Origin of the sequence: Actinoplanes rectilineatus, assembly GCF_000962825.1 — a bacterium.
In the GTDB taxonomy this organism is placed as follows: domain Bacteria; phylum Actinomycetota; class Actinomycetes; order Mycobacteriales; family Micromonosporaceae; genus Actinoplanes; species Actinoplanes rectilineatus.
Map to the genome: position 1 here is coordinate 1 of NZ_JZKF01000002.1, position 57,515 is coordinate 57,515.

Annotated in this window: 53 protein-coding genes (1 of these 53 running past the window's edge); 26 read left to right on the forward strand and 27 right to left on the reverse strand. The window is 70.3% G+C overall.

The features are described from left to right. Positions 1-122 precede the first annotated feature (122 nt). Positions 123-749 (forward strand): hypothetical protein, encoded by a 627-nt coding sequence (locus WH85_RS01290; RefSeq protein WP_045739769.1) that lies wholly within the window; start codon positions 123-125, stop codon positions 747-749. Between the two features lie 468 nt (positions 750-1,217). On the opposite strand, the gene WH85_RS52685 is transcribed toward WH85_RS01290, so the two are convergent. Both WH85_RS52685 and WH85_RS48060 read right to left on the reverse strand, forming a co-directional pair. Next, positions 1,218-1,604 (reverse strand): hypothetical protein, encoded by a 387-nt coding sequence (locus WH85_RS52685; protein ID WP_245673773.1) that lies wholly within the window; start codon positions 1,602-1,604, stop codon positions 1,218-1,220. Next, positions 1,601-2,290 carry an ISAs1 family transposase gene (locus WH85_RS48060; protein WP_245673774.1) on the reverse strand — a complete coding sequence of 230 codons (690 nt, stop codon included), beginning with the start codon at positions 2,288-2,290 and terminating at the stop codon, positions 1,601-1,603. The genes WH85_RS52685 and WH85_RS48060 overlap by 4 nt, the downstream gene beginning before the upstream one ends. A gap of 54 nt (positions 2,291-2,344) precedes the next feature. Here WH85_RS48060 and WH85_RS01300 point away from each other — a divergent pair, with 54 nt between their 5' ends. The 3 genes from WH85_RS01300 (at position 2,345) to WH85_RS46580 (ending at position 4,308) form a co-directional block, all read left to right on the forward strand. Then, the gene (locus WH85_RS01300) at positions 2,345-2,782 is read left to right on the forward strand and encodes a hypothetical protein (protein WP_045739770.1); all 438 of its coding nucleotides are present in this window, start codon (positions 2,345-2,347) and stop codon (positions 2,780-2,782) included. Positions 2,783-2,830: 48 nt separating this feature from the next. Then, positions 2,831-3,109, forward strand: coding sequence for a hypothetical protein (locus tag WH85_RS01305; RefSeq protein WP_045739771.1), 279 nt, complete (start codon positions 2,831-2,833; stop codon positions 3,107-3,109). A gap of 515 nt (positions 3,110-3,624) precedes the next feature. After that, a complete protein-coding gene (locus WH85_RS46580; protein ID WP_157410676.1) occupies positions 3,625-4,308 on the forward strand; it encodes a DUF6199 family natural product biosynthesis protein in 684 nt (227 codons plus the stop codon). 7 nt (positions 4,309-4,315) lie between these two features. On the opposite strand, the gene WH85_RS01315 is transcribed toward WH85_RS46580, so the two are convergent. The 8 genes from WH85_RS01315 to WH85_RS01350 form a co-directional block, all read right to left on the reverse strand. Beyond that, on the reverse strand, positions 4,316-4,960 hold the full coding sequence (locus tag WH85_RS01315) for a hypothetical protein (RefSeq protein ID WP_045739772.1): 645 nt from the start codon (positions 4,958-4,960) through the stop codon (positions 4,316-4,318). Then, positions 4,957-7,395 carry a DUF6571 family protein gene (locus tag WH85_RS01320; RefSeq protein ID WP_045739773.1) on the reverse strand — a complete coding sequence of 813 codons (2,439 nt, stop codon included), beginning with the start codon at positions 7,393-7,395 and terminating at the stop codon, positions 4,957-4,959. Before WH85_RS01320 ends, WH85_RS01315 begins: the two co-directional genes overlap by 4 nt. Then, the gene (locus WH85_RS01325; RefSeq protein WP_045739774.1) at positions 7,395-7,700 is read right to left on the reverse strand and encodes a type VII secretion target; all 306 of its coding nucleotides are present in this window, start codon (positions 7,698-7,700) and stop codon (positions 7,395-7,397) included. The genes WH85_RS01320 and WH85_RS01325 overlap by 1 nt, the downstream gene beginning before the upstream one ends. Before the next feature lie 370 nt (positions 7,701-8,070). Continuing rightward, a complete protein-coding gene (locus WH85_RS01330; RefSeq protein WP_083448709.1) occupies positions 8,071-10,605 on the reverse strand; it encodes an FtsX-like permease family protein in 2,535 nt (844 codons plus the stop codon). After that, positions 10,602-11,381, reverse strand: a complete 780-nt coding sequence (locus WH85_RS01335; protein WP_045739776.1) for an ABC transporter ATP-binding protein — start codon at positions 11,379-11,381, stop codon at positions 10,602-10,604. The genes WH85_RS01330 and WH85_RS01335 overlap by 4 nt, the downstream gene beginning before the upstream one ends. 143 nt (positions 11,382-11,524) lie before the next feature. Beyond that, the gene (locus WH85_RS01340; RefSeq protein WP_045739777.1) at positions 11,525-12,169 is read right to left on the reverse strand and encodes a LuxR C-terminal-related transcriptional regulator; all 645 of its coding nucleotides are present in this window, start codon (positions 12,167-12,169) and stop codon (positions 11,525-11,527) included. Continuing rightward, positions 12,157-13,380, reverse strand: a complete 1,224-nt coding sequence (locus WH85_RS01345; protein WP_045739778.1) for a sensor histidine kinase — start codon at positions 13,378-13,380, stop codon at positions 12,157-12,159. The genes WH85_RS01340 and WH85_RS01345 overlap by 13 nt, the downstream gene beginning before the upstream one ends. Further along, a complete protein-coding gene (locus tag WH85_RS01350) occupies positions 13,377-15,413 on the reverse strand; it encodes a HEAT repeat domain-containing protein (protein WP_045739942.1) in 2,037 nt (678 codons plus the stop codon). Before WH85_RS01350 ends, WH85_RS01345 begins: the two co-directional genes overlap by 4 nt. A gap of 82 nt (positions 15,414-15,495) precedes the next feature. Here WH85_RS01350 and WH85_RS01355 point away from each other — a divergent pair, with 82 nt between their 5' ends. Then, entirely contained in the window at positions 15,496-16,398 is a 903-nt protein-coding gene (locus WH85_RS01355; RefSeq protein WP_157410677.1) for a hypothetical protein, read from the forward strand. On the opposite strand, the gene WH85_RS01360 is transcribed toward WH85_RS01355, so the two are convergent. After that, positions 16,383-16,595 (reverse strand): hypothetical protein, encoded by a 213-nt coding sequence (locus tag WH85_RS01360; protein ID WP_045739780.1) that lies wholly within the window; start codon positions 16,593-16,595, stop codon positions 16,383-16,385. The two genes, WH85_RS01355 and WH85_RS01360, sit on opposite strands and share 16 nt — an antisense overlap. Before the next feature lie 352 nt (positions 16,596-16,947). Beyond that, complete coding sequence (locus tag WH85_RS01365) at positions 16,948-17,538, reverse strand: hypothetical protein (protein ID WP_052720070.1); 591 nt, start codon at positions 17,536-17,538, stop codon at positions 16,948-16,950. A gap of 372 nt (positions 17,539-17,910) precedes the next feature. Here WH85_RS01365 and WH85_RS01370 point away from each other — a divergent pair, with 372 nt between their 5' ends. From WH85_RS01370 to WH85_RS01410, 9 genes are all read left to right on the forward strand, one after another. Further along, on the forward strand, positions 17,911-19,146 hold the full coding sequence (locus WH85_RS01370) for a prolyl oligopeptidase family serine peptidase (RefSeq protein ID WP_045739781.1): 1,236 nt from the start codon (positions 17,911-17,913) through the stop codon (positions 19,144-19,146). Positions 19,147-19,277: 131 nt separating this feature from the next. Beyond that, complete coding sequence (locus WH85_RS01375; protein WP_425394605.1) at positions 19,278-20,459, forward strand: ROK family transcriptional regulator; 1,182 nt, start codon at positions 19,278-19,280, stop codon at positions 20,457-20,459. Continuing rightward, positions 20,456-21,979 (forward strand): sugar ABC transporter ATP-binding protein, encoded by a 1,524-nt coding sequence (locus WH85_RS01380; protein ID WP_045739783.1) that lies wholly within the window; start codon positions 20,456-20,458, stop codon positions 21,977-21,979. Before WH85_RS01375 ends, WH85_RS01380 begins: the two co-directional genes overlap by 4 nt. A gap of 11 nt (positions 21,980-21,990) precedes the next feature. Continuing rightward, complete coding sequence (locus tag WH85_RS01385; RefSeq protein WP_245673788.1) at positions 21,991-22,998, forward strand: ABC transporter permease; 1,008 nt, start codon at positions 21,991-21,993, stop codon at positions 22,996-22,998. Between the two features lie 70 nt (positions 22,999-23,068). Next, positions 23,069-24,136: a substrate-binding domain-containing protein gene (locus WH85_RS01390; RefSeq protein ID WP_045739784.1), complete on the forward strand. Its 1,068-nt coding sequence runs from the start codon at positions 23,069-23,071 to the stop codon at positions 24,134-24,136. Positions 24,137-24,193: 57 nt separating this feature from the next. Then, positions 24,194-25,327 carry a Gfo/Idh/MocA family protein gene (locus tag WH85_RS01395; RefSeq protein WP_211275257.1) on the forward strand — a complete coding sequence of 378 codons (1,134 nt, stop codon included), beginning with the start codon at positions 24,194-24,196 and terminating at the stop codon, positions 25,325-25,327. Positions 25,328-25,441: 114 nt separating this feature from the next. Next, complete coding sequence (locus WH85_RS01400) at positions 25,442-26,449, forward strand: sugar phosphate isomerase/epimerase family protein (protein ID WP_045739944.1); 1,008 nt, start codon at positions 25,442-25,444, stop codon at positions 26,447-26,449. A 172-nt stretch (positions 26,450-26,621) separates the two neighbouring features. Next, on the forward strand, positions 26,622-27,527 hold the full coding sequence (locus WH85_RS01405; RefSeq protein ID WP_045739945.1) for a sugar phosphate isomerase/epimerase family protein: 906 nt from the start codon (positions 26,622-26,624) through the stop codon (positions 27,525-27,527). 1 nt (position 27,528) lies between these two features. Next, positions 27,529-29,577, forward strand: coding sequence for a PQQ-dependent sugar dehydrogenase (locus tag WH85_RS01410; protein ID WP_052720071.1), 2,049 nt, complete (start codon positions 27,529-27,531; stop codon positions 29,575-29,577). A gap of 128 nt (positions 29,578-29,705) precedes the next feature. On the opposite strand, the gene WH85_RS01415 is transcribed toward WH85_RS01410, so the two are convergent. Beyond that, entirely contained in the window at positions 29,706-30,683 is a 978-nt protein-coding gene (locus WH85_RS01415; protein ID WP_045739786.1) for a DJ-1/PfpI family protein, read from the reverse strand. Positions 30,684-30,754: 71 nt separating this feature from the next. Between WH85_RS01415 and WH85_RS01420 the strand changes: the two genes are divergently transcribed. Beyond that, complete coding sequence (locus WH85_RS01420; RefSeq protein ID WP_083448710.1) at positions 30,755-32,179, forward strand: APC family permease; 1,425 nt, start codon at positions 30,755-30,757, stop codon at positions 32,177-32,179. A 34-nt stretch (positions 32,180-32,213) separates the two neighbouring features. On the opposite strand, the gene cspE is transcribed toward WH85_RS01420, so the two are convergent. Then, positions 32,214-32,417, reverse strand: coding sequence for a transcription antiterminator/RNA stability regulator CspE (cspE, locus tag WH85_RS01425; RefSeq protein WP_045739787.1), 204 nt, complete (start codon positions 32,415-32,417; stop codon positions 32,214-32,216). 295 nt (positions 32,418-32,712) lie between these two features. Continuing rightward, entirely contained in the window at positions 32,713-33,531 is an 819-nt protein-coding gene (locus tag WH85_RS01430; protein WP_083448711.1) for an SDR family oxidoreductase, read from the reverse strand. Between the two features lie 92 nt (positions 33,532-33,623). Between WH85_RS01430 and WH85_RS01435 the strand changes: the two genes are divergently transcribed. After that, positions 33,624-33,902, forward strand: coding sequence for a TetR family transcriptional regulator (locus tag WH85_RS01435; protein ID WP_052720072.1), 279 nt, complete (start codon positions 33,624-33,626; stop codon positions 33,900-33,902). A gap of 131 nt (positions 33,903-34,033) precedes the next feature. After that, the gene (locus WH85_RS01440) at positions 34,034-34,366 is read left to right on the forward strand and encodes a hypothetical protein (protein ID WP_157410679.1); all 333 of its coding nucleotides are present in this window, start codon (positions 34,034-34,036) and stop codon (positions 34,364-34,366) included. Positions 34,367-34,436: 70 nt separating this feature from the next. On the opposite strand, the gene WH85_RS01445 is transcribed toward WH85_RS01440, so the two are convergent. The 3 genes from WH85_RS01445 to WH85_RS01455 form a co-directional block, all read right to left on the reverse strand. Beyond that, on the reverse strand, positions 34,437-35,144 hold the full coding sequence (locus WH85_RS01445) for a GNAT family N-acetyltransferase (RefSeq protein WP_045739789.1): 708 nt from the start codon (positions 35,142-35,144) through the stop codon (positions 34,437-34,439). Positions 35,145-35,378: 234 nt separating this feature from the next. Continuing rightward, positions 35,379-37,343, reverse strand: coding sequence for an ATP-binding protein (locus WH85_RS01450; protein WP_045739790.1), 1,965 nt, complete (start codon positions 37,341-37,343; stop codon positions 35,379-35,381). 70 nt (positions 37,344-37,413) lie between these two features. Next, positions 37,414-39,444, reverse strand: a complete 2,031-nt coding sequence (locus WH85_RS01455; RefSeq protein WP_157410680.1) for an RNA polymerase sigma factor — start codon at positions 39,442-39,444, stop codon at positions 37,414-37,416. 192 nt (positions 39,445-39,636) lie between these two features. Here WH85_RS01455 and WH85_RS01460 point away from each other — a divergent pair, with 192 nt between their 5' ends. The 3 genes from WH85_RS01460 to WH85_RS01470 all read left to right on the forward strand — a co-directional run bounded on the left by WH85_RS01460 (position 39,637) and on the right by WH85_RS01470 (position 41,220). Continuing rightward, entirely contained in the window at positions 39,637-40,071 is a 435-nt protein-coding gene (locus WH85_RS01460; protein ID WP_045739792.1) for an SRPBCC family protein, read from the forward strand. Further along, complete coding sequence (locus tag WH85_RS01465) at positions 40,068-40,868, forward strand: SDR family NAD(P)-dependent oxidoreductase (protein ID WP_045739793.1); 801 nt, start codon at positions 40,068-40,070, stop codon at positions 40,866-40,868. Before WH85_RS01460 ends, WH85_RS01465 begins: the two co-directional genes overlap by 4 nt. Positions 40,869-40,953: 85 nt before the next feature. Next, positions 40,954-41,220, forward strand: a complete 267-nt coding sequence (locus WH85_RS01470) for a hypothetical protein (protein ID WP_157410681.1) — start codon at positions 40,954-40,956, stop codon at positions 41,218-41,220. Between the two features lie 129 nt (positions 41,221-41,349). Here WH85_RS01470 and WH85_RS01475 read toward each other — a convergent pair whose 3' ends face one another. Next, entirely contained in the window at positions 41,350-43,323 is a 1,974-nt protein-coding gene (locus WH85_RS01475) for an ATP-binding protein (protein WP_169792397.1), read from the reverse strand. 213 nt (positions 43,324-43,536) lie between these two features. On the opposite strand from WH85_RS01475, the gene WH85_RS01480 reads away from it, so the two are divergent. Further along, a complete protein-coding gene (locus WH85_RS01480; RefSeq protein WP_045739796.1) occupies positions 43,537-44,007 on the forward strand; it encodes an acyl-CoA thioesterase in 471 nt (156 codons plus the stop codon). A gap of 511 nt (positions 44,008-44,518) precedes the next feature. Then, positions 44,519-46,585, forward strand: a complete 2,067-nt coding sequence (locus WH85_RS01485; protein WP_045739797.1) for a P-loop NTPase family protein — start codon at positions 44,519-44,521, stop codon at positions 46,583-46,585. Positions 46,586-46,696: 111 nt separating this feature from the next. On the opposite strand, the gene WH85_RS46585 is transcribed toward WH85_RS01485, so the two are convergent. After that, positions 46,697-48,229: a protein kinase domain-containing protein gene (locus WH85_RS46585; protein WP_052720074.1), complete on the reverse strand. Its 1,533-nt coding sequence runs from the start codon at positions 48,227-48,229 to the stop codon at positions 46,697-46,699. A 286-nt stretch (positions 48,230-48,515) separates the two neighbouring features. Here WH85_RS46585 and WH85_RS01495 point away from each other — a divergent pair, with 286 nt between their 5' ends. Beyond that, positions 48,516-49,484 (forward strand): DMT family transporter, encoded by a 969-nt coding sequence (locus tag WH85_RS01495; RefSeq protein ID WP_169792398.1) that lies wholly within the window; start codon positions 48,516-48,518, stop codon positions 49,482-49,484. Positions 49,485-49,496: 12 nt separating this feature from the next. Next, entirely contained in the window at positions 49,497-49,694 is a 198-nt protein-coding gene (locus tag WH85_RS01500; protein WP_045739799.1) for an NAD(P)-dependent oxidoreductase, read from the forward strand. A 43-nt stretch (positions 49,695-49,737) separates the two neighbouring features. On the opposite strand, the gene WH85_RS01505 is transcribed toward WH85_RS01500, so the two are convergent. Both WH85_RS01505 and WH85_RS01510 read right to left on the reverse strand, forming a co-directional pair. After that, positions 49,738-50,226, reverse strand: coding sequence for a VOC family protein (locus tag WH85_RS01505; RefSeq protein WP_045739800.1), 489 nt, complete (start codon positions 50,224-50,226; stop codon positions 49,738-49,740). A gap of 173 nt (positions 50,227-50,399) precedes the next feature. Next, positions 50,400-50,903: a MarR family winged helix-turn-helix transcriptional regulator gene (locus WH85_RS01510; protein ID WP_211275249.1), complete on the reverse strand. Its 504-nt coding sequence runs from the start codon at positions 50,901-50,903 to the stop codon at positions 50,400-50,402. A 128-nt stretch (positions 50,904-51,031) separates the two neighbouring features. Between WH85_RS01510 and WH85_RS01515 the strand changes: the two genes are divergently transcribed. Further along, positions 51,032-52,276: an FAD-dependent monooxygenase gene (locus WH85_RS01515; RefSeq protein WP_045739801.1), complete on the forward strand. Its 1,245-nt coding sequence runs from the start codon at positions 51,032-51,034 to the stop codon at positions 52,274-52,276. Between the two features lie 145 nt (positions 52,277-52,421). Here the strand turns inward: WH85_RS01515 and WH85_RS01520 are convergent, their stop codons facing one another. Together WH85_RS01520 and WH85_RS46590 are read right to left on the reverse strand one after the other, a co-directional pair. Then, the gene (locus tag WH85_RS01520) at positions 52,422-52,973 is read right to left on the reverse strand and encodes a hypothetical protein (RefSeq protein WP_045739802.1); all 552 of its coding nucleotides are present in this window, start codon (positions 52,971-52,973) and stop codon (positions 52,422-52,424) included. Then, the gene (locus WH85_RS46590) at positions 52,970-54,598 is read right to left on the reverse strand and encodes a serine/threonine-protein kinase (protein ID WP_052720075.1); all 1,629 of its coding nucleotides are present in this window, start codon (positions 54,596-54,598) and stop codon (positions 52,970-52,972) included. Before WH85_RS46590 ends, WH85_RS01520 begins: the two co-directional genes overlap by 4 nt. A 46-nt stretch (positions 54,599-54,644) precedes the next feature. Between WH85_RS46590 and WH85_RS01530 the strand changes: the two genes are divergently transcribed. Then, the gene (locus tag WH85_RS01530; protein WP_045739803.1) at positions 54,645-54,833 is read left to right on the forward strand and encodes a helix-turn-helix domain-containing protein; all 189 of its coding nucleotides are present in this window, start codon (positions 54,645-54,647) and stop codon (positions 54,831-54,833) included. 2 nt (positions 54,834-54,835) lie between these two features. Here the strand turns inward: WH85_RS01530 and WH85_RS01535 are convergent, their stop codons facing one another. The 3 genes from WH85_RS01535 to WH85_RS01545 all read right to left on the reverse strand — a co-directional run. Beyond that, a complete protein-coding gene (locus WH85_RS01535) occupies positions 54,836-55,627 on the reverse strand; it encodes an SDR family NAD(P)-dependent oxidoreductase (RefSeq protein ID WP_211275250.1) in 792 nt (263 codons plus the stop codon). 180 nt (positions 55,628-55,807) lie between these two features. Beyond that, positions 55,808-56,923, reverse strand: coding sequence for a glycosyltransferase (locus tag WH85_RS01540; RefSeq protein WP_045739805.1), 1,116 nt, complete (start codon positions 56,921-56,923; stop codon positions 55,808-55,810). Positions 56,924-56,933: 10 nt separating this feature from the next. Continuing rightward, positions 56,934-57,515, reverse strand: partial view of a zinc-binding dehydrogenase gene (locus tag WH85_RS01545; protein ID WP_045739953.1) — the 3' portion only. It continues 375 nt past the right edge of the window; 582 of the gene's 957 nt are visible here — the last part of the coding sequence; the start codon falls outside the window, past its right edge; it ends in the stop codon at positions 56,934-56,936.

Genomic DNA, 57,515 nt, shown 5'->3' on the forward strand with positions numbered 1-57,515 from the left:
TTAACAGGACTCTCGACAAGCCCTATTTTCCCTGACCAGAGGGCACTTCTCTATTTCCGGCCCAGTCCTTGGACACCCTTAACGAAGGGCCGAGGCTAGAACACAGGCGTGACGGCCGGAAGGTGTTCGGCTTCTTCCGCACCATGCTGCTGAACGAGACCGACACAGTCGCAGCGCTGAGGCTACTCAACGAATGTGACTACCCCGGCAACCACCTCATTCCCGAACTTCCGACAGCCCGAGACATCTTCGTGGGCGAGATTCCCTGGAGTCCTCGTTTCAAGTTGCCCGTCGACGAGACCGACCCGCACGGTCACCCGACGTTGCGGACGAAATGGCAGGACGGCGGCATCGCGTTCCAGCAGTTGGCCGTCAGCTTGACCAGCAGCGACACGTCATCGCCCGCCGCCATCCAGCACGCCTACGACGTTCCGTCCTTCGAGTTCGCTGACCGATTCAGGCTACGGCAACTTCCGGGAATCCTGGACCTCGTCGACACCGCCGGCATCCGCGCCTCGGCGGCCTTCCATGCGGACGGGGCCTGGCGGGGGCGGCTGTTGTTCCTACGGCACGACCTGGTCCGAGACTTTGCCGGCGACCGCAAGATCGTTCAGATCGGCTGGGGAGAACGCGAGACAACGGTGGCTTGGCATGCGGTGCCCAAGTGGCTCCGCACCGCACATCGCGCCTATCAGCACATTTGGCGGCATGTTCGGGAGGTGCCGGCATCCGGAAATAACGCGTCGTGAAGACCGATCCCAATTTGATCCTCGACCGGTGTATGGAGACCAGCATCTGTCCGTTCTGCTGGCCAAGCATCATCAGCTGATCATCCTGGCAGGTCACGGCGCGGCTGGTTTCGTCCGAGGAAAGGACGCACTGACACAAATTCCGTGACGATGGCCCGACCGCCCACGCGCCGACTCTCCATGTGTCTAGCGGTCGGCACCAGGCGGAAGTACCTCGCACGAGTGGGGTCGGCTGGCGATGGCGGAGAGACGCGCTGGGATTGCAATCTCACTCGATTGCACGGCCAGATCCCCGACTTCGTCATGTCGACCCCGTCGCCGAGACAGCTGTCGCCGGAAGAAGCGCGGGACTGCGAATAGCGATGTATTCTTTCGTCAGCCCGGCGCGATAAAGAGACCCCGCGCCTCACGGCGAAGGGGAGGGGTGGTCCTTCTCATGGGCTGTCAAGTGGTCGCTGATCCCACCGTTTATGAGGCCTCGATGCGGTTCCGGATCGGCCGCTCGGGACGGAAGCCGAATTTTCCCACGTGCACAGTAATGCGCCGGAGTTTCGGAGCTGCCGTCAAAATATCCGGATAGACCGGCAGGTGCTGCACTTGATCGGACCTGGTCACGGCCTTGATCAAAGCGGTTTCGCGGCTGGTCCGGCTTGCGACGGTCCGGGTCCGCGTGATCCGGATGGCCTGTTCGGCGCAGGGGAAGCCGATGCCGCCGGGCGTGGCGACGGTGACGGCTTTGACGGTGCGGGTCTCGCGCCGGCCGTGACCGCGGTCGCGGGTCCGGTCCCCGACCGGGATCTGCGCCCAGGGCAGCTGCTTGAGCTGCTTGAACAGGGTCGGCTGATTACCTTTCACATGGACCAGCAGGTACGCCTTGCGGGCGGCGATCTGTTCGGCGTGCCCAGTCTGGGGTGCAGGGCGTCAGCGGTGAACAGCATCCCGGCGAGGCTGCCCAGCACGGTCTCGACAGCGTCGAGCAGCGGCACGAACGAGGTGATCTCGTTCGACTTCGTGTCCACGATGACCTGCGCGATCACGATCCCGGTGGTGGTGTCCAGCGCGGACAGCAGATGCACCTGCCGGCCGTCGCCCGAGCGGGCGCCTCGCAGGGTCTTACCGTCCACCGCGATCACCCGCCGGCACCTGCGCGGCGGTGTCCGGTCCGGCCGGCGGGTACGGGCGTGCAGCCAGCCGGCGAGAACGGTAGACAGGTGGGTCGGGTCGAGCCGGATTAAGAGCCGCCACATCGTGGTCCCGGCGGGAACGACAGCACCGAAGCCGAGCCTGGTGCGGGCGTGTTCGTCGAGGTCATGAAGCCAATCGGTGATCGCCGCGAACGACGATGCCCCGGCCATGACCGCGCAGACCGCGACGCCGAGTACCGCTGACAACGGGTAACGGATCCCGCGCCGGTCACGCGGGTCGGGCACCCCCGCCAGCACGTCCAGCAGCGCATTGCGGTCACCGTCGGTGACCGTGACTGGTGCGGTCACGGCGTGGGGTGCCGTGACGGTCAGTGCGGTGATGAGAGATGATGCCATCGGCGGGTGAGGTCCTCGGGGTTGTGAAGCGTAGAGAACTCCATCATCACCGACGTGATCTCACCCGCCACCTTCGCCTCCACAGAGGCCAATCACCTCGCGAATCCCCAGCTCACGGCCTTGCCGTCAGACAACGCAATCACCCTGGCCCGCAGCGTGCCAGCGCACCACGAGGCTGAACCAGACCTCCACACCGTCGTTTTCGACCTCAACATTCTGTTGGATGTCGCGGATCTGCTCGGGCCGCCGTTCACCTGGGACAAGTTCCGGGATGCGGCGGCCCGCCACAGCCAAGCGCCGGTTCCGAACCGAGCCGACAGCCGGGTCGACAGCCTGCGGGCCGTCGCGCTCACCACGACCGGTCGGTTTGCGGGCCCGGAACTGCTCGAGGTGTGGACCTCCGACCACATTGCTGACCTGCTCGTTCTGAAGGCCCGGCAGCCTCGTGATGGGGCCATCGCCGAAACCCGCGGGCTCGGATGGTCACCCTAAGACGCCGAGAACCTGCTGCATGACTTCCTCTACGACCTGGTCTACGACATGACCAACGGCGGCCACGTCGAGATCATCAACGTGGATGGCCACCCGCCGCTCGACCATGAAGATGCGTGCGTGTTCACCACCGCCCTGCAAGCCGCCGATGATGCGGCGCCGCCATCGATCAAATACTGCGTGACACGCGACCATGGCTTCCGGCAGGCGACCAACCTCAGCCCGAACGTCCTCGTCCTGTACCCCTACGAGTTCGTCACGCTCGTGCGCCGATCACGCGGAGCCCTGGCAGCCAGGAAGATGCGCCCGCCGTTCCAGCAGCCGTAACTGGTCACCGACGTGGACCTCGGCATCGACTCGGTGGTCCTGCACGGCAAAGGCGGCAAGCAACGCCCGTGTCCGGTTGGGTCCTCAAACGGCGCGCATACTCCGCCGATACATCCGATCCCGGAACCGACGTACCGGCATCGACGATGTGCCTCAGTTGTGGATCGCGTTGAAGGGGGCACGTCGGCTGCGGGCGGCCGGTATCAAGATCCGCCTCAAGCGGCTGGGAGAGAAGGCCGGCATCACCAATCTCTTCGCCCACCGGTGGCGGCACAGGTGACATCCGATGCCTCTCCTCAACCTCGACCGTCTGTGCGAAGGCCTCGAAAAGACCGACTGGGCCGGCCTCCTCAAAGACTGGGACAGTCACCTACGAGCAGACCCAGGAAAGATCGGCTACCGCTGCACAGCCGGATGAACTCCGTGTCCAAGTTCCGGCGGTAAGGCCCCTTGCCGGCCTGGCCCCGCTTTCACCACTGCGGGCGACGGGCACGCGGCCGGTATCCTAACCGGCCTTGGATGGCCTCATATTGTTCCTGATCCCGATCGCCGTGATCGCCGGGTGGGGCGTGATTTCGCCCCGCTCCCAGTGGCGGGTGTTCGAATCCTGGGCCTACCGTGACCCGGAGGTGAACGAGCCGAGTGAGGGCGCGTTCGTCATGCGCTGGATCGTCCAGTTCGTGATCCTCGCCGTGGTGGTGTGGCTGGTCGTCGACATCAGCCGCACCGACGATCCTCGCAGCGCCGCGAATTCCACCCCGACGCCCACCTCCACCCCGACGCCCACCTCCACCGCGAGCGCCGCCGAGCAGCTCCTCGAGGACTTCGACGTCGAGGCGGCCACCGTCGTCATGGCCCCCGAGGTGACGGAGGCTCCGGAGCAGGCCCAGGAGGTGAAGATCGTCGAATACAAGGAGATCACCGGCGCTGCACCACCGGCGTACGTGGCACAGGAGTTCGCCGGGAAGTCCGGATCCTGGTTGATCCTCGGGGTCCGCGCCGACAAGCCGCCGACCGCCGTCCGCGTCAACGAGGTCATGAACACCATCGTCTACGCCAGTGTCACCACCGGATGTGACGCGCCGTGCCCGACGGCGACCGTCACATCCGGTGAGACCTTCTACCTGGTGCCGGTGCAGCTCAGGAGGCCCCTGGACCGCCGGCACGTCTGGAACGGCGAACTCCCGGTCGGGGCGTGACCGGCCGTCACGGCTTGTGTTTGGCCCAGGCCGTGCACTGTGCCCCGTACTGATCCGCGCGGTCGCCGGCGTTGTCGATCTGCATGTCGGTGAGCCACCGGGGCTCGCCGTCACCGGTCTGGACGAGTTTGACGACGATCGACTCCAGGTTGGCCGGATCCTCCCGGACCTTCGCCTCGTCCTTCACCCGCAGCCAGTACCCCCGGTCGGTGCAGAAGTTCACCCGGACCACGTCCGGGCTGGTCTTCTCGACGCCCATCAGCTTGATCCAGAGCGGCCCTCGCAACGGGTCCTCGAAGTCGGTGACGCCGGCGAACGGCTCGTACACCTCCTGGAAGTGCTTCTCGGTGACCAGGTGCCGGGCGATCGGGATGATCGGGGTCCAGTCGGTCTCGCTGCGCTCCCAGTAGAGGAACGCGAGACTCCGCCGGGCGGCGAGGACCTGCTCGCTCTCCGGGGATTCGAGCGATTCCCAGGTGATCGGGACGGCGTCGGTGCCGTCGATGGGCACCTTCCGGTAAGCCTCCTCGTCGGTCATCGACGACGTGGCCGGCGAGGACGGCGTACTCGAGGTGGAGGGCTCGTCGGTGCCGGTGCACCCGGCCAGCAGGCTCATCATCACGATGGCGGCCCCCGAGGTCAGTCGCTTCACTTCGGGGTTCCCATCTGGTTGTTGTCGAAGGTGTTCCTCGCCGAGTTGTACCCGCTCTCGTAGGATTCCAGCGAGTCTTTGGAGGCCCTGCCGACCGTGTCCAGACCCAACCCGTTCCGGTACGCGTTCCAGTCCTGCCGCTGGCCTTCGTCGAGTTGGTCCAGCGGTATCAGCTTGCCGTCCTGGTAGAGCGTCTCTGGGAGATGCTGCAGCCGTCCGGAGGTGTAGAGCCCCGCCTCGGCGAGCTCCGCGGCATAGCTGCGGCTGGTGCCGAGCATGGTGCCGACGTCGTAGGAGGTCCGGCCGGAGCTGTCGACCTTCTGGCTCTCCTCCAGCTGGCTCAGGACCTCGCCGGTGACTCCGTTGATCAGGTCACTGGCGCCCGGGACTCGCGAGGTCGCCACACCCGCGATCGCCTCGGCGACCGGGCCGGCGAACTTGTACCGGTTCTCGATGGTGGTGTTCGCTGCGTCGTCGAGCATTTGGCTGGTGTCGTGGTTCGCCAAGCCGGCGCCGTAGTCGATGGTCCCGAGCACAGCACCGTACTTGTGCGACTCGGCCGACATGGCGTCCAGGTTGGCGTAGATGTCGGCGTCCGGATTTTGCTGGCCGGAGAGGATGTACTGGTACCTCTGCTCGGTGTAGATGGCCTGGGCGTCGGCGATGGCCGCGTGGGCGGTCTCGTCCTTGCCGACGTCGGCCAGGAACCGCGTGAGGTGGGTCTTGTCCACCTGGAAGGTGTCCGCCTCCACCGATCCGATCATGTTCTGGTTCACGTCGCTGATGTACGACGACATGATCCGGCCCATCGAGTCGCGCAGTTGCGGGTCGACCATGTCGGTCTTGGCGAAGATCTCGGACTTGCCGCTGTCGTTCGCGTTGAAGGCGTTCTCGTAGCCGCGGGCCGTCTCGTCGACGTTCGTCTCGAAGATGATCGACTCGATCAGGCGGCGGGAGTCGTCGCTGTGGTGGGTGATGGTGGCGTTCTCCAGGGCCTCACCGAACTTGTCGAGACCGCTGCTCTGGTAGTCCTCGCCCTTGTCCATCAGCACCGACATGAAGCCCGGGCCGCCGGGGACGTCCGGGGTGCCGGTCCAGTCCCGGTCGGTCAGCAGGTAGTCGAGACGGGTCAGCCGGCCGTCGGCCGGACCGTCGGCGGAGAACTCGGTGACCTGGGTGAGCAGGTCCTGCGTGGCGGCGCCGTTCTTCGACAGGCCCTCCATCAGGCCGTTCATCGGGTCGTAGCCGGCCGCCGCCAGGTCGTTGTCGTGGTCCTGCGTCCAGTCGAGGCGGATGTTCTCGCCGCGGCCGGTGTTCCACATGGCGCTCTTGTCCTCGTTCGACATCTCGAAGTCGACCATGTCGCCGCCGACGTTGGTCAGGAAGGAGGCGTCGAGGTCGCTGTTGCGCAGCAGCGGGGAGAGCAACTGGTAGCCGTAGACGCCGTCGATGGACCGTCCCGGCTGGGTCGGGTCGCCGATGGTCATCGTGCTGCGCCCGGCCGTCATCAGGTCGGCCACCCACTGGCTGGACAACTCGTTCTCGCCGGGGATGTACCCCTCGCCGTACGGGCCGGTCTCGACGCCGTTGCGCTCGGTGGCGGTCTCCAGCATGTTGCCGAGGCCCAGCTGCAGGGCCTTCACGGTGTCGGCCCGGTGCGTATCGAACAGCCAGCCGTCCTCGTCCTTGCCCGGCCGGTCCAGCTGGTAGGTCGCCAGGGTGCCGTTCAGCTCCAGCAGGCCCTGCGGCCCGAGCTTGGTGAGCATCTGGTACGCGAACTCCGGGTCGTTGCCGTACTCGGTGATGAGCTCCGCAAGCTCGTCGAGCTCCGCCGCGGTCGGCTTGTACGTCGGGTCCTTGAGCTTCAGGGCCAGTTCCTGGGCGCGTGCGATCGTGCCGGCCTCGCCGGCCCACGAGCGGCCGCCCGGGGCACCCGGCACGTTGCCGTTGAGGATGCCGGCCGTCTCGTCGTCCTGCGCCTGCGCCCGGGTGACCACCTCGCGGAGTTCGTTCAGCAGGTTCCCGGTCGCCCGGCCGGTCTGGTCGAGGTTTCCCCCCATGTACGCCGACGCGGGCGCCTCAACGGTCATCGCCACCGGGTCCACGGTGTAGCCGGCCTCCTTCGCCGACGCGATGATCTGTTCGGCGTAGCGCCGCAGCGCCGCCATCGAGTAGCCGTGCAGTTCCAGCTGGTCGCCGATGTTCTTCACCGGGCTGTAGGTCGCGTTGGTCCGCTGGCGCAGTGTGGTCGCCTTCACAGCGGCGGCACTCGACCCGGTGCCCTTGCTCCACGCCTCCGGCAGGTCACGCACACCGTCGATCATCTGCTCGTCGGTTCTGTCGAGTGCCTTGGCCAGGGTTCGCCAGGTGTCGGCGGCGGCCAGCCACGGGCCGGACTCGACGGCGAGGACGTCCGGCAAGGTCAGGTCGCTCATCACGGTGCCCCGTTCGCAGCGTTCCGCAGATCGTCGGCGTTGTCGTGGTCGGTGGCGGAGTATTCGTCCGCCGCCGCCTTGAGGCTCACCGAGAACCCGCCGATCTCGGACTGCAGGCTGCCCAGCTCGGTCAGCCAGGTCCTCTCCGCGGCCTGGACCGCGGTGAACGCGGCGGAGCCGGTCTGCGACGACGGCGCCAGCCCGGTGCCTGCCGCTTTCACCCCCGACTGCAGGGTGCCGGCGGCGTCCGCCACACCCGCCGCGATGCTGCGTAGCAGCTTCTCATCGAGGTCCAACTCAGCCATGCGGCCCTCCCCCGCTGATTGTCATCACGCGACAATAGCCACCCGACTACCGGAATGACCGGCTGGGCCGAGTGCTCATGATCATGAGCACTGCTGTGTCAGGGCTGTTGCGTTTTCGACTCATGCTTCCCTGAGCAGGGTTTTCGTGGAGTGATCGGCCGCTGCCGAAGCAGGGGGAGCCGGTGAGGCCGTCAAGGTGACCGTGACAACCCCCGGCTCCGACACGCCCGCACCACCGGTCACCGGTAGTGAACACGCAGCTTTTCCTCCTTGGTCCCGGCCTCGATGAATATCATCAAATCATCGGACCGGGACCTTTCCCGGGGATGCCGAACGTGCTCCGAACAAACGCCGTCCACAGTGCTGGGTGTCAGCTCGCCCGCAGGGTGTCGAGGGCGCGGGAGCGCAGCGCCAGGCGGGCCGGCACGACGCCGCCGACGAGTCCGATGAACAGGGCGGCGGCGCAGATCAGTGCGTACGGGCCGGGGGCGAAGGGCAGCCACAGCGAGTGGGTGAAGCCGTAGCCGTAGCCGAGCAGTGGCACTGCGGCGACGAGCGTGCCGAGGAGGATTCCGCCGGCCACGATGATCGCCGTCTCGCAGATCACGGCCCGGATGATGTACGCGGGCTGTGCCCCGGCGAGCCGCAGCAGTGCGAACTGCCCGCGTCGGGCCATGGCCGAGCTGACCAGCACGTTGATGGCGGCGATTCCGGCGTAGCCGCCGATCAGGACGACGAGGAGATGGATGATCCAGGTGTCGCCGCTGCTCTGGGTCCGCAGGAATGCCATGAAGCCGTCCTTGGTGAGAGCCTCGACGTTCGGGTCCACGGAGCGCAGAGCGTCGATGCGGGCGGCGACGGCGGCGGGGTCCGCGCCGGCGTCGACCCGGACGAGCACCCCGGCGTCGTAGGGTTCGAGCAGGTGGGGCTGGGCCATCGAGCGTGGCATGAGGACGGACAGCGTGGCCGCGCCGGCGTCGAAGATCGCTGCCACCCGTACGCGTTGCGGGGTGCCGTCGTTGAGCAGCACGTCGGCCTGCTGTCCGGCGCGCCAGCCGTACTGGCTCGCCACGCCGCGGTCGACGGCGATCGAGCCGGCGCCGAAATCCTGCCACGCGCCTGCGGTCACCGGTACCCGGAACAACTCGCCCGCGGCAGCCGGGTCGACGGCCAGGGCCTCCACCGAGGAGCCGTCGCGCGGCACGAGAAGGCGCGTATTGATCATGCCGGTCGCCGCCGCGACGCCGGGTATGTCCGCGACCCGGCCGGCCAACCCGGGCGGCACGCCGAGCTGCTCGCTGCCGCGCACGGCGAGGTCGATGTGCAGCTGCTCGGCGTAGTTGCGGGCCTGCGCCTCGAAGGTGCCCTTCTCCTGGAAGATCAGCAGACACGCGAAAGCCACCATGAGCAGCAGCGGCGTGGTCACCCCGACGGCCCGGGACAGGTCGTTGCGGATCTGCCGGGTGGCCAGGAAGACGCCGAACGAGCGGCCCAGCAGCGGCGTGACCAGCCGCAGCAGCCCGGCGAGCAACTGCCGTCCGAGGAGCACCGCGGCCAGCACCAGGAAGGGCGCCGACAGGATGAACAACACTCCGGCCACGTCGATCGTGGTGTAGCCGCGGGTGCCCGCGACCACGGCGCCCGCGATGACGAAGTGGGCGGCGATGCCGAGCATCACGAAACCGGTGACGATCCGCAGCCGGCTCGACGGGGTGGGCTGGGCGTCGGCCGAGCGCATGGCTTCGGCCGGGGAGATCTTCGACGCCTTCCACGCGGGCAGGGCGCCGGCCAGGATCGCGGTGAGCACGGCGACGCCGGTGCCGGCCAGGAAGGGGGTCATGCCGACCTGCAGGCGTACGGAGTCCGCGATCATGCCCTGCGCCGCGAAGAACCGGATCCCCACGGCGCCGAAGCCGACGCCGAGTAACCCGCCGAGCAACCCCGCGAACACGCCGATGAACGCGGCCTCGCCGACCACGAGGCGGCGTACCCGGGCGGGGGTGGCACCCACCGTGCGCAGCAGGGCGATCTCGCGGCGCCGCTGGTGCACGGACACGGACAGCGTGCTCGCGATGACCAGTGCCGCGATGCCCAGGGCGCTTGCCGCCATCAGCAGGACGAACTGGCTCGACCCGCCGGACAGCTCGGCCGTGCGCCGGTCCAGGATCAGCGCGTGCGACCGGTCGGCGGTCACCTCCGCCTCGGGCAGCGCGGCCCGCAGCGCGTTCCGCACCGCCGCCGGATCGCCGGACACCCTGACCAGGGCGAGTAGCGGGTCGCCGCCGAGTTCGGCCGCGCGGGCGTCGGTGAGCAGGACCGCGTGCTCATACTGGGAGCCGGGCCAGGTCACGATCCCGGTCAGCCGGTAGGCAGCCGTGCCCTTCAGCGTCACCAGCGTGACCTTCTCGCCGACTGTGACGCCGGCCGCCGCGGCGGTGTCCCGGTCCAGGACGACGTCGCCGGGCACCCGGGGCGCCGTGCCCTGGGTCAGCGTGACGGGTTCCGTGAGCGCGGTGCTCCACGGGTGCGCCCACGACCGCTTGGTGGTGTCGCCGATGGTCGCGCCGCCGGTCGAGACGTACGCGGGGGACGGGTTCTCGGTGGTGACCTCGGCGACGCCGTCCGTGGCGCGGATCCGCTCGAGTTGCCCGGCGGTCAGCCGGCGCCGGTCGGTGAGCGGCATCGTCCGGCCGTCGGCGGCGACCGCCTGGTCCGGCATCCGGACGACCAGGTCGGTGTTGCCGAGTGCCCAGGGCGTCGGGGCGCCGTCCGGGTTCGCGGCGGAGGCCGACTGCTGCAGGATCAGGGCCGCCGCCACCAGCGCGGCGCCGAGCATCACGGCGATGATCGAGCCGATCGCGGCCGGCCAGCGGGTACGCAGGCTGCGCCAGGCCATGGTGATCATGCGAGGCCCTCCAGCGCGGCGAGCCGGGCCAGCACGGTGTCTGCCGTCGGGCGGACGAGTTCCTCGACGAGCCGGCCGTCGCGCAGGAACAGGACCCGGTGCGCCCAGCCGGCCGCGAGCGGGTCGTGCGTCACCATGACGACCGTCTGCCCGGACTCGTCGACCGCTCGCCGGAAGAACCGCAGCACCTCCAGCCCGGTCCGCGAGTCCAGGTTGCCGGTCGGCTCGTCGGCGAACACCACCTCGGGCCGATACAGCAGCGCCCGGGCGACCGCGACGCGCTGCTGTTGACCGCCCGACAGCTCGGCGGGCCGGTGGGTCAGGCGGTCGCCCAGCTGTAGCGAGGTGACCAGGTGCGCCAGCCACTCCCGGTCGGCCCGGCGCCCGCCGAGCCGCTCGGCGAGCGTGATGTTCTCCTCGGCGCTCAGCGTCGGGATGAGGTTGAAGGCCTGGAAGACGAAGCCGAGCCGGTCGCGGCGCAGGGCCGTCAGACGCCGCTCCGACATCAGTGTCAGGTCGGCGCCGGCGATCGTGACCTGACCGGCGGTGGGCCGGTCGAGGCCGGCGACGCATTGCAGGAAGGTGGACTTGCCCGAACCCGAAGGACCCATGATCGCCGTGAACTGTCCGCGGCCGAAGTCGGCCGACACGTCGTCGAGCGCGGTGACCCGCGTGGCCCCCGACCCGTACGTCTTGGTCAGCCCGCGGACGGAGACGGCCTGGTCACCGTCGGGTTTGAGGGCTGTCTGCTTGGCGGATGTCTGTTCCGGACGCATGGATCAAGCTCATCAGGACAGGGCGTTCCGGACATCATCGTGGAGGTGAGTTCCGGGGGTAGTGCCAGCGTTACCTCCGGGGTACCGCTGCCGGGACCTCGTCCCGGTCGGCGGCGTGAGCGGCCAGGGCCCGAAGCCGGCCGTCAGCCCTGCAGATAGGTCAGCACGGCGTGCACCCGGCGGTGATCGACGTGGCTGCGGGCCAGGTCGAGCTTGGCGAAGATGCCGTTGACGTGTTTGAGCACGGTCGCCTCGCTGATCGACAGGGCGGCGGCGATCGCGGTGTTGGTCCGGCCCTGAGCCATGAGGGCGAGCACCTCGGTCTCCCGCTCGGTCAGCCGCTCCAGCGGTGAGGCGTTGCGGCGGCGGCCGAGCAGTTGGCGCACCACCTCCGGGTCGATGACCGAGCCGCCGGCCGCGACCTCGTCGATCGCGCCGAGGAAGTCGTCCACGTGCCCGACCCGTTCCTTGAGCAGATAGCCCACGCCGCTGGTGCCCGAGGACAGCAGGTCGGTGGCGGACCGGTGGGTGACGTGCTGGCTGAACACGAGGATCCGCGCGCCCGGATCCTCCGCGCGGACCTGGACGGCGACCCGCAGCCCCTCGTCGCTGAAGTCCGGCGGCATGCGGACGTCGATGATCGACAGGTCCGGCCGATGCTCCCGGATCGCCGTGAGCAGGGCGTCGCGGTCGCCGGCCACCGCCACGATCTCGTGCCCGCCGGAGCCGAGTAACGCGACCAGACCCTCCCGGAGCAGGACGGAATCCTCACCGATCACGATGCGCACGGAAGCTCCATCGTGACGATCGTAGGACCCCCGGCCGGGCTGCGGACGAGCACCGTACCCCCGTACGCCTCGACCCGGTCGGCGATGCCGGCCAGCCCGCCGCCGGCCGGATCCGCTCCGCCCGTGCCGTCGTCGCGCACCTCGGCGACGATCCGGGCGCCGGTGGCCACGACCGACACCGAGGCTGCCGGCGCCCCGCTGTGCTTGACCACGTTGGACAGCGCCTCGGAGATCGCGAACCACAGCGTGGACTCGATCCCCGCGGAGGGCCTGCGGGGCAGGTCCACGTGCAACTCGACGGGCAGCGGGTGATCGTCGGCCAGCTCGGCCAGCATCGCCGGTAGCCCCCGCTCGCGCAGCGTCGCCGGGTAGATGCCGTGGACCAGGTCGCGTAGCTCTCGCAGGGCCCGGCCGGCATCCTCGTGCGCCTTCTCGGCCAGCGTGCGGGCGTCCGGGTCGCCGTCGCTCAGGCGCACCCGCAACATGCCGAGGGTCATCAGCAGGGAGGTCAGTTGCTGCTGGGCACCGTCGTGCAGGTCCCGCTCGATCCGGCGCCGCTCGGACTCGAACCCGGCCACCACCCGGGTCCGTGACGCGGTGAGCTCCCGCACCCGGCTGCCCAGCACCACCTCCTGGTCGCCGACCAGCAGCGAGCGCACCACCAGCGCCCGGGCGGCGGTGATCGCGGTGATCAGATAGAGCCCGGCGGCCAGCAGCACCAGGCCCAGGACCGGGGCGAGTACGGCCCCGGGCAGGTGGGACGGGTCGAGACGCAACCAGGCGAGCACCTGCACCGCGTCGCCGCGCCGGCCGGCGGTGAGCGGGGCGAGGACCAGGGTCAGCGGGATGGCGAGCAGCATGAACGGTACGAGGAAGTCGACGACGCTGAGCGGCAGGAGCAGGAGGGCGTACCCCAGTTCCTGCCAGGTCGTCCGCTCCCGTAGCCGGCCGGCGAGCCACCCACCCGGGCCGGGCCGGGTGGGCCTCGTGTGCGGCGACGACGGCACGCCGCCCTGAACCCACGACAGACGCCGGCGTTCGACCGCGCCGAGTGGGATGCCGGCCCACGGTCCGAGCGGCAGGCAGATCATCAACCAGCCGTACGCGACCAGCGGCGAGCACAGCAGATAACCCGCACACCGCCACGGCCACCAGGTGCCCAGCAGCCGCAACCGGCGGGCCGTCAGCGCGTCCCACGCCGTCTGTGTCATGCCGTGAGGACTGCGGTGAGGTCGCGTACCAGCGTCTCGTCGTTGCTGATGCTTCCGAATCGTCCTCCGCGTTCGAAGCGGGCGAGTTCTGCCCGGATCTGTGGCACCGCGGGTGCGGCGGCCGCGCCCATCCGTTTCAGGCAGGCGGCTACGTGATTGCCCGTCGCGGAGTTGTTCCGCCAGGCGTGCAGGAGCACGTCCAGCACGGCGGGAGCTTCCGGCTCACCGGCGACATCCCAGACGGCCGCGGCAGCGTGTACGCGATTCCAGTCATAGTCGGCCGTCAACAGTTCTCGCAGGCGGGGAAGGGCCGCCGCCGCTGGTGGGCCGATGCGGCCGAGCACGTCGGCCGCTTCTCGTAGCGCGAAGGTTTCGAGCAGCGCGAGGGCAGCCGGCATGACCTCGTCGCGGTCGCCGCTGACAGCCCAGAGGGTGGTGACCGCTGCGGCCCGGGTCCAGGTGTCCTCGACAGCGATGACCGATCGGATCTCGGCGAGCGCGGATGTCGCTGCCGGGCCGAGTGCGTGGAGGGCCGTCAGTGCGGATCGTGTGACGTCCCAGTTCTGCTGTCGGGCAGCGGCCACGAGTGTTTCGGTGACGATGGGCAGTGCGGACGGATCGCCGAGTCTCGTCAAGGCGGACAGGATGCCGTTCGCCTCGGACGGCCACTTCTCGGACAGGTCGGCGTCGCGTAGCCGATCGTGCAGGCGCGGCACCAACTGGTCGGCTGCCTGCGGCAGTGCTCCGGCCACCTCGACGGCGAGCCAGGCGTCGACGTCGCTGTCCAATGCCACCCGCAGGCTGGGAAGTGCCCGAGCGTCGCCGAGCCGGGCCAGCGCCATGGCCGCCTTCTGGTGCAGTCGGCGCAGGTGTGGTCGCTGGGTCGTCCATCCGTCCGGCCCGTGGCTCGCGAGCCGGCCGGCCAGGGCCTCACGGGCGGGTTCGGCGATCGGGTGGTGCCGCTCCAGCAGCGTTGCCGCCTCGGCCGCGACCTCCAGATTGTTCGCGGCGAGTTGGGCGGCGACGAGCCGGATCAGAGCGCTGTGGTCGCCACGGAAGGCTTGGAGAAGATCGCTCGTCATCCGGATCGCGTCCAGCCGGACGCCGGGCTCGGGGCTGCTCAGCTGCGCGGTCAGGAGATCGGTGCGTTGCGAGACGCGTGCGCCCAGCGATTGGTGCAGTGTTCTCAGCAGATCCGTGGTGAGTGCGTAGCGCCGATCGGCGCGCTCCAGATCGTCGAACGCGGCGGAGACGAACGGCGGCACATCGTCGGCCGGTGGCGTGACCGGTGGCGGTTCTGGCCACGGCTGCTCCTGCGGTGCCGCGTCGGCGATCTCGCGCAACAGAGCGATCGCGGCCGGTACGAGATCGTCGCTGATCGCCTCCGGATCGCATCCGGCCTGGTGGATCAACGCGGCCAGCCGGAACTCGGGTTCCCCGAGCGGGTTCCGGACCAGGCCGGCGAGCCATGCCGTCGCGGCCGGCCTGATCTCCGGCAGTCGCCGGGTCAGCGTGGCTGTCGTCCGTGTCACCAGGAGGCGTTCGAGGAGGCAGAAACTCATCGCCGAGCGGTCCTGCAACACGGCGAGCGCCCGGTCGGCGTCGTCGAGGAAGAGGCCCAGGCTGGGGATGGCGGCCTGACGAACCCGGCAGTCGGCATCCGCGGTGAAGTCGGCGAACGCCTCCGCATGACTGCGCGCGAACGCTGCGGAGCCGATGAAGTCCGCATCGGCGTAGTCGGTATCACCCTGCCCGACCGCCTCCGTGCCGATGTTCACCAGCAGGGCGATGACCTTCTCACGATCCGGGGTGGCCGGATCACCGGCCAATTCGAGCAGGAACGGCAGGCTCGCTGTCGTGCTGGAGTAGACGCTGCCCTGGTGATGAACCTTGCTGTAGAAGTCGCCGAGCGCCCGGTCCCGTTCCTCGGCGTCGGGGGAACGCATCGCCTCCAGAAGTGCCGGCACCTCGTCGGCTGAGCCGTAGGCATGCTGCAATGACGCCCAGTCGACGTCATGAATCCCGCTGAACATGCCGGACACTATGCCCGGACCCACCGACAGTTCTCAGAGCTGGCTGGCTCCGGCCGCGACGACAACCGTTACAGTCGCGTTCGTGAGCGCAGATCAGGGTCTTGTCCGGGTGTCCGATTCGTCTGGCGTACGCCGTACCCGAGCCGGATCGATCATCGCGGATGACGGGGCAAATTACCAGGTCAAGTGGGATGACACCGGTGAGGAGGAGCATGTCCCGCGGGGCGCCGGCGTTGACGTCGCGACGAGGGGTTCGCTGCGTTTCCTGGCTCTGTCCGACTCCCGGCTGTTCCACGCCGTCTTCGCCCAAGAGCCCCTCGCGGTGGTTCTCCACCTGCTGGCCGAGTCGTCGGTCCCGCTGAAGGTGCGAGAGATCCGGGAGAGTCTGGCCGAGCTCGGTCTCCGGAACGAGACCTGGGCCCGGCACGGGCCCCGCGCCCTGGCGGTTCTGCCCAAGTGGCCGAATGTCGTCCGACGTCAGAAGGGCGACACTCTGGCCTACGTCTGGGTGGGGGACGACCTTCCCGAGCTTCCGGCAGAGGCCGAGCCTGAACCGGAGCCGGCACCTACGCCCGCGCCTATGTCGAAGTCTGCTCCTTCTCCCGTCAAGCCGATCGTGACGGCTGCGACACCGGCCGAACCGGCGGTGCCGTCTGCCGAGCGCCTTCGGCGCCAGATGAGCGCCGCGCGGAGCCTCGGCGAGGTTGCTCGCCTGCTCACGCTTCCGAGAGAGTTCGTGGCTGAGCTGTCGCCGGAGGTGGTCGCCTCCGCGCTCCGCCGGATCGCCGCTGAGGATCGGCTGGTCGCGGGCTTGCTCGACGCCCTGACCGCCTCCGGGCCGATCGGTGCGCTGACCGAGGAACTGGCGACGGCCCGGGCGGTGAACGCCGCACTCCAGAGCCGGGTCGATGAGCTGGAGGAGTGGTGGACGGCCCTTGAGCAGAGCACCGATCCGGGCGCCGCAATCCGTCAGCCGGGTAGCTGAGGAGCTTCGAGGGCATCGGAACGGGCGCGAATCACCGTCGAGCGGTTGACCCGCAGGGCCGCGACATCGACCATCCGCTGGCGGATAAGCACCTGCACAGCAGGTGGAGCCCGGCGAGCCCGCTCCGCCGGGCGGGACGCGCGGTCTTCGCCGACCTGCTCGAACGGGGCCTCGACCCCGCACAACTGCACCTGCATGGCCGAGACGTACGCCGTACTTTGCCGGCATTTTAAATGCGCCGCATGAGGTCGATGGCGCGATGCCTGACCGATTTCGTGGGCAGGGAATGACTCGAGGTCGTCAACCCGGCCCGGACCGGGAGCAACGTGCCTCGAACCTGAGCGCTCCGGCCCCCACGGTGGAGGCAGTCCGGGCCGGGTTCATCGACTCGCCGAACAGCTCGGACCATCGCTGAGCATCTACGCTGTAGGCGACAGCCACCGCCGCTTTCGGGTCCACACAACCATCGAGGCTCAGCGGTGGCTGCTTGCTGTCCACGGACAAAACCGCACCGTCACAGCAGCTCAGAACGGATCTCCTGCTGGAGTGCTAAACGGGCGAGGTCAGTTCGAAGGCCACCGTGCCGGTCGGCACGCCGTTCACCTGCAGGGAGACGCCGTGCTCGCCGGGGTGGTAGCGGCGGGTGCTGATCGGACGGAACGAGTGGCGGCGCTCCAGCGTCAGTGTTTCGCCGGCGGCGAGCGTACAAACGGTGAGTTTGAAGGTTTTGGCGCTTTGGCCGCCGTTGGCCTTGCGGTGATGGATTACGTAGTCGATGGCGAGCCGTGCCGGTTCCGGGCCTCGGTTGGTGACGGTGGCGCTGAACTGTAGTTCGCCGCCGAACGGGACGATGCTGTGGCTGAGGACCGGGCCGTCGGTTTTCACGGCCGTGGACCTGAAGCCGAGAAGGGCTAGGGCGCCTTGGTCGCCGCGCTTCACCAGGGTCCGTAACGCGTGCCGGACCAGACGGGTGGTGTGGGGGGAAGGGGGGGTCAGCCAACGGTCGGCGACCTCGACGACCAAGGCGGGATGGTCGCGGCTCAGGTCGTTGAGGTGGTTGGCGACGGAGCGGCGTACGTAGTCGCTGTCGTCCTGGTGGAGGGCGTCCAGGATCCCGGGGCGGGCCAGGATCTGCGGCACGCGCACCGCCCACGGCAGGTAGGGGCGCTGCCCGAGGCCGCGTTCCGGATGACTGCGGCGAGCCGGGCGTAGTCGCCGGGAATGTCCTGGAGAAGGGCGTCGCGGAGCAGGTCGGCGCGTTCCCGCAGGCTGAGTTCGGCCAGCCGGTCCGTGGCGGCGCGCAGGGCCGTGAGGTCGTTGCCTGGCGCACTGGCCGCGATGGCGGTGGTGAGCGCCCTCGCGGTCGGTGTGCCGATGAGTTCGTCAGCGAAAGGCATGTTCAGTCGACCTCCGTGTGGATCACGTCGAGGGTAGCGGTCCCCGGGGGCCACCCGATCGTGATAGACCAGTTTCAATGAAACAGCTGTGTAATGTTTCCGAAACGAGGTGGGCATGTCTGTCAGTCGTCGTGGTGTTCTGGTTGCCGGTGCGGGAGTCGCCGCCGGTTTTGCCCTTCCCCGGGCGGCGCGGGCCGGCCGGGCGAGCGTCCGGTTCCGGCTCGAGGCGCGGACGCTCGACGGTGGGGAGCAGGTCGTCGCGGTCACGTTGGCGACCGCGAAGCTCGGGCGGATCGATCCGGCGACGCTCACCAGCGGGACCTTCGCCGTGCACGCCACGGCCACGAGTCCGCTGGGTGCCGACGATGTGGTGCTCGGAACGTACGACATGGACCGGGTCGTGGCGGCCGCGCGGCTGGACCGGCACGGGGACGTCGTGCTGGAACTCGGCCATGCCGAGGGTCAGGCGGGTGGGGCGACGCTGGGCTGGGCCGCGCTGCGCGGGCGCAACGTCCGGCTGGTGCTGGAGTACACGATCACGCAGCTGGCGCCGCTGCGGCTGCGCGGCGGCCGGACGGTCACCGTCGACGACTTCGTGCAGGGTGACCTGGTCGATCCCGAAGTGGACGCTTTCGGCTACCACACCTCCAGGGACGGCTTGAAGTACCGGCTGTACGAGCCCGCACGAAGCGCCCGCCCCCGCCCGTTGGTGGTGTGGCTGCACGGTGGGGGAGAGGGTGCATCGTTGCCGGACTACTACGACAACGAGACGCAACTGCGGGCCAACCGGGGCGCCCTCGGGTTCGTGACCGCCGAGGGGCAGCGGGCGTTCGGCGGCGCGTACGTCGTGGCCCCGCAGAGCACCTCCTTCTGGCTCGAGGACGGCGACCGGTTCGCCCCGCAGATCCGCGCGGTCATCGACGAGGTGGTGCGCCGCCACCGGGTCGACGCCAGTCGCATTCACGTGGTCGGGTGCAGTAACGGCGGTTACATGAGCCTCAAGGTGACCACCGTGTACCCGGAGTTGTTCGCGTCGTCGGTGCCGATCTGCGGTGTGGTTCAGGCGTTCCAGCCGGGTGGCCCTCGCATGATCACCGACGCGGAGCTGGCCGCGATCGGCACCCCGACCTGGCTGGTGGCCTCTCGTGACGATGACACGGTGGCGCCCGAGCCGAACACCGTGCACGCGCACGACCTGATCCCGGGGTCGCGGCTGTCCCTCTACGACCGCGTCGAGTGGGGTGGTTACCGGTTCCCCGGTCACTGGTCCTGGATCTATGTCGGCCGCAACGACCCGCGCGTCGGCGGTGAGCGCATCTGGCAGTGGATGGCGAGGCAACGTTCCGAATGATGCGCGGCCATCTTTTGCATACTTAGGCAAAAGTTGACGCTGATCCATATGAAGACATGGACACGTCGATCGATGGCTTCTACTGTGTGTCGCACGTAACAGGTCGGTAACTCAGCGTTGAGGAGTTGCGCGTGCGTATCTCAGTCGACCCGCCCTACCTGCGACTTCTGCAGATGCTCCGGGACGAGGGGCCCCTCTCCCGGGCCGAGCTCGCGGACCGCCTCGAGCTGACCCGGCCGCGGCTCCTCGCCGAGGTGGAACGGCTCGTCGGCGCCGGGTACGTCGCTGAGGCCGGAATGGCCGCCTCTCGCGGGGGCCGGCGGTCCACCCTGGTGGAGTTGCAGCCGCGTCTGCGGTTCGCGGCCGTCGACCTGGGCGCCAGCTCCATCGACGTCGAGGTCGTCAACGGCCGGCTCGAGCCCGTCGCGGCGTACACCGAGGCCGCCGACATCCGGTCCGGGCCGAAGAACATCGTGCACCGGGTCAACGAACTGCTCGCCAAGGCTCGTATCGACGGCGCCTACGAACGCCTCGACGGCATCGGCATCGGGGTGCCGGGGCCGGTCAGTTTCCGCGACGGTGTGCCGGTGTCGCCGCCGATCATGCCGGGCTGGGACCGGTTTCCGGTGCGCGAGCTGATGGCCCGGGAGCACGGTTGTCCGGCGGTGGTGGACAACGACGTGAACATCATGGCGATCGGTGAGCGGCACGGGGGAGTGGCGCACAGCGTCGACGACTTCCTGTTCATCAAGATCGGCACCGGGATCGGCTGCGGCATCCATCTCCACGGCGACGTCTACCGGGGCACCGACGGTTGTGCCGGGGACATCGGCCACATTCAGGTCGACCCGCAGGGCCCGGTCTGTTCCTGTGGCAACACCGGTTGTCTGGAGGCGGTGTTCAGCGGTGTGGGCCTGGCCCGCGACGCGACCGCCGCAGCCCGGTCCGGCGCCTCGCCCGCGCTCGCTGAACGGCTCGCGGCGAACGGAGTGCTCACCGCCCGGGACGTCGCCGACGGCGCCGCCGAGGGGGACGTGGCCTGCATCCGGCTGATCCGCGACGGCGGGCACCGGCTCGGCTCGGTGCTCGCCTCGCTGGTCAGTTTCGCCAACCCGTCGATGATCGTGATCGGCGGCGGGCTGGCCCACCTCGGTCACCTGCTGCTGGCCGAGATCCGCAGCGCCGTCTACCGCCGCTCCCTGCCACTGGCCACCGGGAACCTGCCGGTCGTGCTCTCCGAGCTGGGCTCGCGTGCTGGAGTCACCGGTGCTGCGGTGCTGGCCAGCCACGTGGCTTTTGAGCAGGCGTCATGACAGCCGATGTCGTCCTGCGGCTTACCGACCTGGTCAAGACCTTTCCCGGGGTACGCGCACTCGACGGTGTCCAACTGGAGGTGCGGGCCGGGGAGGTGCACTGTCTGCTCGGGCAGAACGGCGCCGGTAAATCCACCCTGATCAAGGTGCTGGCCGGCGTCCACCGCCCCGACGAGGGAGTCGTCGAGTGGCTCGGTGAGCCGGTCGCCTTCGCGAACCCGCAGGCCGCGATGAAGGCCGGCATCGCCACCATCTACCAGGAGCTGGACCTGGTCGAGGACCTGACCGTCGCCGAGAACGTGTTCCTCGGGCACGAGCCGCGCCGCGCCGGGTTCGTCCGCCGGGGGCACGCCGCGGCGCGTACCCGGGAGATCCTCGGACGTCTCGGCCACGGTGAGATCCCGCCGCGCCGCCCGGTGCACAAGCTGCAGGCCGCCGCGAAGCAGATCGTCAGCATGGCCCGCGCGCTGTCGCACGACGCCCGGCTGCTGATCATGGACGAGCCGAGTGCGGTCCTGGCCCACGACGAGGTGGCGAACCTGTTCCGGATCATCCGGGAGCTGACCGCCCAGGGCATCGCGGTCGTCTACATCTCGCACCGGCTGGAGGAGATCCGGACCATCGGCGACCGGGTGACCGTCCTCAAGGACGGCCGCACCACCGCCGCCGGGCTGCCGGCCGCGCAGACCCCGACCGCCGAGCTGGTCAGCCGGATGACCGGGCGCACCATCGAGTACGTCTTCCCGCCCCGGCCGCCGGAGAAGACCGGGCAGAAGGAACTGCTGCGGGTGGTGAACCTGAGCCGCGGAGGCGAGTTCAGCGGCGTCTCGCTGACCGTCGCCGCCGGGGAGATCGTCGGGATCGCCGGTCTGGTCGGCTCGGGCCGTTCGGAACTCCTCGAAACCGTCTACGGCGCCCGCCGTCCCGATGCGGGCACGGTCACCGTCGACGGCCGCCGGCTGACCCCGGGCAGTGTCGGCGCGGCCGTCCGCGCCGGGCTGGGCATGGCCCCCGAGGAGCGCAAGAGCCAGGCGCTGCTGCTCGGCGAGCCGATCTACCGCAACGTGACCCTGTCCACCTTCACCAGGCTGGCCCGGTTCGGTTTCACCAGCGCCCGCCGCGAACGCGAGTCCGCCGGCCGGGTGACGAGGTCGCTCGACCTGCGGCCGGCCGACGTCGACCGCCGGGTGCGCACGCTGTCCGGCGGTAACCAGCAGAAGGTGGTCGTCGGCCGGTGGCTGCTCGGCGGCACCCGCCTGCTGATCCTCGACGAACCGACCCGTGGTGTGGACGTCGGCGCCCGGGCGGAGCTGTACCGGGTGATCCGGGATCTGGCCGCCGACGGGGTGGGCGTGCTGCTGGTCTCCAGCGAGGTTCCGGAGGTTCTCGGGCTGGCGGACCGGGTGCTGGTGATGCGGGAGGGCCGGCTGGTGCGCACCGCGGCCGCCGGCGAACTCGACGAAGACACCGTCCTCGATCTCGTGATGGCGGGATCGCTCATGGAAGGGGCGCCCGCGTGACCGCCACAGCGGTGAAGAGCGACGTCAGACGCCGATGGGCCGGCGAGAACAGCGAGAACACCACGCGAAACCTGGTGCTGCTCGGGGTGCTGGCGGCGCTGATCGCGATCGGCGCGATCACCCGGCCGCAGCTTTACAGCGACTCCACCTGGGTCTGGAACAACGTCCTCTCCATTCTGCAACTGGCCTCGGTGATCGGCGTGGTCACCGTCGGCATGACCTTCGTGATCATCGGCGGTGGCATCGATCTGTCGGTCGGGGCGATCGTGGCCCTGGCCGGGGTGTGGGCCACCACCGTCGCCACCCAGTCGTTCGGCGCCGGCGGCATGATCTTCACCGCGGTGGCGGTCGGACTGGGCGTCGGGCTCGTCAACGGGCTGCTCATCGCGTACGGAAAACTGGTGCCTTTCATCGCCACCCTGGCGATGCTGGTGGCGGCCCGCGGCCTGGCCGCGCAGATCTCCGGCAAGCAGACCCAGATCTCCGAGAGCGCCGTGATCAACGGCATCGCCAGCACCAAGATCCTCGGTATCCCGCTGCTGGTCTACATCCTCGCGGTGGTCGCCGCGGCCGGATGGGTGCTGCTCAACCGCACCACGTTCGGCCGGCGCACGGTCGCCGTCGGTGGCAATGCCGAGGCCGCGCGTCTGGCGGGCATCGACATCAAGAGACACACCATGCTCCTGTACGGGCTGAGCGGGCTCTGTTGCGGCCTGGCGGCCATCATGTTGACCTCGCAGGCCACCTCGGCGCAGGCGGCCATGGCCAACCTGTACGAGCTGGACGCGATCGCCGCCGCCATCATCGGCGGGACGCTGTTGAGCGGCGGACGGGGCACCATCGTCGGCTCGCTGCTCGGCGTGATCATCTTCGCCACCATCACCAACCTGTTCGCCATCAACGGGCTGTCCACCGAGGCCCAGAACATGGTCAAGGGCGGCATCATCATCGCCGCCGTCCTGGTTCAGCAGTTCCGGTTCGACGCCGTCACCCGGCTTCTCGGCCGCATCAGGAACTGAGTTCCGGCCGGCCGCCGGGTCCCGTGCGCCCTTCTCTCGCTCCATCCATACCGATATATCGGGAGAAAAGATGACTCAGAGCAGTCGCGACCTGTCGCGGCGCCGCCTGTTGCTCGGCGGGGCCGCACTCGGCGCGGGAACCCTTCTCACCGCGTGCACCAGCAACGAGGCCGAGCCGAACGACGCCCAGATCAAGACCGGCGGGTCCGAGGCGGCCGGTGGCAACGCCGCGCCTGGCACCGAGGTCGTGATCGGGTTCTCCGCCCCGGCCGCCGACCACGGCTGGCTCGGCGCGATCATCACGAACGCGAACGCGAAGGCGCAGGCGCAGGCGTACCCGGATGTGGAACTCAAGGCCGTCGAGTCGGGTTCGGACGCCGCCACCCAGCGGGCCGCCCTGGCCACCCTGCTCGGGCAGAAGCCGAACGTGATCGTCCTGCTGCCGCACGACGGCAAGGAGCTCAACGCGTTCGGCCTGGAGGCGATGGCCGCCGGGATCCCGGTGGTGAACCTGGACCGGGCCTTCCCCAGCGCCCGCGCCTACCGCACCCAGATCCTCGGCGACAACTACGGCATGGGGGTGGCCGCCGCCGACTACGTCATCGCGCAGATGAAGGCGAAGGGCGTGGCCGCCCCGATCATCGGGGAGATCGCCGGGATGGACGAACTGGAGCTGACCCAGACCCGGTCGAAGGGGTTCACCGACACCCTGGCCGCCGCCGGATTCGAGGTCGCCAACCGGCGGGCCGCCCGGTTCACCGTGGACTCCGGTCAGCAGGAGGCGTCCCAGCTGCTGCAGGCGTTGCCGAGGATGGACGCGCTCTGGAATCACGACGACGACCAGGGCGTGGGTGTGCTGGCGGCACTGAGCCAGGCCGGCCGCAAAGAGATGATCATGGTGGGTGGCGCCGGCTCGAAGAAGGCGATCGAGTCGATCCAGGCCGACGACTCGCCGTTGAAGGCGACGGTCACCTACAGCCCGTCGATGGCGTCCTCGGCGATCTCCCTGGCCCGGCTGATCGGGCAAGGGAGGGGCCTCGGCGACCTGGTCGAACTCCAGGTGCCCAAGGAGATCGTGCTGGCCTCGGAGACCGTCACCAAGGACAACGCGAGCGCGTACCTGAAGCTCGGTTTCTGACCGCACCGGAGGGGGAGACCCATCTTGTCCACGCAGACCACGGACCTGCGCATCGGCATGGTCGGCTACGCGTTCATGGGCACGGCGCACTCACAGGCGTGGCGCACCGTGAACCGCGTCTTCGACCTGCCGCTGCATGCCCGGATGACGGCGGTCAGCGGCCGGGATCCGGGCAAGGTCGCCGCGGCGGCCGCCCAGCTCGGCTGGCAGGAGCACACCACCGACTGGCGGTCGCTGATCGCCCGGGACGACATCGACCTGATCGACGTCTGCACCCCCGGCGACAGTCACGCCGAGATCGCCATCGCGGCCCTGGCCGCGGGCAAGCACGTCCTCTGCGAGAAACCCCTCGCGAACACGATCGACGAGGCACGTGCGATGGCCGCGTCGGCGGCCCGTGCGGCGGCCGTCGGCGTCCGGGCGATGTGCGGGTTCAACTACCGGCGGGTGCCCGCCGTCGCCCTGATGCGCCGGCTGATCGCCGACGGCAGACTCGGCGAGATCCGGCACGTCCGCGCGGTCTACCTGCAGGACTGGATCACCGACCCGCAGTTCCCGCTGGTCTGGCGGCTGCAGAAGGACAGGGCGGGCTCCGGCGCGCTGGGTGACATCGGCGCGCACATCATCGACCTCACCCAGTACGTCACCGGCCGGCGTATCACCGGAGTCAGCGCGCTGACCGAGACGTTCGTCAAGGAGCGCCCGCAGGCGGCCGGCGGGCTGGGCACGGTCACCGTCGACGACGCCGCGCTGTTCGTGGCCCGCCTCGACGGTGGCGCCATCGCCACCTACGAGGCCACCCGGTTCGCCACCGGCCGCAAGAACGGTCTCCGGGTGGAGATCAACGGTTCGCGGGGCTCGGTGGTCTTCGACTTCGAGCGGATGAACGAACTGGAGTTCTACGACGCCGCCCTCCCCTCGGACGAGCAGGGCTTCAGCCGGATCCTGGTCACCGAACCGGACCATCCGTACGTCGCCGCCTGGTGGCCGCCCGGCCACCTCATCGGGTACGAGCACTCCTTCACCCACCAGGCTCGCGACCTGATCGAGGCGATCGCCACCGGCGGCCCGATCACACCGTCGTTCGCCGACGCGCTCCAGGTGCAGCTGGTGCTGGACGCCGTCGAGCGGTCCGCCGCCCTGGGTTCCTGGTCGGAGGTGGAACCGGCGCTGACCGGGATCGCCGTCTGACCGCCGTCTGTCGCCGCCCGCGAGTGCGAAGGCTCGATGTCCCGGTGAGTCCCCCGCGACCGAGGTGAAGGCCCTGCTGTGGGAACCGTCCGGAAGCCGAAGGAGCTGATGAGAGTGGCACGACCGATCACCCTGTTCACCGGCCAGTGGGCCGATCTGCCGTTCGACCAGGTGTGCCGGCTGGCCTCCGAGTGGGGCTACGACGGTCTGGAGATCGCCTGCTGGGGTGATCACTTCGAGGTCGACAGGGCGCTCGCCGACGACGGGTACGTCGACCGCAAACGCGAGCAGCTCGCCGAGTACGACCTGCGGGTGTACGCGATCAGCAACCACCTGGTCGGCCAGGCGGTCTGCGACCATCCGATCGACGAGCGGCACCGGGACATCCTGCCGGCCCGGATCTGGGGCGACGGCGAGCCCGAGGGGGTACGCCGACGGGCCGCCGACGAGATCAGGGACACCGCCCGGGCGGCCGCGAAACTCGGGGTGAACACCGTCGTCGGGTTCACCGGGTCGTCGATCTGGCACACCGTGGCCATGTTCCCGCCGGTCCCGCCGTCGATGATCGAACGGGGGTACGCCGACTTCGCCGACCGCTGGAACCCGATTCTGGACGTGTTCGCCGAGGTGGGGGTCCGGTTCGCGCACGAGGTGCACCCGAGCGAGATCGCCTACGACTACTGGACGACGAAGCGGACCCTGGAGGCGATCGGGCACCGGCCGGAGTTCGGCCTGAACTGGGACCCGTCGCACTTCGTGTGGCAGGACCTGGATCCGGTGAATTTCATCCTCGACTTCGCCGACCGGATCTATCACGTGGACTGCAAGGACGCGAAGGTGCGCACCGGTGACGGGCGCCGCGGCCGGATGGCCTCGCACCTGCCGTGGGCGGACCTGCGGCGGGGCTGGGACTTCGTCTCGACCGGTCACGGCGACGTGCCGTGGGAGGACTGTTTCCGGGCGTTGAACACGATCGGCTACGACGGTCCACTGTCGATCGAGTGGGAGGACGCGGGCATGGACCGGCTCGTCGGCGCGCCGGAGGCGTTGCGGTTCGTCCGCGGGCTGGCGTTCGACGCGCCATCGTCGGCGTTCGATGCGGCGTTCTCGTCGAACCGTTAAGGCTTTTCTCAGATCGCGCGGAAGTTCAAGTGTTTCATAAAGATGTCCTACTAGTGACGAACGTGAATGCAATGTAACGTCCGGAAAGAACGTCGTTCTGCGTGAAAAGTTGCCGACCGCGGGGGTGCCGCGGTCATCCGCGTTCATCACCGAAACCGGAGGCACATCGACCATGCCTGAAATCAGCCGACGTCATCTCTTCGGCGTTGCCGCCGCCGCCGGCGCGTCCACCGCCCTCGGCACGCCCGCGTTCGCCGGTGCCGGATCGCAGCCCGGAACCGCCCACCGGGTACCCCGCGAACAGATCAGCGTGCAGCTCTACACGCTGCGCAACCAGCTCGCCGTCAACCTGGAGACCACCTTCACCGAGCTGGCCGCGATCGGGTACCGGCGGGTCGAGCACGCCGGGTTCGTCGGGCGCACCGCCGCCCAGTTCCGGGCCGCCCTCGACAACGCCGGCCTGAAAGCCACCTCCGGGCACGCCGGCATCCCGCAGCCGTGGAACGCCGACACCTGGAAGCGCACCCTCGAGGACGCCGCGATCGTCGGCAACGAGTTCATCGTCCACCCGTACTTCGGCGCCGGCGCGAACGGGCCGGTCCGCGACGCCGCCGTCTACCGGGCCTTCGCCGCGGACCTCGACAAGGCCGGTGAACTGGCCCGCCGCGCCGGTCTCAGCTTCGGGTACCACAACCACCAGAACGAGTTCGTCCGCCAGAACGGCACCAGCCGGACCGGGTTCGACATCCTCACGAGCGAGACCGATGCGAAACTCGTACACCTGGAAGTGGATCTGTATTGGGCGTGGCGCGGCGCCGCCGACCCGGTCGACCTGATCGAGCGCCACCGCCGGCGGATCAAGCAGGTGCACGTCAAGGACATGGACGTGACCAGCGGCTTCGCCGACCCCGGCACCGGGCTGATCGACTTCGAGCGGATCTTCCGGCGGGCCGCCGACGCCGGCCTGGTCGAGTACATCGTGGAGCGCGACGACGCGGGCAGCCCGCCCCGCACCCCGGCCCAGGCGCTGGACACCGCCCGGGCCGGCTACCGGTACCTCGCCGGACTGAGGTTCTGACATGCGTGGACTTCTCGCGGCCGGTGCCGCCGCCCTGCTCGTGCCGGCCGTGCCCAGCCCGGTGCATGCCGCCCCGCCGCCGGACAGCGACTTCCAGAAGGTGACCCTCGACGACTTCCCGGGCGAGCCGATGGCCCTGGCCGTGCTGCCCGACGGCCGGGTGCTGCACACCGCCCGCAAGGGCCAGGTCCGCATCCACGAGCCCAGCACCGGCCGTAACGTGCTCGCCGCGACCATCCCCGTCTACCTGCACGACGAGGAGGGGGTCCAGGGCATCGCCGTCGACCCCGACTTCGCGAAGAACCAGTGGGTGTACGTCTATTACAGTCCGGTCCTGAACACCCCGGCCGACAACCCGGACACCCCGGTCAACGAGGGTGACGCACCGTTCGACGGCACCGCAGCCGACTTCGCCCCGTACAAGGGGCACCTGCAGCTGTCCCGGTTCAAGCTGCGCGGCAACACCCTCGCGCTCGGCAGCGAGCAGAAGATCCTGCAGGTTCCGGTCGACCGGGGCATCTGCTGCCACGTCGGCGGCAAGATCGATTTCGACGGCGACGGCAACCTGTACCTGTCCACCGGGGACGACACCAACCCGTTCTTCTCCGGCGGCTACACCCCGATCGACGAGAGCCCCGGGCGCAACCCGGCGTTCGACGCCCAGCGCAGCTCGGCCAACACCGACGACCTGCGTGGCAAGCTGCTGCGGATCACGGTCAAGCCGAACGGCTCGTACACGGTCCCGAGCGGCAACCTGTTCCGCAAGGGCACCGCGAAGACCCGCCCGGAGATCTACGCGATGGGTCTGCGCAACCCGTTCCGCTTCGACGTCGACGACAAGACCGGCGTGGTCTACCTGGCCGACTACTCACCCGACGCCAAGGAACCCGATCCGGCGCGCGGACCGGTCGGGCACGGCCGCTGGATGGCCGTCGACAAACCCGCCAACTACGGCTGGCCGTACTGCGTGTCGCCGGACCTGCCGTACATCGACTACGACTTCGCCACCGGCACCTCGGGCGCGCCGTTCGACTGCGCGAACCCGGTCAACGACTCGCCCAACAACACCGGGCTGCGCCGACTGCCGCCGGTGGAGAAGGTCGAGGTCGTCTACAACTTCGGGGCCGGCGCGGAGTTCCCCGAGCTGGGCGCCGGTGGCGTCGGCCCGATGGGTGGGCCGGCCTACCACTTCGACAAACGCAACAAGTCGCCGTTCCGGTGGCCGGCCGACTTCGCCGGCAAGCCGCTGTTCTACGAGTGGACCCGCGACTACATCAAGGCGTTCAGCCTGGACCGCCGCAACCGGGTCACCGACATCGCGTCGGTGCTGCCGTCGATCGTCTTCGACAACCCGATGGACCTGGAATTCGGTCCGGACGGCGCCCTGTACGTTCTGGAATACGGCGACGGATACTTCGCCGAGAATCCCGAGGCGCAGTTGGCCCGGGTCGATCACGCGCCGAAGAACAAGACCCCTATCGTGAGGACAAGCGGCAGTCCGACGGTCGGATCGGCACCGTTCACCGTCGACTTCTCCAGCGCGGGAACCGTCGATCCGGACGGCGACCGGCTGCGGTACGCGTGGGACTTCGACGCCGACGGCCGGGTCGACTCCCGGCAGCCGAACCCGTCGTACACGTACCTCGAGAACGGTGACTACCGGGCCACCCTGAAGGTCACCGACTCCACCGGCCGGTCCGCCTCCGCGGAGTTCCTGCTGCACGTCGGACCGGTGGCGCCCACGGTGTCGTTCGTGACGCCGGTCGCCGGGCAGGACTTCGCCTTCGGCGACACCGTCGCCTTCGCGGTGAACGTGGTCGACGACGCCCCGGTGAACTGCGCGAACGTCGAGGTGACCTACATCCTCGGCCACGACCAGCACGGCCACCCGCTGTCCACCGCGTCCGGCTGCACCGGCTCGATCACCACCTTCGTCGACCCCGGTCACGAGGGCGCGGAGGGCCTGAACGCGGTGTTCGTCGCCGAGTACACCGACGCCCAGGGCCAGACCGGTTCCGCCCAGGTCGTTCTGGCGCCCACCGGCGACTGAGGAGAACGAAAGCCTGCACCTGGCCGAGTTCGCCCGGGTCTGCCCGGCCGAGGCGCTGCTGCTCGGCGCCTGCCCGGCTGACCCGGGCCCGCCGGCATGGCTTCCGCGTCGGTGACTGTCCGGACCGGTCAGCCGGTTGCGGCGGTGCGGGCCCGATGCCGGAACACGTGCCGGTAGGACTGGGGCGACACACTGATGATCCGCCCGAAGTGCTGGCGCAGGCCGGCGCTGGTGCCGAAGCCCGCCCGACGGGCGATCTGCTCCACCGTGTCGTCGGTGGTCTCGAGCAGCTCCTGCGCCAGCCGCACCCGCTGCTCGAGCAGCCACTGCAGGGGGGTGACGCCCAGCTCGTCGCGGAACCTGCGGGCGAACGTGCGGGCGCTCATGTGCGCCCGGCCGGCCAGGTCGGCCACCGCGAGCGGCTGGTCCAGCCGCTCGCGGGCCCAGGCCAGCACCAGCCCCAGGTCACCACGCTCGTCGGCCCGGATCGTGGGCTGCACGAACTGTGCCTGACCGCCCTCGCGGTGCGGCGGCACGACCATCCGGCGGGCGGTCTCGTTGGCCGCCGCCGCGCCGTGGTCACGCCTGACCAGGTGCAGGCAGAGATCGATCGCCGCGGCCGTGCCGGCTGAGGTGAGCACCGACCCCTCGTCCACGTAGAGCACCCGCGCGTCGACGGTCACGGCCGGATAGCGGTACGCCAGGTCGTGGGCGTTCAGCCAGTGCGTGGTGGCCCGGCGGCCGTCGAGCACACCGGCCGCGGCCAGCACGTATGCGCCGGTGCAGATCGACACGATGCGCCTGCCCGCCGCGTGGGCCCTGCGGACCGCGTCGACCAGCGCGGCCGGCGGGTCGATCTGTTTCGGACGGGTGCACGCCGGCACCAGCACCGTGTCGGCGGCCACCAGATCCTCGAGCCCGTATGCGGGGCTCACCGCCAGCCCGCCGGCAGTCCTCAGCGGACCCGGCTCGGCGGCGCACAGGCGCAGGTCGTACCAGGGGGAGGCGATGTCGCTGCGGTCGTTGCCGAACACCTCGACCGGCACCGACAACTCGAAGATCGGCATGCCGTCGGTCACGGCGACCGCCACCACATGAGGCGCCATGGCAGGAATCTAGCGCATCCCGACGTTTCTGCCACTATCCACGATGGATCGACCTGACGAGAGTAGGCGCCATGAGCGAATCAACTGCCCAGTCGCCCGGCGGCCGCCTGAACACCATCCAGGGCACCGCACTGTACGTCGGCGCGGTGCTCGGCACCGGGGTCATCGCACTCCCCGCTCTCGCCGCCGAAGCCGCCGGGCCCGCGTCGCTGCTCGCCTGGCTCCTGCTGGTGGTCGCATCCGCGCCGCTCGCCTTCACCTTCGCCGCCCTCGGCGCCCGCCACCCCGACGCGGGCGGCGTGTCGACGTACGCACGCCTGGCCTTCGGCCATCGCGCCGCAGCCGTCGTGGGCTGGTGTTTCTACCTCGCCGTGCCGCCCGGCGCGGCCGCCGCGGCCCTGTTCGGCGGGGCCTACGTGTCCGCCGCGCTCGGTGGCGGCGCCACGACGACCGCGATCGCCGCATTCCTGCTGATGGTCGTCGTCACCGCCACCAACGCGTTCGGCGTCCAGCCGGCCGGCAAGGTGCAGCTCGCCGCCGCCGTCCTGCTGGTCACCTTCCTGATCGTCGCCGTGGTGGTGGCGATACCCGACGCGAACACCGCCAACCTGCGGCCGTTCGCCCCGCACGGCTGGGGTGCCGTGCCGACCGCCGCCGCCCTGCTGGTGTGGAGCTTCGTCGGCTGGGAGACGATCACCCACCTGACCGCCGAGTTCCGCCACCCGCGCAAGGACGTCCCCCGCGCCACCGCCGCGGCCATCCTCATCATCGGCCTGCTCTACCTGTCGGTGGCGTTCGCCATCATCGCGGTGCTCGGGCCGCGCGCCGCCGAGACGGACGCACCGCTGGGCGAGTTGATGGCCGTGGGCCTCGGTGGCAACGCCAGGATCCTGGCCGCCGTCGCCGCGCTGCTGCTCACGTTCGGCGCCATGAACGCCTACTACGCCGGCGTGGCCAAACTCGGCTCGGCGCTCGGTCGCGACGGCGCACTTCCGGCGTGGCTGTCGCGGGGCAGCCAGGCCGGCCAGGTCCCGCGCCGCAGCCTCGGGGTCAACGCGCTGCTCTCCTTTCTCTCCCTGGGCATCGTCGTCGCGACCGGGTTCGGCGCGAAGCCGCTGGTGCTGCTGACCACCGGTTCCTTCGTGACGGTGTACGCGGTCGGCATCTTCGCCGCGCTGCGCCTGCTCCCGAAGGGCAGCGCGGGACGAGCCACCGCCTACGCGGCCTGCGTGGTGGTCCTGGCGTTGCTCGCGGTGACCGGCGTCTACCTGTTGTGGTCGCTGTTGGTGATCGGTGGGGCTCTGCTCTATCTGCGCGTCAACCGCAGCCGTGTCGCACCCGGCGTCGCGGTGGACACGGCGTCCGGGACTGGTCACCGGATCCGCGGCCGCTCGGCGCGCCCTTCCGCTTCTGCTCAGCGGGGGTGGTGCGGGTTCACCTCGAGGCGTTCACGGTGCGAACAGCCGAGGGCCGACACGAAACGGCGGCCCGGCTGAATCAGCCGGGCCGCCGTCATCGCAAGGCGGTGGATCAGAGCGGGCGGATGTTCTCCGCCTGCGGGCCCTTCTGGCCCTGGGTGACGTCGAACTCGACCTTCTGGTTCTCGTCGAGGCTGCGGTAGCCGCTCGACGCGATCGCGGAGAAGTGGGCGAAGACGTCGGCGCTGCCGTCGTCGGGGGCGATGAAGCCGAAGCCCTTGTCAGCGTTGAACCACTTCACGGTACCTGTAACCATTGTCTGCTCCTTCGCAGGCTGCTGGAGGCCGCACTGTGCGGACTCGCTTGCCGCTGCGTTGATCACCCGCGTCGGAACCGACTAAAAAACGAAAAGCGCCTGCTTGGGTTCAGATAACCCCAACAGGCGCCGAAAACGTCTACGGAAATCAAAACTGCAACAAGATCACCGTAGCACGGCCGGTTGCCCCGCGTCGATGGGGGTGCCGGTCCGAGCGGGTTCGGCCGGCGCGAGGGCCGGCCCGTCGCCGACCGGACGTGCTCCGGGCGAGTCCGCTGCTCGCCCGGAGCACCCGTCACGCCCGGGTGGCCAGCCCCAGGCTCCGGATCAGCAGCGAGTCCATCGTTCGCGCTGGTAACAGCCGGGAGGTGACGATGAGGGCACGGGAGCCGACCAGGTAGCGGGTTCGGGGCCGGGCCGCGGTCAAAGCCCGCTCCACGGCGGCGGCGACGCGGTCCGGGTCGCCGGCGGTGGCTTCGACCTTCCGGTTGGTCGCCAGCAACGCGTCCATGGTGGGGCCGTAGCGTTCCTCGGCGGCCCGCCCCAGAGCCGTACGGTCCGCGAGCGCCGCGGCCTCGGTGGCGTCACGGTTGCGGGACCTGAACGTGCCGGGCTCGATCACGACGACCGGGATCCGCCACGGCCGCAACTCCTGGCGCAGGGCGTCGGCGACGGCCTCCACGGCCTGCTTCGACGCGCAGTACGCCCCGTGCAGCGGGATCGTCACGCGCCCGGCGGAGGAACTCATCATCACGATGCGCCCGTGCCCGGCCCGGATCGCGGGCAGGAAAGCCTGGGTCACCGCGACTGTCCCGACGACGTTGACGTCCAGCTGGGTCCGCAGGCGGTCGAGGGGGAGATGCTCCAGCGGGCCCACGAAGGTGACACCCGCATTGTTGACCAACCCGTCGAGGCGGCCGACGCGGGCGGACGCGTCGGCCAGCTGCGCCGGGTCGGTGACGTCCAGCAGCAGGGGGCGTACGCGGGGATGGTCCGGGGCGTCGGCGGTGCGGCGCACGCCGGCGAGCACGTCATGGCCGCGGGCGGCGAGCCGGAGAACGGTTGCCCGGCCGATGCCGCTGGAGGCCCCTGTCACGAGGTATGTCGCTGTCACGAGAAACCATGGTCACCGGTGGAGCCGTCTCTCGTGATCATGTGAGCGGATCCCGGGCCGGGTGGTGGCAGTCGCTGTCGTAGGCTTCGCGGATGCGCTGGGATGCCGAGGAGAACCGGGTCCGGATCCTGGCCGCCGCTCGCGCGGTGTTCTCCGAGGTGGGCGAGGACGCGCCGATGATCCGGGTCGCCCGCCGCGCACGGCTCTCCGTCGCCACCCTGCGCCGGCGGTTCCCCACACGCGACGACCTGACCGTCGCCGACTTCCGGCTGCTGATCGCGGGGAACAGGGGTGTGGTGGCGGCCGCGGGGACGGATCCCGCCGTCGCCTCGCGCCGCTACGTCACACACATGCTCCGTTCGTTCGCCTGAGCCGGGACGTCCCATGGGCACCGGTGGGCTCGCGGGTGGCCCTCGCCGTCGCCCAGCCTGGCAGCGGTGATGGGCCGGTGCGGTACTCGGCGAACACGATCGGTGATCGCTCCGCACCCGAAGGAGTGTTCATGAGTGACCTGTGGCGGCAACTGGATCACAGCCGTGCGATGGACGGCCGCTACACACGGATCATCAGCGACCGGCCGCACCTGGCGGGTCTGCTGACGGGCCTGCGGGACAATCATCGCGCCCACGCGGCGGAACTGGCCACGGCCATCGCTGCCGAGATCCGTGATGACAGCGATGCCGTGGTGGTGGCGGGCCTGCTGCGAGAGGAGACGGCAGGGGCGGCGGAGGCGGTCGGCGCCTGCATGTCGGCCGAGCCTCGGCATGCCGCGCTGTTCGGCAGCATCGCCGCTGCCCTCGCGACACACCGTGCGGTGTTGGAGGATCTCCCTTGATCACGGCCGAGCCATGACCGTGTGGCCGGGCCGCCCCGGCGGGCGATCCACACCGTCGTGGCCGAGGTCGTCAGGACCGCGGCGCCACCCGCGGCGAGCGGAGGGCGACGAAACGCACATGGGTGCGAACGTCGAAACCCATCGATTCGTAGAGCCGGATCGCCGCGGTGTTGCCGTCGATGACGTGCAGGAAGGGAATCTCGCCCCGGCTGCGGATGCCGTGCGCGACTGCCCGGACCAGCCGCGCCGCCAAGCCCTGTCCCCGGACCGCGGGATCGGTGCAGACCGCGCTGATCTCGGTGTACCCCGGTGGCCGGAACCGTTCACCGGCCATGGCTACCAGGCGACCGTCCCGGCGGATGCCGAGGTAGGAGCCGAGTGCGATGGTGCGGTCACGGAACGGCCCGGGCCTGGTCCGGGCGACCAGATCGAGGATGTCGGGCACGTCCGCGGGGCCGAGGGGGACCGCTTCGGGATCCGGTTCGGTCCGCATGCCGGCGCCGGTGTACTGGATGCCGTGCAGGGTGCCGGTACGGGTCCAGCCGGCGGGCGGTGCCGTCAGCCGGTCGAGGAGCAGTGTCTCCGTGCCGGGGGTGGTGAGCGCGGCCAGCCCGGCCCAGGCGGCCGGATCGCCGGTGTCGTCGAGGGCGCCGAACGGCGCGATGTCGTCCGGGTAGCGGACTGCGGATCCCGCCGTGTCGGCCAGCGCGGCGTGGGGGCCGCGAAGAGAGCTACCGACCGGGTCGTCCAGCACGGTGAAGTCGGTGATGGTGGTCAACTGTTTCCCTCCGTCGTTCGAACACCTGGCAGTCTTCGTTCGCCGGGTGCTCAGACGACAGGTCAGAAGCGGTCACCGACGGCCGGGGGCCGGTGCCGGCGTCCATCCGTGGTTCTCGACCGCGAGGTGCGGATCGAGGTGTGGTTGCCGTCTGCGCGACGGGGCGTCCGTACCTGATGAGACGGTCGTGGACGCGTACGCCGTGCGTGCCGCGGCGCGGGGCTGAGCGGGCCGTCACGGCCGCATGCCGTCCAGCTCCTGCTGCCACAGGGAACGGCAGATGCCGTCGACCGCGGCGCGGAGTCGCCGTTTGAAGGTGCTCTCGGCCACGCCGAGCCGTTCCGCCGCGACGGCGTACGGGATCCGCCTGCCGAAGTAGGCGACGCGGAGAGCCTCGTGGGTGTCGTGCAGACGCCGGTCCGCACCGAGTTCGGCGGCCGCTCGCTCGATGACCCGCCGCAGCCCGGTCACCGGGTCACCGTGTTCCGCGGCCACGACCCGGGTCCGCAGCAGCGGGCTCGCGGCGAGTCGTACCGGATCGTCGAGCACACGCAGCGCCTGGCGTACCCCTTGGGTGAATGCGTCGGCGGTGAGCACGGCGAGCGGCGGCGGCCAGGGCGCGGCACCGTCCAGCACTCGCTGGTCGAGCGTCCTGCTCCAGGTACTGACCGGCACGGTACGCCAGTCGTGGGTGTAGAGCCGCCGGCCCTGGTGGAGGCCCGGCAGTTCGGTGAAGCCGAAATAGTCCAGGAACCGGTGCCAATCCGCGGAGGCCGGGATCGCCACGTACGTGGCGGCCAGCCGGGGCGTCGTGAACAACTGCGCCGTGACCCGGAGGATTCCCAGGTCGGTGGCGGGCGACGGCTGGTAGTACCGCTGTGGCGAGACCAGGAAGCGCACCACGTTGAAACGTTCGCCGGGCCGCAGGTCGGCGGTGTCCCGTAGGTGGCGGCGGGCGTCTCCGGCCACCGGGTCGGTGTCGGACGCGTCGTCGTCGCCGTTCAGGAGCAGGCAGCCGACGAAACCGGTGAGCCGGCCCGTGACGGTGTGCCGGTGCACGTGGAACGCTTCGGGCTGCCGGTCCGACCAGAACGCGACCGCTTCGGCGCCCGCCGGTCCCTCGGCGCTGGCGGCGAGCTCCATCAGGGCGGCGCGGTCGTCCGGGTGGTACGGCTCCTCCCGCAGGCCGTCGTGCGGCCATGATCGCAGGTGGGGGCCGGAGCCCTCGGCGCGGTGATGGAGGTGGGTCAGCGCGGCCACGATCGGCAGTTCGGCGGCGCCGGTCACGGTGCGCAGCCGTCCGGTGAAGTGGCGGCGGATGCGAGCGTGCAGCTTCCGGTAGCCCTCCGGGTCGCGCCAGCGCAGGTCGTCGTCGAGGTGGCGGCGTACCGGCTCGTGCGGTACGAGCCCGTGTCGTCCGGCCTCGATGAACGGTTGCTCCCGCAGCCAGTCGAACAGCTCCTCGCCACCGTCACCGGTGACCTCGCGCAGCAGGCCGGCTGTCGTGTGGTGGGCGTGCGCGCAGACGTCCAGAGCAAGCTGATGTGCCGCGCTGGGCGCAACGCCGACGACTCGGCCGAGCAGGGTGGCAGAGGGGTCGACCGGAGGGGCACGCCGGGTCGCGAGGGCCAGGGCCAGCGGATACCCGGCGGCGTGCCGGAGCAGGCGGTGCCGTGACGCCGGTGGCACACCGTGCCGGTCGAGTATCGAGGAGGCCTCGGCGTCGGACAGCCAGGGCAGGGCGATCACCCGGAGCAGATCGGTCCACCCCGGGTCGGCCGCCCAGAGGGGGTCCGGTGGCCGACGGCAGGCGATCACCACGCGTACCTCCGCGCTCAGGTGCGGAAGGAACGTCTGCCAGAGCCATCCGGCGAGGGGATGACACAGTTCGAAGCTGTCGATCAGCAGGACGGTGCGCCGTCGCCATCCGGATGCCGCGGCCGACGCCCACAGGCCGTGGGTGGTCGGTGCGACGGTCCGGCAGTCGACCGACCTCACCGGGAAGCCCGCGGCCTCGGCGATGTCCGCGTACCGCCGCAGCAGCATCGTTTTGCCGATGCCACCGGGGCCGTGCACGTACATGACCCGGGCCGGGTCCCTGTCGTCGAGCATGGCCCGGAACCGGTCGATTTGGGCGTCCCGGCCGACGAACGACGTCCGGGCGGTCGCCCTCAGCCGTTCGGCCCATGTGTTGATCATCAGTCCCTCGATGTGCGCTGCCGCTCTGGTCGAGCGCCACCGTGCACCGGCGGACTGTTCAACGGTCAGGTCATTCGTTGTTCACTACGCCGGGTTCTCCGTGCGTAGCGGTTTCCTGTGCCCAGAGGCGGTCCGCCACCCGTTCCGTAGCGCGGGTCACATGCCGCCGGTATGTCGTCATGGGCAGCCGCAGCCGTGCCGCGGCGGCCTCCTGCGACGGCAGGTCGTCGAAGTAGGTGACGCGCAGCGCCTCGGACTCCCGGCCGAGTCGCTCGACCGCTTCGTGCAGGAGCAGGTCCAGGGCGGCGACGGGGTCGGGTTCCGGGTGCTCGGCGACCAGCCGGGTGCCCAGCAGCGGATTCTCCGAGGTGCGTTGTGGGTCACGACGCGACCGGAGGGCGTCGCGGACCGCGGTGTCGAAGCCGGACCGGGAGAGGATCGTGTAGCCGCCGGCCGGGACGCCGTCCGGATCCGGACGGCGTCCGAAGAGATCCTCGGCGCCGACCGCGGCCAGCCAGCCGGACAGCGGCCGGGACCGCCAGTCGTGGCCGTAGAGCCCGCCCTGCGGCAACGTCGCCACCGACTCGTGCTGGGAGTACGTCATCAGCTCGTCCCAGAACGACGGATCCGACCAGAGTGTGTAGGTCCAGGCCGGTGCCGCCGTGAGATAGGTTCCGACGAGACGTTGCAGCGCCAGGTCCAGGATCGCGGACGGTCGCTGGTAGTGGACCGGGTCGATGATGAACCGGGCGATCTCGATGTGTTCGCCGTCACGCAACGGTGCGGTGTGACGAGTGTGCTCCCAGGCGGCTGCCGTGACCGGGTCGGAGGCGGCGAGTCGTTCGTCGGCCGGCCCGAAGCGGAGCCGGGTGAGGAATCCGGCGGGCTCGTCGGTGTCGCAGCGGCGGTGGACGTGGAAGGCGTCCGGCTGGTGCCGCAGCCAGTGATCGACCAGTGTGACGGATTCCGGGCCTTCGGCACGGCGGGTCAGGTCGAGCAGCGCTGTTCGGTCCCCGGGGCGTACCGGCGTCTCGGTGACCTCCCCGCACCCGGTGAAACGGTAGTAGCGGCGTTTGATCCGCCCGTTACGGTGCAGGTAGTTGACGGCGTCCACCCGGTGCAGCAGCGAGCCGGGGGCCGCCGTCCGCACTTCCTGGACCAGATGTTCGAGCATCCTCCGGTGCATCGCCCGGTACTGCTCGGGATCACGCCACCGCAGATCGGTGTCGAGTACGTCGCGGATCATGTCGTGCGGCCGGAGGCCGTCACGGCCCTCCTCGATGTAGGGCTGGACCCGGAGCCAGCGGAAGATCGGCTCGGTGTCCCGGTCCGGGAGGGCGGCCCGTAAGAGCGCCTCCGTCGTTCCGCGGGCGTGTGCGCAGATGTGCAGGGCCTGCCGGTGCGCCGGTGACGGGACATCTTCGATCAGCCGGCGGAGCAGGGCCGAGGTGACGTCCTGCGACGGCTGCCAGACGCCCTCTCGCAGGGTCACCTCCGCGGCGAGGGAGAGCGCGAGCGGGTGACCGTTGGCGTAGGCGATCAACGGTGGCTGCTGTTCGGGCGGGACCCCACGGGCGCAGAGCAGCTCCGCCGATTCCGCCGGGGTGAGACCGCTGATGGACAGCACCCGTACCAGCGGGAACCAGCCGGGATCGGTCCGCCAGGCGAGATCCAGCGGGCGGCGGCCGGCCAGAACGACGACCGCCCCGTCGGGCAACCGGGGCAGGAACCGCTCTCGGAGCCAGCGTTCCAGGCCCTGACAGTGTTCGAAAGCGTCGATCAGCAGTACCGGACGGTCAGCGGTGAGCGCACCGGCGGCCTCCGCCTCGAACGCGGCGGGCCCGCCGGTGACCGCCGTCCCGTCGACCTCGATCGCGGGCCGTCCCGCAGCGGACGCCATGTCCGTGAAACGGCGCAGCAGCGCCGACTTGCCGATGCCGGCGGGACCCTCCAGATACAGCAGGACGGGAGCGCCGGGCGTTCCCGCGAGCGCCGTGCGGAACTCGTCCAACTGGGGATCGCGGCCGGTGAAGGTGGTGCTGCGGGTCTCTCTGAGCCGGTCCGCGAGACGGCGTGGCGGTGGATCGTCGGTCACGGACACGACGGCCATCGTATGCCCGTGTCGCGGGCCACCCGGCCGGTGGTCCAGGCGGGTGGACGGAGAACGGCGGGGAATCGGACGCTGATCGGCCCGGATCGGCGGTGTTCCGGTCTGGGATCGGCCGGCCCGGTCGCGAAGGCTGGACACCGCATGGCCGTGACCGGTTCGTGCACAGCAATCATGAGGAGTGACATGAGCAAGGCCTACGTCAGCGCGGTCGTCCCGGGAGAGGCCGCCGACGTCTGGGCGGTGATCCGGGACTTCGACGGACTCGCCGCCTGGCATCCGGGAATCGCGAGCAGCGAGATCACCTCGGGTCATCCGTCCGCGGTCGGGGCGGTCCGCGCCGTGAGGTTCGCCGCGACCCCGGCCGGAACCGGGGAACGGCTGACCATGCTCGACGACACCCGCCGGACGCTGGGCTACGAGGTCATCGAGCACCCGTTCCCGGTCCGCCGGATCGACGCGGTGATGCGGGTCCACCCGATCACCGACAGTGGTCACGCCTTCGTCGAGTGGTGGGCCGACCTCGACGTCGACGCCGCCGACGAACCCGGGAGCGTCGACTTCGTCATCGGCCTCTACGGCGCCGGCCTCACCGCTCTGCGCGATCGGTTCACGGCATGAGCGCCCCGGACGGCGCCACCTTCGGCGAGCCGCTGCTGGGCAGGACCGTACTGGTGACCGGCGGGGGCCGGGGGATCGGGGCGGCGATCAGCCGACGGCTGGCACGTGCCGGCGCCCGGGTCGCGTTGCTCGGCAGCGGGGCCGATCATCTCGCCCGCCTGGCCGGCGAACTCCCGCACGACCCGACCGTGATCCACATGGACCTTTCCCGGCCCGACGCCCCGGTGGCCGCGCTGCGGGAGGTGATCGCCCGGTTCGGCCGGCTCGACGTCCTGGTCAACAACGCGGGCTTCGGTACGTTCGGATCGAGTGACGAGGTCACCCCGGAGGCGTTCGACGCGTTCATGGCCGTGAATCTGCGGGCTCCGCTGCTGCTGGCCGGGCATGCCGCCCGGCACATGGCGGACAACGGTGGCGGCAGCATCGTCAACATCTCCTCCGGCATCGGGGCGACCGGTAACACCGGTTGGATCCTCTATGCCACCGCCAAGGGCGGCATCGAGGCGGCCACCCGTACCCTCACCGCGGAATGGGGCCCGCACAACGTGCGCTGCAACGCCGTGCGGCCGGCTCTGATCCGGACCTCCGACGCCTGGCCCCCGCCGGGCTGGGACGAGACGGTGCGGGACGGCTACCTGCGGGATGTTCCGTTGCGGCGCATGCAGGAAGCGGCCGACGTCGCCGAGGCGGTGCTCTTCCTGGCGAGTGACGCCGCCCGCAACGTCAGCGGCGCCTTCCTTGATGTCGACGGTGGCTGGGGTGCGGTCAAGCCGTCGGTCGTGGGCGCCGACATCTGACCCGGATCCGAGCCGGACGGGCGCCCGGCACGGTTCAGTGTCCGGACCGACACGGAAGGCGGTGACCGGCCGAAGGATGGACGCCATGATGATCACGATTGCGCTGCTGGTAGGTGTCGCCGGCGGGGGGATGCTGCTCGTCGCCCGATTTCTACGGCGGCGGACGCGGTCCGTGCCGGAGCATCCGGTGGACGTCGCGGACCTGAACGCCGAGGTGCTCAGCACAGCCGCGGGCCAGGGCGATGTCGCCGCCGTCCGGATCTACCGGCGCCGTACCGGGGCCGGTCTGCGGGAGGCCAGGGACGCGGTGGACCGGATAGTCCGGGAAAATCGTGACGTAGAGCCACATTAAGAGTGTCGCCGAATCGGTCACGGCGGCGGGTGCCGCCGTGACCGTGATACTCCTGCGCCCGACCGGCGCCGTCGGTACCCGGCGGTACGGCGCCGCACCATCGGCCCTCCTCGCCCGAGTGGCCGCCCGTCAGGACACCCCGCCCCGCCAGAGGTGCTGTGTGACCTCCTCGATGCCGCGGGCGAGGTGCCGGCGGTAGGTGCTGAACGCCATGCCCAGCCGGGCCGCGGCGGCCTTCTGCGTGGGCGTTCCGTAGAAGTACGTCGTCGCGAGCGCCCGGTGCATCCGGTCCCCGCAGGCCCGGGCGCGGAGCTCGTCGACCGCATCCATGATCTGGTCCCGCAGGAACTGTTCGGCGTCGTCGCCCTCGAGGCCGGCCGGGACGACGTGACTGGTGATCAGCGCCCCGGCACGGAACGCGCGAGGATCGGTCCAGGAACCGAGGGCTTCCCGGACCGCGGCGGCGAACTCCGGGCGGGTCAGCGCGGCAGGCGAGCCGGCAACCCGGTCGTCACGGACCGCCCGCCCGTCGATGACCCGATTGCTGATCGCCGTGATCCATGCGGGACCGGGTACGTGACGCCAGTCGTGACCGTAGAGGCACAGGACCTCGGTGCCGTACTCGATGGGGTCACCCAGACGGTCGTGCCCTGCCTCTTCCAGTGATCGTCCGAGGGGGATGGTCGCGGGCAGCACGACGAAGGACCATGCGGCCTGCCCGGCCTCGAGCCAGTTCTCGAAGGCCGCCACCCGTACCGCCGCGGCCAGTTCCGGCGACCACCGGCCGTTCGGCAGCAGGTGCAACCAGGTGACCAGGACGTGTCCACCGTCCTCCGGCATGCGGTCGGCGATACTCCGCCAGAGGCTCGTGGTGACCGGATCGTCGCCGCCGGCCGCCTCGTCGGGGGTGTGCCGCCGCCGGGTCACGCTGATCGCGGCCACCTCACCGGTACCGGTGTGGCGGAACATGCGTACCTGCGCGTCCGCCGTGACTTCCGAACCGGCGGGCAGCCCGTCGAGCAGAGGGCGATCCCGGGGGTGTGGTGTGCCGACGAGGTACTCACCGGCGTCCTCATCCCCGGTGTCCGGCAGGTCCCGGTACAACAGCCACGACAGGCCCCGCGCGGTGTGTGCGGCATCGCCGTCGGTCTCCCGGCGGGCGTGGAACAGATGCTGAACCAGGGCGTGCCGTATCTCGGCGTGCCTCTGCGGGTTCCTCCAACGGAACTCCCGGTCCAGCACGGTTCGTGCCGTCCGCATCGGGCGCAGCCCGCCGGGTGCCGCCTCGATGGCCGGGTGGCGGCGCAGCCATGCGTAGAGACCGGGTGCCTCGTCTCCGGCGACCGAACGGAGCAGGGCTTCCGTGGTGACCAGGGCGCAGGCACTCACCGCCAGGGACAGCGCGTGTGCCGCCGACGGCACCGGGCCGGTCAGGCGCCGGGCCAGCGTGGTGACCAGTTCGGGGCCCGGTTCCCAGGAGTACGGGTCGGCGGCCTGCCGGGTGGCGGCCGCGCCCAGAGCGAGGGCCAGGGGATTCCCGCCGGCGAACGCCAGCAGAACGGCCCGGGCCGGGCCGGGTACGTGCCGGCGGCGAAGCAGTTCGGCTGCCTCCCGCACTCCGAGGTCGTTGAGCTCGATCACGGGTATCGGGTCCGGCCACGATCGAGCACACCACTGCGTTCCGGGTGGTTGCCGGGCCGCGACGACGATGACCGTTCCCGGGCCGAGCGTGGGGAGGAGCCGGCCGGTCAGCCAGTTCATCATGGCCGGTGACTGCTCCAGCGCATCGATGAACAGGACGTCCGCGTCGGACGCCACATGAGCGCGTGCCCCGGGAACCGGCGGTGGCCCCCCGATCAGGGTGCCGTCGAGGTGGACGACGCTGCGTCCCTGCTCCCGTGCCTCGTCGGCGAACCGGTGGAGCAGGGCTGATTTACCGGTTCCGCTGCGGCCGTGCACGTAGAGCAGGCAGGGCGGGCCGGATCGGTTCGCCAGAGCGGCCCGGAAGATTCGCAGCTCGGCTTCCCGGCCGACGAAGGCGCGGCGACGGGCGTCGCGGATCCGCTCCTCCAGTGTGTGGGGTACGCCAACGCTGGTACGCATGATCTGCAGGCTCCCGACGTCGCTCATCCGGTGTGGTGGACACCGTCATCGTGGGCGCGTCGTCTGCTCGTTTCCCAGGCCATCGTCTGTTCACCCGGATCGCGGCAAGGGGCGCCGTGAGGCCCGGGATGAACACGTCTGGGCCGGTATTCGAGCCATGCCGGACCGCATGATCATCGCTGCGACACGTCAGACGTGAGGAGAGGAAGTCCCGTGACAGCAGCCGTTGACGAAACTGAGCCCGAGGTGGCGTTCGGCCACCTGTCGGTGTGCCGGGTGCGGATCGATGATCTCGACCCGTTCGGGGTCATGCACAACAGCCGTTACGCCCTGGTCGTCGAGCGGGCGATCGAGGACTACTGGGCAGACCGCGGTTACGCCTTCGTGGGCACCGAGGCGACCAAGCCCGACGTCTACCAGTTCGCCCGCGAGATGACCGTCGGGTACCTCCAGCCGGTGCGTGGTGCCGGTGACCTCGTGTGCCATTTCTGGCTGGAGAAGATGGGCAGGACCAGCGCCGAGTACGGCTTCCGGATGCTCTCCCCGGATCGGGAGACGACCTATGCCGAGGGCTCACGGGTGGTGGTCCGGATCGACCCGGCGACCGGTCGTCCCACCTCCTGGACGCAGGAGGGCAGGGACATGGCCGCCGCGTTGATCCGTCCCGTGGATGCCGGTCTCTGAGACCGGTGCCGGCGGGGCGGCCGGCGGCACGCTCGCCGGCCGGGTCGGCTCGCGTGAGCAACGGTGGCCTGCGAAGTGAGCACCGCCGTCCGGCACTCTGCATCTCGACCGTGGCGGCGAGCGGACGCTCATGTCATCTCGTCGCCACGCCGGGGTCAGGGCCCGGGTCGTCGTCCTCCCCAGGGCCGGCCCGGGCCCGTCGTCATTTGTGGGGACAGGACACCATCCCGCTGACTGCCACGATGTCTCGGACTCGACCGGGCACCCGCGGCCGGAGACGGTTCACCGTTTGACCCTCACCCCGGCACGGTGTCGGGGCTGTGGTGACATTCCGGAGTGATCCCACAGTCGGCGATGACCGTTCGTGACGGGGAAGCCATGGTGGCATTGATCATTAAAACTGGTCTGTTAGCCCGGAAGGCCTACGATCACTCGCGCATCAGATGTTGATGTGACGCAATGTGATCGTCTTATGAACACACAATGAGATACCAGGCGGAGGTGCCGTGACATGATCACGTCGACATCCACGCTGCTGCGAGACCAGCGCCAGACCCAGCGCCAGGTCCACGTCGGCCGTACCCCAGAGATGACCCTGTTCGGACGGATGCTGGCGGGTGACCCGCAGGCGCCGTCCGTTCTGCTCGTGCACGGCCCCGGCGGGGTGGGGAAATCCGCGCTGCTGACCCGGATGGCCGAGGAGGCCCGGGACGCTGACCGGACGGTGCTGCGACTCGACGGCCGCACGACCGTCTCGGCGCACCGGTTCGAGGCGGCGGCGCACACCGTCAGACACGACGAGCGCGCCGTCATCCTGCTCGACTGCTTCCAGGCGGGCGAAAACTGGGAGAACTGGCTGGCCGAGAGCTTCCTTCCGGGCCTGCCGATGGGCGCACTCGTCGTGATCGCCGGCCGTCGTCGCCCGTCCGGAGACTGGCGACTCGATCCCGGCTGGTCGCAGATGGCGGCGGAGGTCGCGCTCCGCGAGCTGACCACCGTCGAGAGCCGGCAACTCCTGCAACCGTTCCAGCTTTCCGCACATCACGGGGACGCCGTTCTGCGGTTCGCCGCGGGGCATCCGCTGGCCCTCGTCGCGGCGGCCATGGACGCTGCCCGGAAACCTCACGCCGAGCCGTGGGAGCCGGGACCAGGCCTGTTGGACATGCTTCAGCGGCGGGTCCTCGGCGACGTACCGTCCGAGGAGCATCGTGCCGCGCTGCGGATCGGCGCACAGGTCCACAGCATCACGCAGGAACTGCTCGGGGCCGTGCTCCCGGGCCGGGCCGACCAGTTGTTCGTCTGGCTACGCGACCGGCCCTACATCGACCGGAGCCCGACCGGACTCCACCTTCGGCAGGTGGTCCGGGAGATCCTCGTCGCGGACTGGGCACACCGCGATCCGGAATCGTTGCGGGCGGCCCGAAGCCGGGTGGGTTCCTTCCTCGTCCACAAGGTCCGCGACGCCGCCGAGGTCGCCGTCATGCCCGCGGTGGCGGAGCTCGACCACCTGGGACGCGGCGCCGGACGGCCCGGCTACCCGCGGGGAAAGGTCGTCGACGAGGCGATGGAGCCGGCGGACCGGGCGGTGATCCTGGACCTGGCGGAACAGGCCGAAGGCGCCGAGTCCGCTGCCGTCGTGCGATTCTGGCTCGATCGGCGACCGGAGGCCTTCCGGGTCTACCGGAGCTCGCCCGACGCGCCCCCGCACGCCTTCATGGCCTGGTTGCGGCTGGCGGCGCCGGACCCGGTGGAGTCACGGGCGGATCCCGTCGTCGCCGAGGCTTGGCGGCATTGCCGTTCGGTGGGCCCGCTGCGTCATGGCGAGTACATCGGGATCTGCCGGTTCAGCGTCGATCCCCTCACCTACCAGCGCCCCTCCCCGACGCGTGAGCTCATCGGGATGCGGGTCGCCGCCCACTGGTACCGGGAGAGCCCGCTGCGGTGGTCCTTCGTCTCGGTGGCGGACATCGGCGACTGCCGTCCGGACGCCGGCGGCGTCGAGCACCGTCCGATTCGGGCCCGGCCGCGCGTCGGTGACCGTACCCATGCCCTGCTCGCCCGGGAACGGAACGACCAGGCCGGGGAACCGGACCAGGCCGGGGAACCGGATCGGGCCGGCGGCGGGAATCCCGGTGCCGGCCTGATCGTGCTGACCCGTCCGGAGTTCGACGCCGCCATCCGTGCGGCTCTGCATGCCTGGCGGCGGCCGACCACTCTGGCCGCCAACCCGCTGCTGCAGACCCGTCTGATCGTGGATGCCGGGGAACCCGACCGGGCCGGAGTTCTCCGGAGCCTTCTTCAGGACGCGATCGAGTCCGTCGGGGAACTGTCCCGGTACACGAAGGCGTATCACGCGCTGACCGTCACGTACCTCAAGGGCGCGCCGACGCAGAGGGTCGCCGCCGCGGCGCTGCGCCTGCCGCTGAGCACCTACCGACGTCACCTGCGGACCGGGCTCGCCGCGGTGTGTGAGGTGTTGTGGGCACGTGAGTTGTGGGGAGGCACCGTCACGCGGCCGGAGCGGTCCCCGGCGCGTTCCCGCCCGGTGCCCGGGACGCCTTCCTCGCCGCCGCTCTGACGTGCTCGCCGTCGTCACCATGGTGACGACGGCGGTCCGGCGCCGGGCCGTACCCGCGGACCGGCGGCGGGAGGAGACGATCGGCCGCGATCGCCTCCTCCCGCCGCCGGATCAGAAGACCTTCAGCTCGTACACGGAATAGCCGTAGTCGCCGGCACGCCGGGTGCCGGAGACCCTGACGTAGCGACCGGTCAGATCGTCGACGGTGATGGTGACGTTCCCGCCCTGTCCCGAGGAGGTGCTGTGCACGGTGGTCCAGGTGGCCGCGTCCTCGGAGACCTCGACGCGATAGGCGACGGCGTACGCCCGTTCCCAATCGATCTCGATTCGCCGGATCCGCCATCGTCGGCCGAGGTCCACCTGTAGCCATTGCGGGTCGCTGAAAGCGCTGCCCCACCGGGTCTCCGGATCACCGTCGACGGCCTGCCCGGCGGACCAGCGGTCGCCTTCGGCACTCGACGCCGTAGCCGTCGTCCCGAGCGCGAGGTTGCGCCCGGACGGGTTGGCGGAACCGTCCGGAGCCGAGGAGGCGGGTTCGGTCCGGGGCGTGGCCGGTGCCGCCGACCCCGTGCCGGCCGACGGCGACGGCGTGCGCTTTCGCACCCGTGCGGGGGCGGATGACCCGGCCTCGGATCGCGTCGCACCGGCCGGTGCCGAACCGGTGGGCGCGACGCTCGCCGAACTGCCGGGCGGCGCCGCACGTTGCTGGGCGTTGCCCTCCCCGTTGGCCACGATCGTCGCGCCGATCAGCCCGGCGACCGTCAGCAGACCCGCGGCGGCGACCGCGGCGGGCCGGGCATGGCCGCCCCGGCGCGGCCTTGCCGGTTGTCCGGAGATCTTGGGGGTACGCGGCCGCGCGGTCGCGACAGAGCCGGCCGCATGCCCGTTCACCATCATGGCGAGCAGTTCCGGAGCGGTGGGCCGGTCGGCGGGGTCCTTCGCCAGGGCATGCAGCACCGGTTCGCGCAGGAACTCGGCGATGCCGTCGACTCGTGGTGGCCGCGACAGGATGCGGGCCACCGTCGCCTGCGGTGATTCGCCCCGAAAGGGGGTCCGCCCGGTGGCCGCGTACGTCACGAGGCAGCCCCAGGCGAACACGTCGGCTGCCGCGGTGACGGCCGAGGCCGGGTCGTCGGAGAAGAGCTCCGGTGCCATGTAGGTGATGGTGCCGACCATCATGTCGGTGCGCGTGTGCCGGCTGGTCGCCTCGAAGGGCCGCGCGATGCCGAAGTCGATCACCTTGGGCCCGCCGAGTGCCAGCAGCACGTTGCCGGGCTTGAGATCCCGGTGGATGATACCCACGCTGTGGATGCCGGTCAGAGCCGTCGCGGTCCCCACCGCCAGCGAACGCAGCGCGGCGTGCTCCAACGGCCCCTGCCTCGCGACGACCTGCGCCAGGCTGGGCCCGTCGACGTACTCGACGACCAGATAGGGCGGATCGTGGTCGAGGTCTGCGCCGAGAAAGCGCGCGGTGCAGAAGGCCGGCGCCTGCCGGGCCCGTTGCACCTCGCCACGGAAACGGCCCCGGAACTCGGCGTCACTCGCGAGGTGGGAATGGATGAGCTTGACCGCCACCCGCTCCCCGTCCCGGGACCGGGCCAGATAGACCACTCCCATGCCGCCTTCACCGAGCCGGCCGACCATCCGGTAGCCCCCGAGCCACGCGGGATCGGATCTACGGAGTGGACTCACGCGACCTGCGGTGTCCACAGCGCTTCTCCTGATCTGTCGTGGGGCCGAGCCGCCGTGCGGAACGAATCGCCCGTCATTCTGATGCTCCCGGCTGTCCAGTCACCGGCTCACCGGTGCTCATCACGTGCTCGCGAACGACGATCGGGAGCCGCTGCCAGAAGGGTCACCGGGCCCGCACCCGGCGAGGTGAGCAGCGCTGACATCGCGAGTGAATAGCCGTCCTTCCTAACTTGCAGTGGTGAAATCTCGTTCCAGGGACTACCCGGGTTCAGGGGCGGTCCTGCTGGCGGCCGTCCTGTGGGGAACCATCGGCCCGGCGCAGCTGTTCGCCGGAAGCCATCTCGGCACGGCCGCGCTGGCCGGATGGCGACAGCTCGTCGGCGGACTCGCGCTCGCCGCGGTGTGTCTCCTCCGGCGGCCCGGGCGCCGCCGGTCGCTTCGTGGCGCTCCGTGGCAGGTGATCGGTGCGGCGGGCGTCATCGGTGTCGTCTATCAATACTTCTTCATGTCGTCGGTGACGCACAGCGGTGCGGCTCTCGGCACGCTCCTCGCCGTAGCGTTCATCCCCCTCTTCGCCGGGGTGTTCGACTGGGCGCTCCACGGCCGGCGGCCGGGCCGGACCTGGCTGATCGGCTCCCTGACGGCGACCGTCGGCTGCGGTGTGCTGCTGGCCCCGGCCAGTGGCACCGCTCCGGACCTCATCGGCCTAGCCTGGGGACTGCTGGCGGGTGCGACCTTTGCCGGCTACACCGTCACCGCGCAGCGGATGGCGTCGTCGTCCACATCCCTGCTGCCGGCCACCGCCGTCAGCATGCTGGTGGGCGCGGTCTGTGCGTTTCCCTGGATCGTGGGGGAGGGCGGCACCGTTCTCCAGCCGCACACGGCAGCGCTGGTGGCCTGGCTCGGCTTGGCCGCGACGGCGTTGCCCTACGCGCTTTACGCCCGAGGGCTTCGCAGCGTCAGCGCCGGCGTCGCGGGAGTCCTCGCCCTCGCCGAGCCGGTGACCGCGGCGGCCCTGAGTGCGGTGCTCAACGGCGAGCGCCTGTCGCCTGTTCAACTGGCCGGCTGCGGCTGCGTCCTCGCCGGTCTTCTCGTGGTCGTGTCCCGGCCCCGGCGCACTGGTGCCGTCGCGCCCGGAACGGCCCGCTCCGTCACAGACCGTTCCGAGTCGATGGACACACCTGAGGAACGGGTGGGGAGCCGGTGATCACCCGGCCGATTGTCCGCCGCACTGGACGTGACGGATCCGGAGCCGCCGCCGGCCGGTCACCCTCTGCGGACGGCGCCGAACGTACCGATCACCCCGCATGTCGGTGCGTTCACCGAGAGCATGCGGCAGCGGATCTACCGGCTGGCATCGGCGCAGGCTCACCGATACTTCTCCGGGGTGCCACTGGTCGATCAGATCCGGCGATGACACCGTGCCCGCTACGGTCCGCCGTAGCGGGCACCGCAACGGATCACCCCAGCTTGCCGGTACGGATCCATTCCTCGGTGTAAGCACGTGTCACGACGTCCGCGTACTCGATCCGGGTGCCCAGAATCGGGTCCGGCGCCGTGATGACCGCGATCGGCAGCGCGTCCGGCGCCGTGCGGATGATCGACTCCAATCGGATCCCCTGCTCGGCGAGGATCGCCAGTCGTCGCTCCATGTCCTCTTCCCAGCAGCCGTAGTACAGGATCTGCCCCATGTTCCGCCGGCTGAAGATGCCGTCGCCGACCGCCTCGATCAGCTCGAAATAGGGTTCACGGGTCTGCGACATCGCCTGCCGCTGCTGGAAGTTCGTGAAGACCCTGCCGCCGTCCTCCAGATGGGGGCTCGTCGTGACGCTCGGTTCGGTGAACGTGATCCCGAAGACCTCGCTGTAGCGTTCGATGGCCGCCTCGATGTCCGGGACGACCACACCCACGTGGTAGTACGACTCGGGGAGATGCGCGGTGGTGATCATGATTGCCTTTCGCTCGGCTACGAGCGCCACCGTGTGCCGACAGGGTGTCCAGCGGCCAGGTCACCGGTGTTCGTGTGGCCGGCTGTGCCGCCATTCGCGTGGTTCCGGCCGCACATCAGTCCACTGCCCCGGCACCGCCGTCGTCACGGCGATGAACCTTGCGGCCCGTGATGTCAAGGGCGCGGAGTGATGAATCGGCCCTGTTCGTGGGCGTAATCGCCCATCGTGGTGCAGACGTCGGTGAGGAAGTGTTCGACCTGGGCCAGCAGCTCGGGTGGGTATCTGCTCATCATCGTGCCCAGGCGGTCGACGAGCGGGGCGAAGAAGTCGTCGACCGTGGCCTCGACGCCGTCGGTGGAGCGCAGCGTGACGGCCCGGCGGTCGGTGCTGTCGCGGGTGCGGGTCACGTGGCCGGCGTTCTCGAGCCGGTTGAGCAGGGCTGATGTGGCGCCCGGCGTCAAACCGATGCGGTGACTCAATCCGACCTGCGTCAGCGGGGTGCCCTGGTCCTGCGCGGAGAGGATCTCGACCAGTGCGGCGGCGTCGGTGGTGTGCAGGCCCATCCGTGTGCCCAACTGGCGGCCCAGGTCGCCGTGGAGGGTCGCGTGTGTCCGCAACGCCGTCAGTAGCCGATCCCGCTGGTCGTCGGCTTCGGCCACGGGGAGCCCTTCGGCCACGGGGAGCCCTCCTCTGTCTCGGTGCCGGATGCGCCACGAATAGTATCATCGCAGAATGGTTTCACGGTGATACAGTATCGCGGTATAACTAATGGGCTCGCTCCACCACTCCGACGGAGGGAACCTCCATGGGACACCGACCGACCGTCCTCATCGCCGGCGCGAGTATCGCCGGGCCCGCCCTGGCCTACTGGCTGGACCGGTACGGATGGGCCACCACCGTGGTCGAACGCGCGCCCGAGTTCCGCACCGGCGGCCAGAACATCGACGTCCGCGGCGCGGCCCGGGAGGTGCTGCGCCGTGCCGGCCTCGAGGACGCGGTCCGGGACGCGACCACCGGCGAACGCGGGACCCGGTTCTTCAGCGAGCACGGCAAGTTGATCGCCGAGTTCCCCGTCCAGCGATCCGCCACGGCGGGCGCCACCGCCGAGGTCGAGGTGCTGCGCGGCGACCTCGCCCGGATCCTGGTCGACAAGACCGCGGGGCGGACCGGCTATCGCTACGGCGACGAGATCACCGCGCTCACCGACACCGGCTCCGCGGTCGAGGTGACCTTCGCCGGCGGCCGGCAGGAGGGTTTCGACCTGGTCGTCGCCGCGGACGGCCTGCGCTCCTCGACCCGGCGACTCCTCCTCGATCCGGCCGACGTCGCGGTCCGGCCGCTCGGCATGGAGATGACGTACCTGACGATCGCCCGCCAGGACGACGACACCGACTGGTGGAACTGGTACAACGCCCCCGGCGGCCTCGGCGTCACCCTGCGCCCCGACCGGCACGGCACGACCCGCGCCGTCCTCTCCGCGATCCTCTACGACCGTGCCGGCGCCGCGGACTGGGGCCGGCGCCGCACCGCATCGGAGCAGAAGGACCGGCTGCGCCGGCAGTTCCACGGCGTCGCGGGGCCGGCACGCAGGATCCTCGACGCGCTCGACGACGCCGGCGACATGTACTTCGAGTCCCTCGCCCAGATCCGGGCGACCCGCTGGTCCCGGGGCCGCGTCGCGCTTCTCGGCGACGCCGCCTGGTGCGCCGCCCCCGTCAGCGGGATGGGCACCACCCTGTCGATCGTCGGCGCCTACGTCCTCGCCGGTGAGATCGCCCGCCACGCCGACCATCGTCAGGCCTTTGCGGGGTACGAGCGGATCATGCGCCCCTTCGTCGACCGGGCCCAGCAGCTCCCGCCCGGGGTGCCCCGGATCGCCAACCCGCGCACTCCGGCCGGCCTCGCCGTCTTCCACGCGGGGCTCCGCCTCGCCGCGACGCCGCTGGTCTCCCGGATCGGCGCACGCCTCGTCGACCCGCCCGCGGACCGGATCGACCTGCCCGACTACGCCGACCTCGATCAGCGACAGGACGGGCTGGACCGCATCTGACAAGCGGTCGTTCCGGTGCTGTCCTCGGGCGGGATGCGGGCGGCGATCCGGCGTACCCACGTCTCGGGGCTGTCGGCCTACGAGACCGTGGACCAGTGTTGTCAGGCCCGGCGTACGCCTCGGCCACGGCACTGTGTGACGGTAGTCACTCCTCGTAGTAGCCGGGGAAGTAGACCTGGGCGAAGTGCACCGCCTGCCCGCCCCGGGTCGTCAGGAGGACGGTGTCATCGTTTCCCGTCAGCCATTTCCGGAACTCCGTCGCGGTCGCCTTGCAGGTGGCGGCCACCAGGTCGGTGTCGGTGCACTTGCGCCAGTCGTCCGGGTCGATCAGGGCGTACGTGGCGTCGTCGGCGCGGGGCAGGGTGATCCGGGCGTCGCTGAACTCGATGCCGAACGGCGCCAGGCACTGCTTGTCGTCCGCCGGGATTCCGAACGCCTTACAGAACTCCGGCTTCTTGAGGAAGATGACCGGTTCCACCACGACCGAGCGGTTCCTGCCGGCGGTGAACGCGCGGATCCGCACGATCGAGGTCGTGTCGCCGACGCGTACATCGGTGAAGGTCGGTGTGGTGTCCGGGGTGGCGGACGGCGGCGCCGCCGAGGACGGCGCCGGCGACGACGGGGGCGTGCTGGTGGAACTGCACGCCGCCAGTGTCGCCAGCAGCAGGGACAGCGGCAGCAGGACCCGGGTTCTCACAGTTCTCGGATCTCCACATCCTGGAAGGTGACGTTGCCTTCGGTGGTCTCGGAGTAGGGCTCCTGGCCCATGCTGAGCCACACCTGACCGCTCTGGCGGCTGCGTGCGGGCAGCTTCCCGTCGAGGAGCGGGGCGTCGTCGACCGACACGGTTACCGCCTTGTCCTCGACCGTGATCTGCACGCGGTGGCCGGCCTTGTCGGCGAGGACCTCGGTCGGCGCCTCGGCGAGTGTCGTGCGGGAGTCCTCCTGCTGGTCCCACACCTCGGCCTTGGCGGCGCAGAGGTCGACGGCGAACTCGCCGCTCTCGGTGACGCCGTCCGAACCCCAGAACCAGATGACCGCGCAGCTGGTGGGCGTTCGCAGCGCGACGGTGACGGCGATGGCGTGATCGCCGGTGATCTTGTCGTCGGGGCCGTCGCAGGAGACGAACTCGGCCGGGAACTCCTCGTTCCCGCTGCGGGCGACCAGCCGGCCGTCGGCGAACTCGCAGATGCCGTTCTCGTTCGACTCGTGCCATTGGCCATCGCGTTCCAGCGGGTCACTGATCAGCAAGCCTTCACCGATCGGGGACGACGGGGGCAGTGCGGCGGCCGAGGGCGCGGCCGACGTGCCGGGCAGCGTGGCCGTGTCCCCGTCGAGAGCCGCGAGCCGCAAGCCGCCGATCGCCCCGAGCAGGGCGAGGACGGCGACCCCGGCGGCGGCGACCGCCACACGCCGGCCTCGGCGGCGCCTGCGGATGCCGCCCCGCCGGGCCGCCTGCGCGGCCCGGCGCAACTCCGGGCTGCCGGCCAGGTTGCCGACACTGTGCGAGCCGGTGTCCAGGAGGAGTTCCAGCAGCGCCGCCGCGGTCGGGCGGCGTGCCGGGTCCTTGTCCAGCGACCGGCTGACGATCTCGCGCAGCGGCGACGTGAGCCCACCGAGATCCGGCGGCTGCGTCAGGATCCGTGCCGCGGTCGCCGCCGGCGAATCGGACTGGAACGGGGTCCGGCCGGTCGCCGCGTACGCGACGACGACACCCCAGGCGAACACGTCCGCCGCGGGCCCGACACCGCGGGCATCCGCCTCGAACCTCTCCGGCGCCATGTACGCCAGAGTGCCCACCATCTGATCGGTCCGGGTGTGGTTGCTCGTCGACTCGAAGGCCCGCGCGATGCCGAAGTCGATCACTTTCGGCGTGCCCAGCGAGAACAGCACGTTGCGGGGCTTGAGATCCCGGTGGATGACACCGGCCCCGTGGATCGCGGTCAGCGCGGTCGCCACCCCGATCGCGACGCTGTAGAGCTCGCCGCCGCTCAACGGGCCGCGTCCGGCGACGACCTCGGCGAGATCCGGGCCGTCGACGAACTCGACCACCAGGTAGGGGATGGCGCTCTCCGGGTCGGCGTCGAGCACCGCGGCCGTACAGAAGGAGGGAACCTGACGGGCCCGGTTGACCTCGCTGCGGAACCGGCCCCGGAACTCGGGATGGCTGGCCATGTCGGCGCGGATCGCCTTGACCGCGACCGGCCCGTCCGGCCCCTGTCCCAGGTAGACGGCACCCATGCCGCCCTCGCCGAGTCGTCCGAGCAGGCGATATCCGCCCAGCTCGGTGGGATCGGACGATCGAAGAGGCTCGGTCGGCATGGCAGGAAGGCTACCGACTTCGAAAAGCGAACTTCGATCGCCGTCAGTGCCCGGCCATGTCTCCGGAGAGGTTCTCGGCCCGGCGCTGTGGCGAGGCGGCAGCGCCATCACGGCCCGGCGTGCCGAGGTGCTGCCGCGCACCGTCGAGAAGGTCGCATACCGGATCTTCCGGCGGTACCGGCTGCGCAACCTGCCGCACGCGGTCGCCTTCGCGGTGCGCTCGGGCCTCGTCTGAGGTCACAGCAGTGTGGTCAGGACACCTCCGTCGACGCGGACGGCCGTCCCGTTGACGGCGGAGGCGACGGGGCTGGCGAGGAAGGTCACCGCGGCGGCGATCTCGGCCGGTTCGATGAAGCGGCCCAGCAGGGACGTCTCGTTGGCGCCGATGATCGCGGCTTTCATCTGCTCCTCGGGGAGCGCCTGGGCCTGGGCCAGCGACCGGACCGTCTGGGCCACGCCGTCGGAGTAGGTCGGGCCGCCGAGCACCGAGTTGACGGTCACGGCGGTGCCCTTCGTGAGTTTCGCCAGGCCGTTGCCGACCGCGAGCATCGCCGTCTTGGAGGTGCCGTAGTGGATCATGTTGGCCGGGATGTTCACGCCCGACTCGCTGCTGACGAAGACGATCCGGCCCCAGCCCCGGTCGAGCATCGCCGGCAGGAGCCGGCGGGCGAGCCGGACTCCGCCGAGCACGTTGACCTCGAAGTACAGCCGCCAGTCGTCGTCGGTGACGAGCTCGAAGGGCTTGAGCTCGAAGAGGCCGACGTTGTTGATCAGGATGTCGACGTCCGGGAGCCGGCCGCACAGCCGATCGACGTCGGCGGCGACCGAGAAGTCGGCGGGCAGGCCGCTGACGGAGGCGCCGGGCACCTCCTGGCGCAGCTCCTCGACGGCCTTCTCCAGCTTCGCCGGGTCGCGGCCGTTGAGGATCACGCCGGCGCCCTCACCGGCCAGGGTCCGGGCCGTGGCGTAACCGATGCCCTGGCTGGATCCGCTGATGAAGGCGGTCTTCCCGGCGAGCTTCAGGTCCATGTGTTCCTCCTCGGTGATGGCCGCTGTCCGTCAGCGGCAGACTCGATGCTGCCTGCGCCCGATGAGCATCCGATGAGTGAACCGGTCGCGGGTCCCGGTACGCGGAGAACGTCGCGGGAACCGGGCGGAACGCGGCCACGGGCGGCACGGCGGCGGACCGGTCCGCCGCCGTGCCGGGGCTCACGACGTCAGCCGGCGCAGGAGCACGGTGAGGACGGCGTCGGGGGAGTCCATGCCGGCGATCTCGGCGGCCACCGCGGCGGCGGCCGCCGCCGGGGCCGATCCGGCCAGGATCTGTTCCACCGCGGCACCGGCCGCACCGGGCCGCGAGACGACGAGACCGGCGCCGCGTGCCGCCACCCGTTCGGCGTTGATGGGTTTGTCCAGGCCCATCGGGAGCAGCACCATCGGCAGCCCCGCGCTCAGGGTGGACAGCACGGTGCCGGCGCCCGCGGTGGTGACCACGAGGTCGCTCACCGCGAGGAGATCCTTCATGGGTACGAATCCCGCGCTGTGTACCTGGGGATCGGGCAGGTCCCGTTCCTCGAGCCCGTATCCGCTGTACGGCGCGACCAGGATGTCGACGTCGAGCGGCGTCAGCGAACTGACGACGAACTCGACGGCGTCGCGGTCCTCGACCACCGTTCCCATGGTCACGAGGACCACGGGCCGTTCGCCGCGGCCGCGGAACGCCGGTGGGTGCCACGAGTCGCCGGGAACGCTGTGCGGTTCCGGCCGGATCGGGATCCGGGTGACCGGGAACCTGTCGGTGGGACGCAGCAGGCTGTCCGGCCACGGGTCGAGGTAGGCGACCGGCGGCGTGGGCTTCACCCCGTACCCCGGGAAGTGGTCGTTGATCGCCTGTTCGAAGGCGGTGGCGAGCGGGGCGGCCAGGGGCAGGGCCGACCCGTGCACGGCGAACGGGATGCCGCGTGCGGCGGCGACGAGTCGGCCGAGGAAGTCGACCATGTCGGCGACGACGAGGTCGGGACGGAACTGTTCGGCCGCGGCGAGGGCCTGCTCGGCTCCCAGGTTCAGCCGTGACGCGACGAAGAACTCGGTCGCGCCGCGGGCCATGTCCTGCAGGGCGTCCAGCGTGGTCCGGTGGGTGACGTCGGCGAGGGTGGTGGCCATGTCCGGGCCGGCGGGCAGCAGGTCCAGGTCCGGGGCGGCGCTGTGCATGCCGGGGTGGGTGAGCAGGGCGACCTGGTGCCCGGCGCGGGCGGCGGCCCGGGCGAGGGGCAACAGCGGCAGCAGGTGGCCGTGGGCGGGGACGCTGGAGAACAGGATGCGCATGACGTCGCTTTCAGAGAGCCAGGAGGGTTTTGCCGACGACCGCGCGGTTCTCCATCGCGGTGTGTGCCGCGGCCGCCTGGTCGAGCGGGAACCGCCGGCCGATGAGCGGGCGTAGCCGGCCCGCTGCGGTCAGGGCGAGCGCCTCGGTCGTGCGCCGGGTCTGTTCCTCGGGCGGTCCGAAGACGCCGCGCTGGACCCGGATGCCACGTTCGGCGGCGACCTCGTCGGTGATCTCCGGCCAGCCGGCGGCCGCGCTGAACCCGAAGCTGATCATGCGGCCGCCGGTGCCGAGCAGGGTGAAGGCGCTCTCGGCGACAGCGCCGCCGACGCCGTCGAGGACCACGTCGATGCCGCCGCCGCTCGACCGGACCGTCTGCGGCCAGTCGGGTTCGCGGTAGTCGACCGCGATGTCCGCGCCCAACTCCAGGGTCGCCTCCCGCTTGACGGCCGATCCGGCCGCGGCCACGACCTCGGCGCCGGCGGCATGAGCCAGCTGTACGAGCAGGGAACCGACGCCGCCGGCGGCCGCTTCGACCAGGACCCGTTCGCCGGTCCGGATCCCGGCCGCTTCCATGATCATGAGTGCGGTCCG

Bases quoted from the DNA above. Each gene is read 5' to 3' on its own strand.
- WH85_RS46590 (WP_052720075.1), bottom strand. From the start codon at position 54,598: ATGCCGACCGAGCCTCTTCGATCGTCCGATCCCACCGAGCTGGGCGGA.
- WH85_RS01410 (WP_052720071.1), top strand. From the start codon at position 27,529: ATGCGTGGACTTCTCGCGGCCGGTGCCGCCGCCCTGCTCGTGCCGGCC.
- WH85_RS46585 (WP_052720074.1), bottom strand. From the start codon at position 48,229: ATGGTCGGCCGGCTCGGTGAAGGCGGCATGGGAGTGGTCTATCTGGCC.
- WH85_RS01320 (WP_045739773.1), bottom strand. From the start codon at position 7,395: ATGAGCGACCTGACCTTGCCGGACGTCCTCGCCGTCGAGTCCGGCCCG.
- WH85_RS01325 (WP_045739774.1), bottom strand. From the start codon at position 7,700: ATGGCTGAGTTGGACCTCGATGAGAAGCTGCTACGCAGCATCGCGGCG.
- WH85_RS01305 (WP_045739771.1), top strand. From the start codon at position 2,831: ATGACCAACGGCGGCCACGTCGAGATCATCAACGTGGATGGCCACCCG.
- WH85_RS01345 (WP_045739778.1), bottom strand. From the start codon at position 13,380: ATGACACAGACGGCGTGGGACGCGCTGACGGCCCGCCGGTTGCGGCTG.
- WH85_RS01465 (WP_045739793.1), top strand. From the start codon at position 40,068: ATGAGCGCCCCGGACGGCGCCACCTTCGGCGAGCCGCTGCTGGGCAGG.
- WH85_RS01415 (WP_045739786.1), bottom strand. From the start codon at position 30,683: ATGGCGCCTCATGTGGTGGCGGTCGCCGTGACCGACGGCATGCCGATC.
- WH85_RS01360 (WP_045739780.1), bottom strand. From the start codon at position 16,595: ATGCAGGTGCAGTTGTGCGGGGTCGAGGCCCCGTTCGAGCAGGTCGGC.
- WH85_RS01395 (WP_211275257.1), top strand. From the start codon at position 24,194: ATGGTCGGCTACGCGTTCATGGGCACGGCGCACTCACAGGCGTGGCGC.
- WH85_RS01390 (WP_045739784.1), top strand. From the start codon at position 23,069: ATGACTCAGAGCAGTCGCGACCTGTCGCGGCGCCGCCTGTTGCTCGGC.
- WH85_RS01475 (WP_169792397.1), bottom strand. From the start codon at position 43,323: ATGCGTACCAGCGTTGGCGTACCCCACACACTGGAGGAGCGGATCCGC.
- WH85_RS01405 (WP_045739945.1), top strand. From the start codon at position 26,622: ATGCCTGAAATCAGCCGACGTCATCTCTTCGGCGTTGCCGCCGCCGCC.
- WH85_RS01470 (WP_157410681.1), top strand. From the start codon at position 40,954: ATGATGATCACGATTGCGCTGCTGGTAGGTGTCGCCGGCGGGGGGATG.
- WH85_RS01350 (WP_045739942.1), bottom strand. From the start codon at position 15,413: ATGTTCAGCGGGATTCATGACGTCGACTGGGCGTCATTGCAGCATGCC.
- WH85_RS01440 (WP_157410679.1), top strand. From the start codon at position 34,034: ATGAGTGACCTGTGGCGGCAACTGGATCACAGCCGTGCGATGGACGGC.
- WH85_RS01330 (WP_083448709.1), bottom strand. From the start codon at position 10,605: ATGATCACCATGGCCTGGCGCAGCCTGCGTACCCGCTGGCCGGCCGCG.
- cspE (WP_045739787.1), bottom strand. From the start codon at position 32,417: ATGGTTACAGGTACCGTGAAGTGGTTCAACGCTGACAAGGGCTTCGGC.
- WH85_RS01450 (WP_045739790.1), bottom strand. From the start codon at position 37,343: ATGATCAACACATGGGCCGAACGGCTGAGGGCGACCGCCCGGACGTCG.
- WH85_RS01380 (WP_045739783.1), top strand. From the start codon at position 20,456: ATGACAGCCGATGTCGTCCTGCGGCTTACCGACCTGGTCAAGACCTTT.
- WH85_RS01335 (WP_045739776.1), bottom strand. From the start codon at position 11,381: ATGCGTCCGGAACAGACATCCGCCAAGCAGACAGCCCTCAAACCCGAC.
- WH85_RS01505 (WP_045739800.1), bottom strand. From the start codon at position 50,226: ATGATCACCACCGCGCATCTCCCCGAGTCGTACTACCACGTGGGTGTG.
- WH85_RS01535 (WP_211275250.1), bottom strand. From the start codon at position 55,627: ATGGACCTGAAGCTCGCCGGGAAGACCGCCTTCATCAGCGGATCCAGC.
- WH85_RS01485 (WP_045739797.1), top strand. From the start codon at position 44,519: ATGATCACGTCGACATCCACGCTGCTGCGAGACCAGCGCCAGACCCAG.
- WH85_RS01435 (WP_052720072.1), top strand. From the start codon at position 33,624: ATGCGCTGGGATGCCGAGGAGAACCGGGTCCGGATCCTGGCCGCCGCT.
- WH85_RS01540 (WP_045739805.1), bottom strand. From the start codon at position 56,923: ATGCGCATCCTGTTCTCCAGCGTCCCCGCCCACGGCCACCTGCTGCCG.
- WH85_RS48060 (WP_245673774.1), bottom strand. From the start codon at position 2,290: ATGGCATCATCTCTCATCACCGCACTGACCGTCACGGCACCCCACGCC.
- WH85_RS01515 (WP_045739801.1), top strand. From the start codon at position 51,032: ATGGGACACCGACCGACCGTCCTCATCGCCGGCGCGAGTATCGCCGGG.
- WH85_RS01420 (WP_083448710.1), top strand. From the start codon at position 30,755: ATGAGCGAATCAACTGCCCAGTCGCCCGGCGGCCGCCTGAACACCATC.
- WH85_RS01460 (WP_045739792.1), top strand. From the start codon at position 39,637: ATGAGCAAGGCCTACGTCAGCGCGGTCGTCCCGGGAGAGGCCGCCGAC.
- WH85_RS01370 (WP_045739781.1), top strand. From the start codon at position 17,911: ATGTCTGTCAGTCGTCGTGGTGTTCTGGTTGCCGGTGCGGGAGTCGCC.